The organism is Kineosporiaceae bacterium SCSIO 59966 (genome assembly GCA_020881835.1).
In the GTDB taxonomy this organism is placed as follows: domain Bacteria; phylum Actinomycetota; class Actinomycetes; order Actinomycetales; family SCSIO-59966; genus SCSIO-59966.
Genome location: CP052876.1, coordinates 1,953,795 through 2,011,123, shown reverse-complemented (window position 1 = coordinate 2,011,123; position 57,329 = coordinate 1,953,795). Strand labels below are relative to the sequence as shown.

General features: G+C 72.7%; 52 protein-coding genes, 3 tRNA genes and 1 other RNA gene (2 of these 56 cut by a window edge). 30 read left to right on the top strand and 26 right to left on the bottom strand.

The window, feature by feature from the left end; genetic code table 11:
* The 5 genes from HJG43_09320 to HJG43_09300 all read left to right on the top strand — a co-directional run.
* Window positions 1-180 carry the final stretch of an FAD-dependent oxidoreductase gene (locus tag HJG43_09320; protein UER54709.1) on the top strand. Its footprint begins 1,038 nt before the window's first position, so 180 of the gene's 1,218 nt are visible here — the last part of the coding sequence; the start codon falls outside the window, past its left edge; its stop codon occupies window positions 178-180.
* A 23-nt stretch (window positions 181-203) separates the two neighbouring features.
* A complete protein-coding gene (locus HJG43_09315; protein UER54708.1) occupies window positions 204-2,063 on the top strand; it encodes a DNA primase in 1,860 nt (619 codons plus the stop codon).
* A 1-nt stretch (window position 2,064) separates the two neighbouring features.
* Window positions 2,065-2,583 carry a hypothetical protein gene (locus HJG43_09310; protein UER54707.1) on the top strand — a complete coding sequence of 173 codons (519 nt, stop codon included), beginning with the start codon at window positions 2,065-2,067 and terminating at the stop codon, window positions 2,581-2,583.
* 75 nt (window positions 2,584-2,658) lie between these two features.
* Window positions 2,659-2,731 (top strand) — tRNA-Asn (locus HJG43_09305).
* A gap of 426 nt (window positions 2,732-3,157) precedes the next feature.
* Window positions 3,158-3,231 (top strand) — tRNA-Ile (locus tag HJG43_09300).
* A 462-nt stretch (window positions 3,232-3,693) separates the two neighbouring features.
* On the opposite strand, the gene HJG43_09295 is transcribed toward HJG43_09300, so the two are convergent.
* Both HJG43_09295 and HJG43_09290 read right to left on the bottom strand, forming a co-directional pair.
* Complete coding sequence (locus HJG43_09295) at window positions 3,694-4,365, bottom strand: hypothetical protein (protein UER54706.1); 672 nt, start codon at window positions 4,363-4,365, stop codon at window positions 3,694-3,696.
* A gap of 97 nt (window positions 4,366-4,462) precedes the next feature.
* Window positions 4,463-4,888, bottom strand: a complete 426-nt coding sequence (locus HJG43_09290) for a hypothetical protein (protein UER54705.1) — start codon at window positions 4,886-4,888, stop codon at window positions 4,463-4,465.
* 242 nt (window positions 4,889-5,130) lie between these two features.
* On the opposite strand from HJG43_09290, the gene HJG43_09285 reads away from it, so the two are divergent.
* On the top strand, window positions 5,131-5,631 hold the full coding sequence (locus tag HJG43_09285; protein ID UER54704.1) for a DUF3145 domain-containing protein: 501 nt from the start codon (window positions 5,131-5,133) through the stop codon (window positions 5,629-5,631).
* A 56-nt stretch (window positions 5,632-5,687) separates the two neighbouring features.
* Here the strand turns inward: HJG43_09285 and fabF are convergent, their stop codons facing one another.
* From fabF to HJG43_09260, 5 genes are all read right to left on the bottom strand, one after another.
* Window positions 5,688-6,923 carry a beta-ketoacyl-ACP synthase II gene (fabF, locus tag HJG43_09280; GenBank protein UER54703.1) on the bottom strand — a complete coding sequence of 412 codons (1,236 nt, stop codon included), beginning with the start codon at window positions 6,921-6,923 and terminating at the stop codon, window positions 5,688-5,690.
* Between the two features lie 85 nt (window positions 6,924-7,008).
* On the bottom strand, window positions 7,009-7,257 hold the full coding sequence (locus HJG43_09275) for an acyl carrier protein (GenBank protein UER54702.1): 249 nt from the start codon (window positions 7,255-7,257) through the stop codon (window positions 7,009-7,011).
* A 100-nt stretch (window positions 7,258-7,357) separates the two neighbouring features.
* Complete coding sequence (locus HJG43_09270; protein UER54701.1) at window positions 7,358-8,380, bottom strand: ketoacyl-ACP synthase III; 1,023 nt, start codon at window positions 8,378-8,380, stop codon at window positions 7,358-7,360.
* A complete protein-coding gene (locus tag HJG43_09265) occupies window positions 8,377-9,369 on the bottom strand; it encodes an ACP S-malonyltransferase (GenBank protein UER54700.1) in 993 nt (330 codons plus the stop codon). Before HJG43_09265 ends, HJG43_09270 begins: the two co-directional genes overlap by 4 nt.
* Window positions 9,370-9,510: 141 nt before the next feature.
* Complete coding sequence (locus HJG43_09260) at window positions 9,511-10,683, bottom strand: helix-turn-helix domain-containing protein (GenBank protein UER54699.1); 1,173 nt, start codon at window positions 10,681-10,683, stop codon at window positions 9,511-9,513.
* Between the two features lie 178 nt (window positions 10,684-10,861).
* On the opposite strand from HJG43_09260, the gene HJG43_09255 reads away from it, so the two are divergent.
* Window positions 10,862-11,548 carry a hypothetical protein gene (locus HJG43_09255; protein UER54698.1) on the top strand — a complete coding sequence of 229 codons (687 nt, stop codon included), beginning with the start codon at window positions 10,862-10,864 and terminating at the stop codon, window positions 11,546-11,548.
* A gap of 35 nt (window positions 11,549-11,583) precedes the next feature.
* Here HJG43_09255 and aceE read toward each other — a convergent pair whose 3' ends face one another.
* On the bottom strand, window positions 11,584-14,295 hold the full coding sequence (aceE, locus tag HJG43_09250; GenBank protein ID UER55856.1) for a pyruvate dehydrogenase (acetyl-transferring), homodimeric type: 2,712 nt from the start codon (window positions 14,293-14,295) through the stop codon (window positions 11,584-11,586).
* Window positions 14,296-14,464: 169 nt separating this feature from the next.
* Between aceE and HJG43_09245 the strand changes: the two genes are divergently transcribed.
* The 6 genes from HJG43_09245 (at window position 14,465) to HJG43_09220 (ending at window position 18,470) form a co-directional block, all read left to right on the top strand.
* Complete coding sequence (locus HJG43_09245) at window positions 14,465-14,887, top strand: YjbQ family protein (GenBank protein UER54697.1); 423 nt, start codon at window positions 14,465-14,467, stop codon at window positions 14,885-14,887.
* Window positions 14,888-15,006: 119 nt separating this feature from the next.
* Window positions 15,007-15,429 carry a DUF3052 domain-containing protein gene (locus tag HJG43_09240; GenBank protein UER54696.1) on the top strand — a complete coding sequence of 141 codons (423 nt, stop codon included), beginning with the start codon at window positions 15,007-15,009 and terminating at the stop codon, window positions 15,427-15,429.
* Window positions 15,430-15,958: 529 nt separating this feature from the next.
* Window positions 15,959-16,031 (top strand) — tRNA-Val (locus HJG43_09235).
* 26 nt (window positions 16,032-16,057) lie between these two features.
* Window positions 16,058-17,260 carry a Nif3-like dinuclear metal center hexameric protein gene (locus HJG43_09230; protein UER54695.1) on the top strand — a complete coding sequence of 401 codons (1,203 nt, stop codon included), beginning with the start codon at window positions 16,058-16,060 and terminating at the stop codon, window positions 17,258-17,260.
* Window positions 17,257-18,000 carry a hypothetical protein gene (locus tag HJG43_09225; GenBank protein ID UER54694.1) on the top strand — a complete coding sequence of 248 codons (744 nt, stop codon included), beginning with the start codon at window positions 17,257-17,259 and terminating at the stop codon, window positions 17,998-18,000. The genes HJG43_09230 and HJG43_09225 overlap by 4 nt, the downstream gene beginning before the upstream one ends.
* Window positions 17,997-18,470 (top strand): reverse transcriptase-like protein, encoded by a 474-nt coding sequence (locus tag HJG43_09220; GenBank protein ID UER54693.1) that lies wholly within the window; start codon window positions 17,997-17,999, stop codon window positions 18,468-18,470. The genes HJG43_09225 and HJG43_09220 overlap by 4 nt, the downstream gene beginning before the upstream one ends.
* Window positions 18,471-18,500: 30 nt before the next feature.
* On the opposite strand, the gene HJG43_09215 is transcribed toward HJG43_09220, so the two are convergent.
* A complete protein-coding gene (locus HJG43_09215) occupies window positions 18,501-19,526 on the bottom strand; it encodes a DUF2157 domain-containing protein (GenBank protein UER54692.1) in 1,026 nt (341 codons plus the stop codon).
* A gap of 83 nt (window positions 19,527-19,609) precedes the next feature.
* Window positions 19,610-20,359, bottom strand: a complete 750-nt coding sequence (locus tag HJG43_09210) for a peroxide stress protein YaaA (GenBank protein ID UER54691.1) — start codon at window positions 20,357-20,359, stop codon at window positions 19,610-19,612.
* Window positions 20,360-20,410: 51 nt separating this feature from the next.
* Between HJG43_09210 and HJG43_09205 the strand changes: the two genes are divergently transcribed.
* The 5 genes from HJG43_09205 to HJG43_09185 all read left to right on the top strand — a co-directional run bounded on the left by HJG43_09205 (window position 20,411) and on the right by HJG43_09185 (window position 28,762).
* A complete protein-coding gene (locus HJG43_09205; protein ID UER54690.1) occupies window positions 20,411-21,862 on the top strand; it encodes an RNB domain-containing ribonuclease in 1,452 nt (483 codons plus the stop codon).
* A 335-nt stretch (window positions 21,863-22,197) separates the two neighbouring features.
* Window positions 22,198-22,587: RNase P RNA component class A (gene rnpB, locus HJG43_09200), an RNA gene on the top strand.
* A gap of 1,418 nt (window positions 22,588-24,005) precedes the next feature.
* Entirely contained in the window at window positions 24,006-25,415 is a 1,410-nt protein-coding gene (locus HJG43_09195) for an IS1380 family transposase (GenBank protein ID UER54689.1), read from the top strand.
* 414 nt (window positions 25,416-25,829) lie between these two features.
* A complete protein-coding gene (locus HJG43_09190; GenBank protein ID UER55855.1) occupies window positions 25,830-27,203 on the top strand; it encodes an IS1380 family transposase in 1,374 nt (457 codons plus the stop codon).
* A gap of 149 nt (window positions 27,204-27,352) precedes the next feature.
* Window positions 27,353-28,762, top strand: a complete 1,410-nt coding sequence (locus tag HJG43_09185) for an IS1380 family transposase (GenBank protein ID UER54688.1) — start codon at window positions 27,353-27,355, stop codon at window positions 28,760-28,762.
* Window positions 28,763-29,858: 1,096 nt separating this feature from the next.
* Here the strand turns inward: HJG43_09185 and HJG43_09180 are convergent.
* The 3 genes from HJG43_09180 to map all read right to left on the bottom strand — a co-directional run bounded on the left by HJG43_09180 (window position 29,859) and on the right by map (window position 32,665).
* Complete coding sequence (locus tag HJG43_09180; GenBank protein UER54687.1) at window positions 29,859-30,236, bottom strand: hypothetical protein; 378 nt, start codon at window positions 30,234-30,236, stop codon at window positions 29,859-29,861.
* A gap of 681 nt (window positions 30,237-30,917) precedes the next feature.
* On the bottom strand, window positions 30,918-31,697 hold the full coding sequence (locus HJG43_09175) for an ROK family protein (protein ID UER55854.1): 780 nt from the start codon (window positions 31,695-31,697) through the stop codon (window positions 30,918-30,920).
* Between the two features lie 86 nt (window positions 31,698-31,783).
* Entirely contained in the window at window positions 31,784-32,665 is an 882-nt protein-coding gene (gene map, locus HJG43_09170) for a type I methionyl aminopeptidase (protein UER54686.1), read from the bottom strand.
* A gap of 101 nt (window positions 32,666-32,766) precedes the next feature.
* On the opposite strand from map, the gene HJG43_09165 reads away from it, so the two are divergent.
* Entirely contained in the window at window positions 32,767-32,970 is a 204-nt protein-coding gene (locus HJG43_09165; protein ID UER54685.1) for an SPOR domain-containing protein, read from the top strand.
* Between the two features lie 152 nt (window positions 32,971-33,122).
* Window positions 33,123-33,545: an SRPBCC domain-containing protein gene (locus HJG43_09160; GenBank protein ID UER54684.1), complete on the top strand. Its 423-nt coding sequence runs from the start codon at window positions 33,123-33,125 to the stop codon at window positions 33,543-33,545.
* Here HJG43_09160 and HJG43_09155 read toward each other — a convergent pair.
* From HJG43_09155 to HJG43_09145, 3 genes are read right to left on the bottom strand one after another with little or no spacing between them, the layout of a single operon-like run.
* A complete protein-coding gene (locus HJG43_09155) occupies window positions 33,542-35,122 on the bottom strand; it encodes an NAD(P)/FAD-dependent oxidoreductase (protein ID UER54683.1) in 1,581 nt (526 codons plus the stop codon). The two genes, HJG43_09160 and HJG43_09155, sit on opposite strands and share 4 nt — an antisense overlap.
* 9 nt (window positions 35,123-35,131) lie before the next feature.
* Window positions 35,132-35,755, bottom strand: a complete 624-nt coding sequence (locus HJG43_09150; GenBank protein UER54682.1) for a hypothetical protein — start codon at window positions 35,753-35,755, stop codon at window positions 35,132-35,134.
* Between the two features lie 21 nt (window positions 35,756-35,776).
* Entirely contained in the window at window positions 35,777-36,775 is a 999-nt protein-coding gene (locus tag HJG43_09145; GenBank protein UER54681.1) for a TIGR03557 family F420-dependent LLM class oxidoreductase, read from the bottom strand.
* Between the two features lie 32 nt (window positions 36,776-36,807).
* Between HJG43_09145 and HJG43_09140 the strand changes: the two genes are divergently transcribed.
* Window positions 36,808-37,521, top strand: a complete 714-nt coding sequence (locus HJG43_09140) for a cobalamin-binding protein (GenBank protein ID UER54680.1) — start codon at window positions 36,808-36,810, stop codon at window positions 37,519-37,521.
* A 15-nt stretch (window positions 37,522-37,536) separates the two neighbouring features.
* On the opposite strand, the gene HJG43_09135 is transcribed toward HJG43_09140, so the two are convergent.
* Window positions 37,537-39,270, bottom strand: coding sequence for an NAD+ synthase (locus HJG43_09135; GenBank protein UER54679.1), 1,734 nt, complete (start codon window positions 39,268-39,270; stop codon window positions 37,537-37,539).
* A gap of 156 nt (window positions 39,271-39,426) precedes the next feature.
* Here HJG43_09135 and glnA point away from each other — a divergent pair, with 156 nt between their 5' ends.
* The 7 genes from glnA to HJG43_09100 all read left to right on the top strand — a co-directional run bounded on the left by glnA (window position 39,427) and on the right by HJG43_09100 (window position 47,209).
* Window positions 39,427-40,773 carry a type I glutamate--ammonia ligase gene (glnA, locus tag HJG43_09130; protein UER54678.1) on the top strand — a complete coding sequence of 449 codons (1,347 nt, stop codon included), beginning with the start codon at window positions 39,427-39,429 and terminating at the stop codon, window positions 40,771-40,773.
* Window positions 40,770-41,486 (top strand): type 1 glutamine amidotransferase, encoded by a 717-nt coding sequence (locus HJG43_09125; protein UER54677.1) that lies wholly within the window; start codon window positions 40,770-40,772, stop codon window positions 41,484-41,486. The genes glnA and HJG43_09125 overlap by 4 nt, the downstream gene beginning before the upstream one ends.
* A gap of 20 nt (window positions 41,487-41,506) precedes the next feature.
* Window positions 41,507-44,515, top strand: a complete 3,009-nt coding sequence (locus HJG43_09120; GenBank protein UER54676.1) for a bifunctional [glutamine synthetase] adenylyltransferase/[glutamine synthetase]-adenylyl-L-tyrosine phosphorylase — start codon at window positions 41,507-41,509, stop codon at window positions 44,513-44,515.
* 112 nt (window positions 44,516-44,627) lie between these two features.
* Window positions 44,628-45,872 (top strand): NAD(P)/FAD-dependent oxidoreductase, encoded by a 1,245-nt coding sequence (locus HJG43_09115; protein UER54675.1) that lies wholly within the window; start codon window positions 44,628-44,630, stop codon window positions 45,870-45,872.
* A gap of 3 nt (window positions 45,873-45,875) precedes the next feature.
* Window positions 45,876-46,190 carry a TusE/DsrC/DsvC family sulfur relay protein gene (locus HJG43_09110; GenBank protein ID UER54674.1) on the top strand — a complete coding sequence of 105 codons (315 nt, stop codon included), beginning with the start codon at window positions 45,876-45,878 and terminating at the stop codon, window positions 46,188-46,190.
* A gap of 32 nt (window positions 46,191-46,222) precedes the next feature.
* Entirely contained in the window at window positions 46,223-46,732 is a 510-nt protein-coding gene (locus HJG43_09105) for a hypothetical protein (GenBank protein ID UER54673.1), read from the top strand.
* Between the two features lie 69 nt (window positions 46,733-46,801).
* Window positions 46,802-47,209, top strand: a complete 408-nt coding sequence (locus HJG43_09100) for an OsmC family protein (protein ID UER55853.1) — start codon at window positions 46,802-46,804, stop codon at window positions 47,207-47,209.
* 74 nt (window positions 47,210-47,283) lie between these two features.
* Here the strand turns inward: HJG43_09100 and HJG43_09095 are convergent, their stop codons facing one another.
* The gene (locus HJG43_09095) at window positions 47,284-48,666 is read right to left on the bottom strand and encodes an MBL fold metallo-hydrolase (GenBank protein UER54672.1); all 1,383 of its coding nucleotides are present in this window, start codon (window positions 48,664-48,666) and stop codon (window positions 47,284-47,286) included.
* Window positions 48,667-48,707: 41 nt separating this feature from the next.
* Window positions 48,708-49,031, bottom strand: coding sequence for a rhodanese-like domain-containing protein (locus HJG43_09090; GenBank protein ID UER54671.1), 324 nt, complete (start codon window positions 49,029-49,031; stop codon window positions 48,708-48,710).
* A gap of 216 nt (window positions 49,032-49,247) precedes the next feature.
* On the opposite strand from HJG43_09090, the gene HJG43_09085 reads away from it, so the two are divergent.
* Window positions 49,248-49,511 carry a metal-sensitive transcriptional regulator gene (locus HJG43_09085; GenBank protein UER54670.1) on the top strand — a complete coding sequence of 88 codons (264 nt, stop codon included), beginning with the start codon at window positions 49,248-49,250 and terminating at the stop codon, window positions 49,509-49,511.
* Window positions 49,512-49,523: 12 nt separating this feature from the next.
* On the opposite strand, the gene codB is transcribed toward HJG43_09085, so the two are convergent.
* Together codB and HJG43_09075 are read right to left on the bottom strand one after the other, a co-directional pair.
* Complete coding sequence (gene codB, locus HJG43_09080; GenBank protein ID UER54669.1) at window positions 49,524-50,843, bottom strand: cytosine permease; 1,320 nt, start codon at window positions 50,841-50,843, stop codon at window positions 49,524-49,526.
* Window positions 50,843-51,343, bottom strand: coding sequence for a nucleoside deaminase (locus HJG43_09075; protein ID UER54668.1), 501 nt, complete (start codon window positions 51,341-51,343; stop codon window positions 50,843-50,845). The genes codB and HJG43_09075 overlap by 1 nt, the downstream gene beginning before the upstream one ends.
* 113 nt (window positions 51,344-51,456) lie before the next feature.
* Here HJG43_09075 and HJG43_09070 point away from each other — a divergent pair, with 113 nt between their 5' ends.
* Entirely contained in the window at window positions 51,457-52,962 is a 1,506-nt protein-coding gene (locus tag HJG43_09070) for a hypothetical protein (protein UER54667.1), read from the top strand.
* Window positions 52,963-53,005: 43 nt separating this feature from the next.
* On the opposite strand, the gene HJG43_09065 is transcribed toward HJG43_09070, so the two are convergent.
* The 5 genes from HJG43_09065 to HJG43_09045 form a co-directional block, all read right to left on the bottom strand.
* Window positions 53,006-54,292: an acyl-CoA desaturase gene (locus HJG43_09065; protein UER54666.1), complete on the bottom strand. Its 1,287-nt coding sequence runs from the start codon at window positions 54,290-54,292 to the stop codon at window positions 53,006-53,008.
* A 12-nt stretch (window positions 54,293-54,304) separates the two neighbouring features.
* Window positions 54,305-55,393, bottom strand: a complete 1,089-nt coding sequence (locus tag HJG43_09060) for a ferredoxin reductase (protein ID UER54665.1) — start codon at window positions 55,391-55,393, stop codon at window positions 54,305-54,307.
* Between the two features lie 110 nt (window positions 55,394-55,503).
* The gene (locus HJG43_09055; GenBank protein ID UER54664.1) at window positions 55,504-56,247 is read right to left on the bottom strand and encodes a hypothetical protein; all 744 of its coding nucleotides are present in this window, start codon (window positions 56,245-56,247) and stop codon (window positions 55,504-55,506) included.
* Complete coding sequence (locus HJG43_09050) at window positions 56,244-57,224, bottom strand: hypothetical protein (protein ID UER54663.1); 981 nt, start codon at window positions 57,222-57,224, stop codon at window positions 56,244-56,246. Before HJG43_09050 ends, HJG43_09055 begins: the two co-directional genes overlap by 4 nt.
* A gap of 4 nt (window positions 57,225-57,228) precedes the next feature.
* Window positions 57,229-57,329, bottom strand: the 3' portion of a protein-coding gene (locus HJG43_09045; GenBank protein UER55852.1) for a hypothetical protein. The gene runs 310 nt beyond the window's last position; only the last 101 of its 411 coding nucleotides appear in the window; its start codon lies beyond the right edge, outside the window; it ends in the stop codon at window positions 57,229-57,231.

The following is a 57,329-nucleotide window of genomic DNA, read 5'->3' as shown; positions in this document are numbered from 1 at the left end:
CGGGGGCGACCGCAGGACGCCGACTTCGCCGCGTTCTGGCTGGTCGACGGCGCCGTGCACGCGGGGATGCACGTCAACCGCTGGGGCGAGGCGGACGCCGTGAAGCGTCTCGTCGAGGACCGCGCGGTCGTGGACGTCGCGGCGCTCGCCGACGAGGGGACCGACCTGGCGGCGCTGTGAGCCGGCCCGCCTAGACTCACGTCGTGGCAGGGCGGATCCGGCGCGAGGACATCGACCTGGTCCGTGAGCGCGTGCGGATCGAGGACGTGGTCGGTGAGCACGTCACGCTCAAGCCCGGCGGCGTCGGGTCCCTCAAGGGGCTGTGCCCGTTCCACGACGAGCGAACTCCGTCCTTCCACGTCCGCCCCCACGTCGGGCTGTGGCACTGCTTCGGCTGCGGTGAGGGCGGCGACGTGTTCTCCTTCCTGCAGAAGGTCGACCACCAGTCCTTCACCGAGGTGGTCGAACGGCTCGCGGCCCGGGCCGGGGTCACCCTCCGCTACGAGGACGGGGACGGTCCGCGTCCCCAGGACGTCGGCCGCCGCCAGCGCCTGCTCGACGCGCACGCCGTCGCCGCCGAGTTCTACGCCGAGCAGCTCACGGCACCCGGCGCGCGCCCCGGCCGGGAGTTCCTCAGCCGGCGGGGCTTTGACCGCGCGGCGGCCGAGCACTTCGGGGTCGGGTTCGCCCCTCAGGGCTGGGACTCCCTCGTCAGCCACCTGCGCGGCCGCGGCTTCCGGGACGACGAGCTCGTCACCGGGGGGCTGGCTCGCCGCGGCAGCCGCGGTGCCTACGACGCCTTCCGCGGGCGACTCGTCTGGCCGATCCGCGACGTCACGGGCGCCGTCATCGGCTTCGGCGCCCGGCGGCTGCTCGAGGAGGACACCGGACCCAAGTACCTCAACACCCCCGAGACGCCCGTGTACCACAAGTCGCAGGTGCTGTACGGGCTCGACCTGGCCAAGCGGGAGATCGCCAAGCGCCGCCAGGTCGTCGTCGTCGAGGGCTACACCGACGTCATGGCCTGCCACCTGGCCGGGGTGCCGACCGCCGTCGCCACCTGTGGGACGGCCTTCGGGGCCGACCACATCAAGGTGGTCCGCCGGCTGCTCGCGGACGACGACGCCCGGCACGGGGAGGTCGTGTTCACCTTCGACGGTGACGAGGCCGGGCAGAAGGCGGCGTTGCGGGCCTTCGCCGAGGACCAGAGGTTCGTCGCCCAGACCTACGTCGCCGTCAGCCCGGACGGGATGGACCCCTGCGACCTGCGGCTGGCCCGCGGCGACGAGGCGGTCGAGGCGCTGGTGCGGGCCCGGACGCCGCTGTTCGAGTTCGCCATCCGTGCAGCGCTGCGGCGCTTCGACCTCGACACCGCCGAGGGCCGGGTGCAGGCACTGCGAGCGGCGGCTCCGGTCGTCGCCGGCATCCGCGACCAGTCGCTGCGCCCGGAGTACGCCCGGATGCTCGCCGGCTGGCTCGGCATGGATGTCGAGTCGGTGCGCCGTGCCGTCGCCGCCGCCGGGCGCCGGGGCCCCGAGGCGTCCGGGGCCGTGGCCAGGGGTGGCCCCGGGACTGCGCCCACGGCGCCACAGGTGCCCCGCCCCGACCTCCGGGACCCGGTGGTCCGGGCGGAGCGACAGCTCCTGCAGGCCGTGCTCCAGTTCCCGCACCGCGTGCCGGCGGCATTCGACGACCTGGGCGCCGAGGCGATGCAGGCCCCCGCGCACCGCGTCCTGCACGACACGGTCCGGGCTCTCGGCGGCGTACGAGCGGCCGGGCCGGGCTGGGCCGAGCGGGTGCGCGAGCACGCCCCCGTGGAGGTGCAGTCCCTCGTCGGCGAGCTGGCCGTCGCCGAGCTGCCCGCGACGGGCGAGGACGGCGTGTCGGTTCTCGCCGCCGGGCTGGTCCGGGACACGGTCGACCGCGACCTGCTGCGTCGCGAGGCGGAGCTGAGGGGCCGGGCGCAGCGGCTCGAGGCCGCCGGCGACGACGAGGCAGCCAGCGCCGTCTACCGTGAGCTGTTCGAGCTTGAGGCCCGCCGCCGCGCCCTGCGAGAGGACTGACATGGGTCTGCGAGAACGGTTCCCCCGGCGGCCACGGCTGGACGCCCGGACGGCGGAGTCCCTCGGCGTCGCGGGGGAGCGGCTGCTCGCGGTCGCCGAGCTCGACGACGGCGGGACGGCCGTGGCCACCGCCGAGCGGCTGGTCGTCGGTGACGCGGACGCGCGGAGGCTGTCGGCGCTCTGGCACGAGATCGACACCGCGACCTGGGACCCGGAGGCCGGGGCGGTCGACGTCCACCTCGTCGAGGGCGGGTACGTGCGCCTGGGGCTTGCCGGTGACCCACGCACCCTGCTCCCGGAGACGTTGCGGGAACGGGTCCAGGCCTCCGTCGTGCTGGCCCGGCGGGTCCCGGTCCGTGGCCGCCGCGGCGTCCGGGTGGCCGTCCGCCGGACGCCGGACGGGTTCGTCAGCCAGGTCGTCCCGGACGCCGGCGTCTCCCTGGAGGACCCTGTCGTCCGCCGCGCGGTGGATGAAGCGCGACGCGAGGTGGAGGCGGCTGCTGGGCTCGTCCCCGGGTGAGCGGACCGGCCGGCCAGGTTTGCTAGAGTTCCGACTCGCGTGCCCGGGGGCGTTCGCGACTCCGGGTCGGCACGGTCCCGCGTAGCTCAATTGGCAGAGCAGCCGGCTGTTAACCGGCAGGTTACTGGTTCGAGTCCAGTCGCGGGAGCACCTCTGACCGCACCACTCGTCGTGATCATGCAATCCCGCCACCCCGCCACCCCGCCACCGGGCCCACCCGTGATCAGTCGACAGTCCCCTCGTCGTGATCATGCAATCCCGCCACCCCGCCACCGGGCCCCCGGGCCAGCCCGCAGAATGCTGAGTTGGTGGCGCGACTCGCCGGCAGAGCTGTGACGAACCCAGCATTCTGCGAGGGGTCGGACTGTAGCCGCGAGCCCTCAGGAGGGAGTGCACGTCGCTCGGCGGGTGGCGGGATTGCATGATCACCGAGGGGTGGCTCGGCGGGTGGCGGGATTGCATGATCACCGAGGGGTGGGCCGGCGGGTGGCGGGATTGCATGATCACCGAGGGGGGACTTGGGGGTGGCGGGATTGCATGATCACCGAAGAGGGGTGGGTACAGTCCGGGCGTCGGGGCAGTAGCTCAGCCGGTCAGAGCAGCGGACTCATAATCCGCCCGTCGTGGGTTCAAGTCCCACCTGCCCCACAGGGAGACCTCCACAACGGGGTGAACCCGGCTCGGCGGCGTCCCCTCGAGCTGCGCCGCCGGACCGGGTCCGGTCCCATCCTCCGGGGAGGACCACCGAGCGACGGGTGTGTCGCGCGTCCGCGGAAGCCGCCACGGACGGGTGGACGGCCCCTTGAGAGGGGCCGCACCGGAATCCTCTCCGGTCGGCAAGTGAGAGTCAAGCGAAAGTAAAAAATCGATCACCGGGGCTCCAGAGGTCCTTCATGGAGCCCCGGCTCACAGCCAGTGAGTACCCGTTCTCGCCTCAGGTATGCGCGCAACGGCGGTGGCCGTCTCAGCGGTCGCTGGACGCACGGCCTCCACACCGGGAGTAAGCGAGAGAGTGAGGTGCGCCGGGCCGGGAGCGCCTCTCGGCGCGTGGCCGCTCGAAGCGGCTTGAAGTGGAGCCCGGGGCTACCGCGGCCCGGCGCACGACCAACCCTAACCCGGTGAGTCCTCGGATGCTTCCCGGCGGCGGTCGTTCTCGCGCAGGCGCCGAGCGGCCACCTCGAGCTGTTCGGCGGTCCGCACGAGCCGAGCGGCGGACATCGTCAGCCGGCTGCCCTCGCTGCCCGCAGTCCCGACGGCGGTCGCGCCGGGGGAGTCCGCGGCCTGGTCCGCCCGCCCGACGGCGACGACGCGGGCGAAGGCAGCAGCCCGTTCCAGGGTGGTGGCGACGTCCCCGTGGGCTACTCCGGAGAGCACGGCGTCGACGAGCGAGCGCACCTCCTCGGGGCCGGGCGGGTCGGCCACTCCCGCGACGGCGTGGTGGACCGGGGCGCGGCGGCTTCCCTCGGCGAACTGTGCCGCCGCCGCCGCAGGGTCGGCGTGCACCCACTGGCGCAACGCGTAGAGGCGCCACAGGGCACCTGGCAGGGAGTCCGGTGGAGAGTCGGCCCACAGCTCGGCGAGGGGCTCGAGGCCGTACTCGTCGGCGAGGCGGACGACCCGCGCCGACAGCTCGGCGTCCTGCTCGTCGCGGACCCCTTCGACGAGGAGCCGGGCGGTGGCGTGGGCGGCCTCCGCCCGCAGGGCCGGGTCGCCGGCACCGCCCTGGAGCGACTCCAGCACGTCGCTGCTCAGCAGCGCGGGGCGGTGGTGGCGGCGTGGCACCCGTCCATCTTCCCAACCACAGCCGGACGCCGCAGCCGGGGCCACCGGCTCGACCCGGCCGGACGCCGGGTCGGAGCCGGTCCGGTCGGGACTCGGCTCAGAACCGGAACGGCTTGGGGGGTGCTGCCAGCGTGGCGCGTGGGCAGCTCGCCAGGGTGAGACCGCCGTAGCCGAGCGCCTCGTCGGTCAGCGCCTCGACCGTCCAGCCGGCCTCGGTCCCCAGCCGGGTCACCGTCACCCGGTAGATGGTGATCTCGTACTTGGTCGGAGTGCCGTACGCGACCTGGATGGTGCCGATGAGCTCGGCGCCGGCGGGGTTGTGGGCCCCGTGCCACGGCCGGTCGTACCGGCTCCACAGCGTCGGCTCCGACTGCCAGACGCCGCCGTTCTGCACGTCCCGCAGCGCCAGCTCGACGAGCACCGACCGGGCGGCGTCCTCGGGGACGATCGCCGCCGGGCGGATCACCTCGCTGACCACGCCCTGGTCGTAGGCCTCGGCCATCAGCCGCTCGACGTCGTCCACCCGCGTTCTCGCTCTCTCACGTGGTCCGGTTCGTTCCGTGCATCGGCACGTCACCGTCCCGACTTCACCCCTCGGTGACCGCCGGTTCGCGGCAAGTGGCCAGCGGGGGCTGGTAGACCGCCCCGCGGTAGGGCAGAATGCCCAGCGGCAGGCACCGCGCCGTGCCGCACCGGAGCAGCACCCGGGGTTCACCGAGGTCCGTTGGGGAAGACGCACCTCGAGCTCGAACCAGGGAGGGTGAGATGTCCGGAGCCATGACGCGCGGCGTCCTGTTCGTGCACTCCGCGCCGCGGGCGCTGTGCCCACACGTCGAGTGGGCCGCCGGCGGCGTCCTTGGCGTGCGCGTCGCCCTGGACTGGACGGCGCAACCGGCCGCCCCCGGGCTGTTCCGGGGAGAGCTGTCCTGGCAGGCCACCCCGGGCACCGGGGCGCGCCTCACCTCTGCCCTGCGCGGATGGGCGCACCTGCGTTACGAGGTGACCGAGGAGCCGAGTCCCGGCGTGGACGGCGCCCGCTGGAGCCACACGCCCGAGCTGGGCATCTTCCACGCGGTCACTGACGTGCACGGCAACGTGCTGGTCCCCGAGGACCGGGTCCGCGCGGCACTGGAGCTGGCCGAGGACCCAGAGCGGATGCGCGCCGAGCTCGACCTGGCTCTCGGAGCCGCGTGGGACCGCGAGCTCGAGCCGTTCCGGTACGCCGGGGACGGCGCCCCCGTGCGCTGGTTGCACCGCGTCGGCTGACCTGCCACGGCGTCGCAGGTGGCGGCGGGTTCACCGCGTCGTATGCGTCCCGGCAGTCAGACGCTGCGGAACGCCAGCGCCACGTTGTGGCCGCCGAACCCGAAGGAGTTGTTCAGCGCCACCCCTGCTCCCAGGGCCCGCGGCCCGCCCCGCACGACGTCGAGGTCGATCTCCGGGTCCAGCTCGTCGACGTTGATGGTCGGCGGGGCGGTGCGGTGGTGCAGTGCCAGCACCGTGTAGACGCTCTCCAGCGCACCGGCGGCGCCCAGCAGGTGCCCGGTCATGGACTTCGTCGCGCTGACCGCGACGCCGTCGAGCGCGGCGCCGAGGGAGGCCCGCAGGCTGCGCGCCTCGGCGACGTCCCCCGCCGGCGTGGAGGTGGCGTGCGCGTTGACGTGGACGACGTCGGCCGGGTCGATCTCGCCGGTCTCCAGGGCGCTGCGCACGGCGCGCGCCGCCCCGCGCCCGTCCGGCTCGGGGGCGGCGATGTGGTGAGCGTCGGAGGTCGTCCCGGCCGAGACGAGCTCCGCGTAGACGCGCGCCCCACGCGCCCGGGCGTGCTCCGCGGACTCCAGGACGACGACCGCGGCCCCCTCACCGAGGACAAAGCCGTCCCGGCCGGCGTCGTACGGCCGCGACGCCGCGGCCGGGTCGTCGTTGCGGGTGGACAGCGCCTGCATCGCGGCGAACCCGGCGATCGGCAGCGGGTGGATCGCGGCCTCCGTGCCGCCGGCGACCACGACGTCGGCCCGACCGTCCCGGATCATCGCCACCGCGTAGGCCAGTGCCTCGGCACCGGAGGCGCACGCCGATACCGGGGTGTGGACGCCGGCCCGGGCCCCGAGGTCGAGGCCGACGGCCGCGGCGGCACCGTTCGGCATGAGCATCGGCACCGTCAGCGGCAGCACCCGCCGCGGCCCGCGCTCCTTGAGCACGTCGTAGGCCGACAGCAGCGTCCACACCCCGCCGATGCCGGAGGCGATCACGGCGCCGAGCCGTTCGCCCTCGACGTCCGGTGCTCCGGCGTCCGCCCACGCCTCGCGGGAGGCGACGAGCGCGTACTGTCCGGACGGGTCGAGCCGCTTGGCCTCGTGCCGGGGCAGCACCTCGCTGGTCGGCACGGCGAGCGGGGCCGCGAAGGTCACCGGCAGCTCCAGCTCGGTGACCCAGTCCTCGGTCAGCGTGCGTGCGCCGGACCGGCCCTCGAGGGTCGCCTGCCAGGTGCTGGCGACGTCACCGCCGAGCGGGGTGGTGGCGCCCAGGCCGGTGACGACGACGGTGCGGGGGCTCATGGACGGTGCCTCCAGGGGTGGGAGAGGGTCGGAGGAGCCGCCCGCCCCGGGGTCGCCGGGGCCGGGCGGCGGGCGGCCTGGCGGGTCAGCCCTGGGCCTGCTGGACGTAGTTGACGACGTCGCGCACCGTCTTGAGGTTCTTCGTGTCCTCGTCCGGGATCTTCACGCCGAACTTGTCCTCGGCCTGCACGACGATCGAGGTCATCGACAGCGAGTCGATGTCGAGGTCGTCGGTGAACGACTTGTCCATCTCGACGGACTCCTTGGGCAGCCCGGTCTCCTCGTTGACGAGCTCCGCGATGCCCTCGAGGATCTCCTGCTCGCTCTGCGCCATGTCTGGTGGTTCTCCTTCTCCGTGGTGGTCGGTGTGCGTGGTGCACCCGCCGGCGGCGGCGGGGGGTCGGGACGGGTGGGGGCCGCTGGCGGCGTCCGGGTCAGGGCAGGACGACGACCTGCGCGGCGTAGGAGAGGCCGGCGCCGAAGCCGATGAGCAGGGCCAGGTCGCCGGAGTGCGCCCGGCCCTCTCGCAGCATGCGCTCCATCGCCAGCGGGATGGAGGCCGCGGAGGTGTTGCCGGTCTCGGCGATGTCGCGGGCCACCGGCACGTGCTCGGGCAGCCGCAGCTGCTTGATCATCGCGTCGATGATGCGCATGTTCGCCTGGTGGGGGATGAACGCGCCGAGGTCCTCGGCGCTGACCCCCGCCGCCTCGAGCGCCTTGCGGGCCACTGGGGCCATCTGCCAGACGGCCCACCGGAACACCTGCTGGCCGGCCATCCGCAGGGCCGGCCACTCGGCGTGGGAGTCCCGGACGTCGATCCAGGAGTGCTTCTGGGAGATGACGTCCCACTGCTCGCCGTCCGAGCCCCACACGGTGGGGCCGATTCCCGGCTGCTCGGACGGCCCGATGACGACGGCGCCCGCGCCGTCCCCGAACAGGAAGGCCGTGGAGCGGTCGCGCGGGTCGGTGAAGTCAGACAGCTTCTCCACCCCGACGACGAGAACCGTGCGGGCTGACCCGCCGCGGACCATGTCGGAGGCCAACGACACCCCGTGCCCGAAACCGGCGCAGGCCGCGGAGACGTCGAACGCCGGGGCCGGAGTGGCGCCGAGCCGGTGGGCGAGCAGGGTGGCCGAGGACGGCGTCTGGTACGGGTGCGTCACCGTGGCGACGATGACGGCGTCGACGTCCGGACCGGCCAGGCCGGCGTGCTCCAGCGCCGCCCGGGACGCCGACTCCGCCATGTCGGTGACGCTCTCGTGGGGCGCGGCCCGGTGCCGGGTGATGATCCCGGAGCGCTCCCGGATCCACTCGTCGCTGGAGTCGATGAGCTCGCAGACCTCCGCGTTCGTCACGACCCGCTCGGGCCGGTAGCCGCCGACGCCGAGGATGCGGGCGTGGCGGGCGCCCTGGGCGGCGGTGAGCCGAGCGGCGCCTGCTGCGCCGGCGCCGGTCATGCCCGGGCCCCGGAGGTCTGGACCCCGGAGGTCTGCTCGGCGTGGCGGACGACGAGGTCGCGGGCGGCGTCCAGGTCCTCCGGGGTGCGCAGGGCGAGCGTCTCCACGCCGGGCAGGGCCCGGCGGGCCAGGCCGGTCAGCGTCCCGGCCGGTGGCAGCTCGAGGACGGCGGTGACACCCATGTCGGCGAGAGTCGCCTGGCACAGGTCCCAGCGCACCGGACGGCTGACCTGACCGACCAGCCGGTCGAGGACCTCGCGGCCGTCGCCGACCACTGCGCCGTCCGCGTTGGACAGCAGCCGCCTCCGCGGGTCTGCTGCGGTGACGTCCGCGGCGCAGCGGGCGAGGGCCTCCACGGCCGGCGCCATGTAGACGGTGTGGAAGGCCCCGGCGACCTGCAGGGGGACGACGCGACTGCGGGTCGGAGGGTCCTGGGCCAGGGCGGCGAGCCGGTCGAGCGGGCCGGCGGCGACCACCTGGCCTGCGCCGTTGACGTTCGCGGCCGTCAGGCCGTGGCGCTCCAGCGCCGCGGCGACATCGTCGGGGTCTCCGCCCAGCACCGCGCTCATCCCGGTCGGGACGACGGCGGCGGCCTCGGCCATCGCCCGGCCACGCTCACGGACCAGGCTGATCGCGTCGTCCTCGGTCAGCACGCCGGCAACCACGGCCGCGGTGATCTCGCCCACGGAGTGGCCGGCGACGACGTCCGGACCGGTGGCGGCGTCGTCTGCGCCCTGTGCGTCGTGTGCACGGTCGATGCCGTCAAGCAGCTCCGGCAGCACGGCCAGCCCCGCGGCGACGATGAGCGGCTGGGCGACGGCCGTGTCCCGGATGGTCTCGGCGTCCGAGGTGGTGCCGTGGGCGAGCAGGTCGACGCCGGCGACGGCGGACAGCCGCTCGAGCCGGTCGCGGACGGCGGACCGCTCGGTCCAGGGGGACAGGAAGCCCGGGGTCTGGGAGCCCTGACCAGGGCACAGAAGAGCCAGCACCGCTCCAGCCTGCCCCCACCGAAGCCAACCCGGAGGGTGTGACGCCCACGAACCCGGGACGGCGTTGTTGGAGGGTTCCTCCAACAGTGGTCAAACGGTGGTCAGGGAGCTCGGCCGTCAGGGAACTCGGCCCTGCGTCGGTCAACGGGGGCCGCGCCGAGACGGCCGGTCGGCGAGCAGACCGAGCGCCACCGCGGTCTGCAGCACGAACGCCTCCCGTGGCGACAGCGGGTCCCACCCGGTCACCTCGGCGACCCGCCGCAGCCGGTAGCGGACGGTGTTCGGGTGGACGAACAGCGCCCGCGCCGTCCCCTCCACGGACCGACCGGTGGCCAGGTACGCCGAGAGGGTCTCGGCGAGGGCGCTGCCGGCGTCCTGCAGCGGCGTCCAGGCGCGGTCGACCAGGGCCCGTCGCGCGGTGACGTCTCCGGCGAGCACCCGTTCGGGCAGCAGGTCGTCGGCGGCCACCGGGCGCGGCGCCTGCGGCCAGGCCCTGGCCGCGACGAGGCCTGCCAGCGCGGCCCGCGCCGACCGCCCGGCGTCCGCGAGCCCGGGGACGACGGGCCCGACGACGACCGGGCCGGCCCCGAGCCGGGCGGCCAGTCCGGCAACGGCGTCCCGGGGGTCTCCAGAGGACCCGAGGACGACCAGCAGGTGCTCGCCCTGCAGGCCGACGAGGGCGTCGTCGGCCGCCTTGCGGGCCAGCCGGCGCAGCTCGTCGGCGACGTCCTCGCTGGTGCCTGGAGGCGGTGTCCCGGCGACGACGACGACGTGCTCGTGGCCCTGCCAACCGAGGGCGGCGGCCCGGGAGGCGAGCACCTCGTCCGCCTCTCCGCGCAGCAGGGCGTCGACGACGAGCGCCTCCAGCCGTGCGTCCCAGGCGCCCCGTGCCTCCGCCGCCGAGGCGTAGACCTGGGCGGCGGCGAACGCCACCTCCCGGGAGTACCGCAGCACTGCCTCCCGCAGCTCCTGCCGCCCATCCGCGGGAGCGATCGAGGCGACGTTCTCCTCGACGACGTCGACCACGGCGCGGACCAGCTCGAGGGTCTGGCTCAGGCTGACCGAGCGGGTCAGCTCACGCGGTGCGGTGCCGAAGACGTCGGCGGTGATCTCCAGCGGACCCTCCGGGTCCCGGTACCAGGCGAGGAAGGCCGAGATGCCGGCCTGGGCGACCAACCCGACCCAGGAGCGATCCTGGGGCGGCATCGCCCGGTACCACGGCAGCGTCTCGTCGAGGCGGCGCAGGGCCGCGGTCGCCAGCCGTCCGACGGCCCGGTGCAGCCGCTCCGCGGTCTCCTCTGACGAGTCCGTCATGGGCGGAGGATAGGCGGCCGTTGTGGGAGGACCACAACTCTCGGGTGAGCGGGTGCGTGCGGACCAGCCGGTGCAGGGGGCCGCGCGCTCGGCCGGGTTGGGTTAGGGTCAGGTCAAGCCACGCCCTCGCTGCCGGTGCCTCGGGTGCGGACCGGGCCCGCCGAGGGGGAAGGACGCCATGGGACTGCTCGACCGACTCCGCCGCCGTGTACGCCTGGCCCGCACCGCAGGGCTCGGGCCCGCGCTGCGCCCCCCTGCGGCACTGCGGCCGCGGCGGCGCCGCCGGCTCCCGATCGACGCCGCAGAGGAGGTCCACCTGCGCGATCGGCTGCGCGAGGACCCCAACGACTCGTCGGCCTTCGTCCGGCTCGCGGACATCGTCCGCCGCCGGGCTGCCGAGGGGCACGTCGACGGCGACCCGCAGCGGGCCGCCGACGACGCGGTGTGGGCCCTGGCCGAGGAGTTGGCCGGCAACCACCGCGCCTGGTACCCGCTGATCGAGCTGGCCCGGCTGTCCGTGCACGAGGACCGCGACGGCGCGCTGCGCCGTCTGGGCACCGCCGCCGAGCGCGACCCCTCCGGTCAGGCGCTGGCCGAGGGCCTGGCGATGCTCCGGGACGCCGGGATGCCGTCGGAGGCACTTGGGCTCGGGGTCGGTCACTGGCGCCCCCGGGAGCACACCGTGCAGGCAGGGCGCCACCTCGTGCACGCCGCGGTCGAGGCCGGACGCATCAGCGAGGCCCGACGGCACCTCGAGGTGCTCGCCGAGCACCCGGACACCACGCAGGTCGAGCCGCTGCGCGCCGAGCTGGAACGGGCGATCACCGAGGCGGACCGCGACCGGGGGCGGTTCACCACTCGCTGACCCCGGTCACGGCCCCCCGTGTGGCGGCCGCGGACTCAGGCGTCGCCGCCCGCGGTACCCGTCGTCCCCGCGGTCACGTCGTCCAGGCGGTACCGCTCGTACGCCTTGGCCGCCACCCCGGTGTCCACCTCGCCGCGGGACTCCAGTACGCGCAGCGCCTGGTAGGCGATGGACGGCCCGTCGACGTGGAAGTACCGACGAGCAGCGGGACGGGTGTCGGAGAACCCGAAGCCGTCGGTGCCCAGCGAGACGTACTCCTGCGGCACGTACTGGCGGATCTGGTCCGGGACGGCGCGCATCCAGTCACTGACCGCGACGACCGGGCCAGGAGCGTCACCCAGCCGCTGAGCGACGAACGGCACCGGTGCCTGCTCACCGGGGTGGTCGAACGCCCACTCGTCGCAAGCCAGCCCGTCGCGGCGCAGCTCGTTCCACGACGTCACGCTCCAGACGTCGGCGTCGACGCCGAAGTCCTTGCCGAGCAGCTCCTGGGCCTCCAGCGCCCACGGCACCGCGACCCCGGAGGCGAGCAGCTGGACGCGTGGCCGGTCGCCGCTGCCCATGGCCGGACTCACCTTGTGCAGGCCTCGGACGATGCCTTCGACGTCCACGTCCTGCGGTTCCGGCGGCTGCACCATCGGCTCGTTGTAGACGGTGAGGTAGTAGTAGACGTTCCGGTCGACGTCCTCGCCCTCCTGGCCGTACATCCGCTCCAGACCGGCCCGCACGATGTGGCCGATCTCGTAGGCGTACGCCGGGTCGTAGGCGACGACGGCCGGGTTGGTCGAGGCGAGCAGCAGCGAGTGGCCGTCGGCGTGCTGGAGCCCCTCGCCGGTCAGCGTCGTGCGGCCTGCGGTGGCTCCGAGGAGGAACCCGCGGGTCATCTGGTCCCCGGCGGCCCACAGGTTGTCCCCGGTCCGCTGGAAGCCGAACATCGAGTAGAAGATGTAGACGGGCACCATCGGTTCGCCGTGCGTGGCGTAGGAAGTGCCGGCGGCGATGAACGCGGCGCTCGCCCCGCCCTCGTTGATCCCGACGTGCAGGATCTGACCGGACTCGGACTCCTTGTAGGAGAGCATGAGCTCCCGGTCCACCGACACGTAGCGCTGGCCGTGCGGGTTGTAGATCTTCGCCGTCGGGAAGAAGGAGTCCATCCCGAAGGTCCTGGCCTCGTCCGGGATGATGGGCACCACCCGCTCGCCGAACTCCTTGTCCTTCATGAGGTCCTTGAGCAGCCGGACGAACGCCATCGTCGTGGCGACCTGCTGCTTGCCCGAGCCGCGCTTGACGACCTGGTAGGCGTCCTCGGCGGGCAGGTGCAGCGTCGTCGCACGTGCCCGTCGCTCGGGCACGAAGCCGCCGAGCTTGTGGCGCCGCTCGAGCAGGTACTGGACCTCGGGCGCATCGGGTCCGGGGTGGTAGTACGGCGGCAGGTACGGGTTCTCCTCGAGCTGGGCGTCGCTGACCGGGATGCGCAGGCTGTCCCGGAGCAGCTTGAGGTCCTCGAGGGTGAGCTTCTTCATCTGGTGGGTGGCGTTGCGGCCGGCGAAGTGCGGCCCCAGGCCGTATCCCTTGATGGTCTTGGCGATGATGACCGTCGGCTGGCCGGTGTGCGCCATCGCGGCCTTGTACGCGGCGTAGACCTTGCGGTAGTCGTGACCACCGCGCTTGAGGTTCCAGATCTCCTCGTCGCTCATCTTCTCGACCATGCGCCGGGTCCGCGGGTCGCGGCCGAAGAAGTGCTCGCGGACGAACGCCCCGCTCTCCGCCTTGTACGTCTGGAAGTCTCCGTCCGGGGTGACGTTCATGAGGTTGACGAGCGCGCCGTCGCGGTCGGCGGCCAGCAGCGGGTCCCACTCGCGGCCCCAGATCACCTTGATGACGTTCCAGCCGGCGCCGCGGAAGAACTGCTCTAGCTCCTGGATGATCTTGCCGTTGCCGCGGACGGGGCCGTCGAGGCGCTGAAGGTTGGCGTTGACCACGAACGTCAGGTTGTCCAGCTCGTGGTCCGCGGCGACGTGCAGCAGGCCGCGGCTCTCCGGCTCGTCCATCTCGCCGTCGCCGAGGAAGGCCCAGACGTGCTGCTGGGAGGTGTCCTTGATCCCGCGGGCGTGCAGGTACTTGTTGAACTCGGCCTGGTAGACGGCGTTCATCGGGCCCAGGCCCATGGAGACCGTCGGGAACTCCCAGAAGTCCGGCATCAGCCTGGGGTGCGGGTAGGACGGCAGCCCGTGCGGCATCGAGTGCTCCTGGCGGAACCCGTCGAGGTGCTCCTCGCCGAGCCGGCCCTCGAGGAAGGCACGGGCGTAGATGCCCGGGGAGGCGTGCCCCTGGACGAACACGTGGTCCCCGCCGCCGGGGTGGTCCTTGCCGCGGAAGAAGTGGTTGAACCCGACCTCGTACAGGGTCGCGGACGACGCGTACGTCGAGATGTGGCCGCCGACGGAGATCTCCGGCCGCTGCGCTCGGTGCACCATGACCGCGGCGTTCCACCGGATCCAGGCGCGGTAGCGCCGCTCCACCTCCTCGTCACCGGGGAACCACGGCTCGGACTCCGGCGGGATGGTGTTGACGTAGTCGGTGGCCACCAGGCTCGGGACACCGACGTGCCGCTCGCGTGCGCGCTGGAGCAGGCTGAGCATGAGGTACCTGGCTCGTTGCCGCCCACGCTCGTCGATGGCCCCGTCGAGCGACTCCAGCCACTCCTGGGTCTCCTCGGGGTCGATGTCCGGCAGCTGTCCCGGCATGCCGGTGCTGATCGGGCCCTCGTCCTGGTGTGCTGCCACGTCTGGCCTCTCTTACTCTCACGGCTCTGCGACGGCCGGCCGTCGCCGCGACGCCGGCCCTCGCGCTGCACCCTCCATCCTGTCCCTCCCGCGCCGGGACGTCACATCGGGTCCCCCGTAAGGTCGCGGCATGCTCACGACCCTGATCGAGGTGCGTACCGGCGACGCCGAGCAGGTCGTCGACATCACCGCTCGGTGCGCGGAGCTCGCCGCCGAGGCCGGTGCCGTCGACGGGCTGCTCAACGTCTTCGTCCCGCACGCCACCGCCGGAGTCGCCGTGCTGGAGACCGGGTCGGGCTCGGACACCGACCTGCTGGCGGTCCTGCGGGTGCTGCTGCCGCCGGAGGGGCCGCGCGGAGAAGGCTGGCGGCACCACCACGGGTCAGTAGGCCACGGCCGTGACCACGTGCTGCCGGCACTCGTCTCCCCGTCGGTGACGGTCCCCGTGCTCGACGGCCGCCTCGCCCTGGGCACCTGGCAGTCGGTCTGCCTCGTCGACACCAACGTCGACAACCGAGTCCGTCAGGTCCGGATCTCGCTGCTCACGGGCTGAGTGGTCCGGTGGGGCGTTCGGCCGCACGGTGGCCCCCACGAGCGGGTGCCGGCGCGGTAGCGTCGTGCCCCGACACAGACACCGACTGCCCCTCGGGGGCCGTGCAGGAGGGACGACGCGTGGGTGCGACCGCGGACGCCGCGGCCGGTCAGGCCGTGGCGACCAAGCTGGGCTTCCGGCCCGGCCAGGTGGTGCAGGAGATCGGGTACGACGACGACGTCGACCACGACCTGCGGGACGCCGTCGAGGACGTCACCGGGGGCGAGCTCCTCGACGAGGAGACCGACGAGGTCGTCGACACGGTGCTGCTGTGGTGGCGGGACGGGGACGGGGACCTCGTCGACGCGCTGGTCGACGCGCTCACCTCCCTGGCCGACGGTGGCACCGTGTGGCTGCTCACGCCCAAGCCGGGCCGGCCCGGCCACGTCGAGGCCTCCGACATCGAGGAGGCGGCCCCCACCGCGGGCCTGCACGCGACCTCGACGGTGAGCGCGTGCCCGGACTGGTCCGGTACCCGGCTCTCCACCCGCAACCGCCGCTGACGAACCCTGGCTGTCACCGGTCCTCACCGGTTATCACCGGTTGTCACCGGTGCAGCACAGCACCACCGCCCTGCCCCTCCTTCGTGATCATGCAATCCCGCCACCTCCCGCCCCGCCACCCCGCAACCCCGCAACCCCGCAACCTCCCGCCCCGCGCCCGTGCTCGCAGAATGCTGGGTTGGGGGCGCGACACGCCGGCAAGGACGTGCGGAATCCAGCATTCTGTGGCTAGACCCGTCGCCAGGGGCGGTCTGCGAGGGTGGTGGGCGGCGTCGTGTCATTCATCGGTGCAACTGCGTCAGGGACATGCCGGTTTGATGCAGTCCGCCCCTCAGCCCGGAGCTCAGGGTGGCGGGATTGCATGATCACCGAGGGGTGGGGGTGCCCGCACAGTGAGACACCGGACCGGCCTGACTTCCGTTCGAACCGGCGGGTGCGGTTTGCTGTCACCAGCCACGGCCGCCGTTGGCCCGAGACTTCGGCGGCCGTGGCCCACAGCAGTCGGTCCCGGGTACCCTGCCACGGCTCGGGGCCTGTAGCTCAGCTGGTAGAGCACCGCGTTTACACCGCGGGTGTCGTCGGTTCGAACCCGGCCGGGCCCACTCGCTGCGGGGTAGCCTCGGCGACCGTGACCCCGGCCGCCTCCTCGCCCAGTGCCCGTTCCACCGACCATCCCACGCTCGGCGACGTCGTCGCCGTCCTCGACCGTCTCTACCCGCCCGGTCAGGCCGAGCCCTGGGACGCCGTCGGGCTGGTCTGCGGTGACCCGGCCGCCACCGTCCGCAAGGTGCTGCTCGCCGTCGACCCGGTCGCCGAGGTCGTCCAGGAGGCGCTGGAGTGGGGCGCTGAGCTGGTGGTCACCCACCACCCGCTGCTGCTGCGACCGGTGCACTCCGTGGCTGCCACGACGGCCAAGGGGCGAGTCGTGCACGACCTCGTCCGCGGCGGGTCCGCGTTGTTCGTCGCCCACACGAACGCCGACAGCGCACGCCCCGGCGTCTCGGACGCCCTCGCCCGGGTACTCGGCCTGGAGGACCTCCACCCGTTGTCCGCGCGGCCGGTGGACCCGCTGGACAAGGTGGTCGTGTTCGTCCCCACCCCGGACGCCGAGACTCTCGTCGACGCGCTCGCCGCGGCTGGGGCCGGCGAGATCGGGGACTACCGCCGCTGCGCCTGGACGACGACCGGCACCGGCACCTTCCTGCCCGGGGAGGGTGCGTCGCCGGCGGTCGGCGAGGTGGGCCGGGTGGAGAGGGTCGAGGAGACCCGCGTGGAGATGGTGCTGCCGCGGCACCGTCGCGACGCCGTCGTCGCCGCGCTTCGCGGCGCGCACCCCTACGAGGAGCCGGCGTTCGACCTGCTCGAGCTCGCGGCCTGGTCCTCCCCGCAGGGCATCGGGCGGGTGGGGCAGCTGCGCCGGCCGTTGCGACTGGCCGAGCTGGCCGACGTCGTGGCCGCAGCGCTGCCGCACACGGCTCAGGGGGTGCGGGTCGCTGGTCACCCCGATGACGTCGTGCGCCGGGTCGCGGTCTGCGGCGGGTCCGGGGACAGCCTGTTCGACGCCGTGCGGGCCAGCGGCGCCGACGCCTACGTCACCGCGGACCTGCGGCACCACCCGGCGTCCGAGGCGCGGGAGACGGCAGCGGGTGGCGCGCCGGCGCTCATCGACGTGTCGCACTGGGCCAGTGAGTGGCCCTGGCTGCACGGGGCGGCCGAGCGGCTGGCCGCGGAGCTCGCGGCCACCGGCACTACGGTGGAGACGCGGGTCAGCGAACGGCGCACCGACCCGTGGACGTTCCGCGTGCCGAGCTCGGGAGGACTTGTCCGATGACCACTGCCCCGGCGCAGGACCAGCGCCGGCTGCTCGACGTCCAGGCCCTCGACACCCGGCTCGCCCAGCTGGCGCACCGCCGCCGCACACTGCCGGTGCACGCCGAGCTGGAGGCGCTGGAGGCGCGGCGGGCACAGGTCGACGACCAGCTCGTCGCGGCACGGACGATCGCCTCAGACGTCGCCCGGGAGCTGGCCAAGGCGGAGAGCGACGTCGAGCAGGTCCGGCAGCGGGCGGTCCGTGACCGGCAGCACCTGGAGTCCGGGCACGGCAGCGCCAAGGACCTCCAGGGCCTGCAGCACGAGCTGGAGTCCCTGCGACGGCGTCAGGCCGAGCTCGAGGACGTGCAGCTGGCGATCATGGAACGTGCCGAGCAGGCTGCCGCCGCCCAGCAGGCTCTCGAGGCCGAGCAGGCCGACCTGGCGGTGCAGGCCGAGCGGCTCGTCGCCCGTCGGGACGCTGAGCTCGCTGAGATCGACAGCGAGGTGGCCGCGGTCACCGCCCAGCGGGAGCAGGCGGTCGCCGGACTCGACGCAGGACTCGTCGCCCTCTACGAGCGCATCCGTGAGCAGCAGAGCGGGCTCGGTGCGGCCGCGTTGCGGGGCCGGCGCTGTGAGGGCTGCCGGCTGGAGCTCAACCCCACCGACCTGGAGCGGATCCGTACCGCCCCGGCCGACGAGGTCGTCCGCTGCGAGGAGTGCCGGCGGATCCTCGTCCGGGTCCCTGAGTCGGCGTCGTGACCGGGCGCCGACTTGTCGTCGAGGCCGACGGCGGCTCCCGCGGCAACCCTGGACCTGCCGGGTTCGGTGCCGTCGTCCGGGACGCCGAGACCGGCGAGGTCCTCGACGAGGTCGCCGCCGCCATCGGCACGGCGACGAACAACGTGGCCGAGTACTCCGGTCTCGTCGCCGGGCTGCGCGCCGTCGCCGCCATCGACCCCGCCGCCACGGTGGAGGTCAGGATGGACTCCAAGCTGGTGGTGGAGCAGATGTCCGGCCGGTGGAAGGTCAAGCACGAGGACATGCGGCGCCTCGCGCGCGAGGCGGCGCAGGTGCTGCCGGCCGGTCAGGTGACGTACACGTGGGTGCCGCGGGAGCGGAACACCGCCGCGGACCGGTTGGCCAACGCGGCGATGGACGCCGCGGCGCGCGGCGAGCGGTGGACCCGCGAGACCCGCCGCGGTGACGACGTCCCGCGCCTCCGCTCGTGAGCAGCCGCAACCCCCACCACTTCTTCGTGATCATGCAATCCCGCCACCCCGGCCGGCGCGGCGGCGGGCAGTTCCCACCGCTGCCGCGACGAGCAGCGCGCCCAGGACGAGCAGAACGGCCGGCACGCTGAGCCGGCCGGGGAACCACACCTCGACGGCGCGCGGCACGACGGTAAGCATGCCGACGGAGCCGGCGACAAGCAGGACGAGTGCGCCTGCCCGGACCGCGTAAGCCACCAGCGCGGCGACCGTCGCGAGGCCGAGCAGGAGCCCCCACGTGGCGTCCAGCACGGGCTGGACGGCGAGCAGCATCGTCACCGCCCCGAGCACCCGGGCGGTGCGTCCCGGGGTCACCCGCTCCAGGTGGCCGGCGGTGGCCCAGGCCAGACCGAGGACGTACACGGCGACAAACAGCACCGTCGGCTCGCGCGGCTCCGCGAGGACGACGAGAGCGACGACCGTGCCGACCAGCGCGCCCAGCAGCACCGTCTGCAGGAGGGAGGTGCGTTCCCCCCACCACAGCAGCGCGGCGAGCGCCGCCGTGCCACCGAACACGAGCAGTGCTACGAGGTCGCCGTCCAGGTCGAGCACCTCGGAGCCGAGGACGCCGAGAGTCCCGCCGGCCGCCACGACGGCGAGGGTCCACAGCACCGAGCGCAGCCGCCGTCCGGCGTCGCCCAGGCGGACCGGCACGGTACCTCCGCCGACGAGCAGCAGCACTGCCACCCCGGCCAGCAGCACCGCGCGGCCGGCGTCCGGGATCTCCTCCCACAGCTGGGCTCCCAGGAGCAGCCCGGCCACCAGTACGAGCACTCCACCGAGGTAGCCGAGGGCCTCGACGACGAGACTCGGCGGCCGCGACCCCGGCGGGTCCGGCGGTGCCGGAGCGTCCGCTGCGCCGGTAGCGGTCGCGTCGCGTGCGGCGACCTCTGTGGCGCCGCCGCGAGTTGCCTCGTACGCCTCGATCTGCCCGGCCTGCTCAGCGGTCAGCAGGCCGTTGTCCACCCAGCGTCCCAGCCGTCGCGGCAGCGGCTCGTCCGCCTCCTCGGTGATCACGGGATCATCGTGCCGTGCGCAGGGCTGCGGCTCCAGCCCCCGGACGACGGTCGCCCACCTGGCTCGTGCGCGGCCCGGCCCCGTCAGCCGGGGACGACGACGTCCAGGCGGGTGCCGTCCTCGGCGGGCTCGCAGGTGAGCACCTCGCTGACGGCGTCGACAAGCTCACCGACGGTGCACGGCTCGCGGCCCTCGCGGGACAGCAGGTGCCGCGCCACCAGTCCCCGGGTGCGTTTGGCCATGTGCGAGACGACGCTGCGCCGGCCGTCACGCTCGCGGAGCACCCGGACCGCCACCGCTTCACCTGCCGGCCGCCACGCCGCCGCGTAGTCGCTCGACCGGCAGTCGACGACGAGCCGTCCGGCCGAGTACGCGTCCAACGGGGCCGCCAGCCTCGGGCGCCAGTAGCCGGCCAGCCCGCCGATCCCCGGCAGGTCGGTGCCCATGGCCAGCCGGTACGCCGGCACCCGGTCCCCGGGCCGCAGCGCCCCCCACAGCGCGCTGACGACGACCAGCCGGGACCGGGCTCGGCGCCGAGCCCGCTCCGGCAGGTCCCGCAGGGCCAGCGCGTCGAACAGCACCCCGGTGTAGAGCTCCGCCACCGGCAGGGCCGGCGCGGAGCGCAGGGCCGTGTTCCGGGCCACCTCCGCCGCCAGCGACGGGCCTGCACCGAGAACCGCCAGGGCGTCGTCCCGCCGACTGACCTGCTCCAGTGCCGTCAGCACCTCGAGCCGGGCCTCGGTCAGCTCAGGGAAGGACAGGTCCTCGACCCGGACGGCGGCCCCGCGCCGTCCGGCAGCCTTGCTCTCGGACGGCGGGAGCAGCACGAGCACGCGGCAGAGCGTAGAAGGCGGTGCAACGGCGCCGTCCCTAGGGTGGCGCGCATGTACTGGAGCAAGGTGACGGTGCGTCGTGGGGTAACGGCTGCTCCGGACGGCCACCTCCTGCCGCCGGACGTCGGACTCGCCGCCAGCCTGGAGCAGCTGCGGCGCGAGCTGGGAATCGTCGAGGCCTTCCCACCAGAGGTGCTGGCCGAGGCAGAGCGCACGGCGGGATCGCCGGACCTGCCGGACACGGACTGGCGAGACCTCGAGCTGGTGACGATCGACCCGCCCGGCGCCACCGACCTGGACCAGGCCCTGCACCTGGAGCGTCGCGGCACCGGGTACCGCCTCCGGTACGCCATCGCCGACGTGCCGGCCTTCGTGCCGCCGGGCTCCGCGTTCGACCTTGAGGCGCGCCGCCGCGGGCAGACGATGTACGCGCCGGACCGGCGCGTGCCCTTGCACCCCGAGGTCGTCAGCGAGGACGCCGCGAGCCTCCTGCCCGGCAAGGACCGGCCCGCACTCGTCTGGGTCATCGACCTCGACGCGGACGGGCGGACCATGGACGTCGACCTGGTCCGGGCGGTGGTCCGCAGCCGCGCCCAGCTCACCTACGAGCAGGTGCAGGCTGACCTGGACGCCGGCCGCGCGCCGTCCGGAGTGGACCTGCTCGCCGAGGTCGGTCGGTTGCGCGCAGGGCTGGAGCGCGAGCGAGGTGGCGCCACCCTGGCGATCCCCGACCAGGAGGTGGTCTGCGGACCGGACGGCTGCCGGCTGCGGTTCCGGCCGCCGCTGCCGGTGGAGGACTGGAACGCCCAGGTCTCCCTGATGACCGGGATGGCGGCGGCCGAGGTCATGCTGGACGGTGGGATCGGTCTGCTGCGCACCATGCCGGCGCCGGACGAGCGCACGCTCGCGCGGTTCCGCCGACAGGGCCGGGCGCTCGGCGTCATCTGGCCGGAGGGGACACCGTTCGGCGAGATGCTGAACTCGCTCGACCCGCAGGATCCCCGGCAGCTGGCGCTGCTGCACGAGTCCGTCGTGCTGTTCCGCGGCGCCGGTTACACGCCGTTCGACGGGGCGCCGCCGGAGCAGCGCGAGCAGGCGGCCGTTGCCGCTTCGTACGCCCACGTCACCGCTCCGCTGCGCCGGCTCGTCGACCGGTTCACCCTCACCGTCTGCCACGCCCTGCTCACCGGGGCGCCGGTGCCGGACTGGGCGCGCGCCGCGCTGCCCGAGCTGCCGGCGCGGATGGCGGAGTCCGACCGGGTCGCCAACGCGCTGGACCGCGGAGCCGTCGACGCCGCCGAGGCGGCCGTGCTCGCTGGTCGCGTGGGGGAGACCTTCGAGGCGGTCGTCGTCGACGTCGACAGCCGTGGTGGTGGGGAGATCCAGCTCGCGGACCCGCCGGTGCTCGCGCGCTGCGACGGGGACCTCGAGCTGGGGGCCGAGGTGACCGTGCGCCTCGACAGCGCGGACGTCGCCGCCCGGACCGTCCGCTTCTCCCTGTGACCCACCCGCGACAACCCCATCGGTGATCATGCAATCCCGCCACCTTGCGGGGGTAGGGGGCTGCATGTACGTCTCATGGCCGCTCGCGCCTCCTCGAGGGACGAAGCGGGGTCCTGGTCGCCGTGCCGTGTCAGCCCACGGCGGGTCGGGTGCCGCCACCACAGAATGCTGCGCTCAGCGCGGCTTGACCGGCGTGTTGCGCCGCCAACCCAGCATTCTGCGAGCCCGGCCGGTGGGCCGGGTGGGTGGCGGGATTGCGTGATCACGACGAGGGACTCCGACTGATCGACGAGGGACTCTGACTGATCACCGAGGCGTTAGGATCTGAGGGCGGACGAGTCGGCTGGGCGGCCGCGTCGGTACCCGTCGGGTGCCGCCGAGGAACGTCCGGGCTCCACAGGGCAAGGTGGTGGGTAACGCCCACCCGGGGTGACCCGCGGGACAGTGCCACAGAAAGCAGACCGCCACGTCACCGGCCACCGGTCGGTGACGTGGTAAGGGTGAAACGGTGGTGTAAGAGACCACCAGCACCCCCGGTGACGGGGGTGGCTCGGTAAACCCCACCTGGAGCAAGGTCAGACAGGGGACGCTCGAGGGCTGCCCGCCCGAGTCCCCGGGTAGACCGCTGGAGGCGTGCGGCAACGTACGCCCGAGATGGATGGTCGCCGCCCGTCCCGGGATGACCGGGACGGGGACAGAACCCGGCGTACAGGCCGGCTCGTCCGCACCCGCCGCGCACCAGGAGGCCCCGGTCCGGCGGGTCCCCCTGCGGTGCCGGACCGGGGCCTGGCCCCCTGGCCGTCCGAGCGACGCAGCTCGGGCCAGCGCCCATCCTGACCGCGCCGGCACCGGCCCGGAAGGACCAAATGGTGTAGACGGGATGACGCGATCGCGTGCACCGCACGTCGGTCAGTGTGCCCGGCGCGAAGCCCGGCACGAGTCCCGGCTGGAGGACCTGGCGACGAAGGGCCCCAGCGGAAAGGAGCCCGTCTGACCTCGCGCTGACCCGCCTCCGCCCGCGGGACGCAGTACCGTCGTCCCAGGTCGGACGCTCGCTGACGGGCGAGGGGGGGTGGTCGAGGTGTCCTTCGCGCGGCTGGCGGAGGCTGTGGCCGTCCTTACGGCAGTCGTCCTCGCCGGGTCCGCGATGAGTACCGTCGCGGAGCGCGTCTCCACGACGGGAGGCCGCTCGGTCGTCGTCCCGTCCGACCCGCTGCCCGGCTCCTCTCCCGAGCCGGCGGACGCTCGGACGACGAGGTCGGAGGCGCCGGCTACGCCTCCTCTCGGCGACCCCTCCCCGGCAGCCCCCGAGCCCCGGCCCTCCACGGCCAGCGGGTCCTCCGCCGGTCCGGCCCCGGGAACCGAGATCCGCACGTCGCTACCACTGGGAGGACCGCCGACGCCGGCCCCGTCGACGTCCGCCGCCACACCCGCGGCGACCGACGCCACACCCGCGGCGACCGACGCCTCAGGTCCGCTGCCGCCGAGCACATCAACCCGGACGCCGACGGCAACCGAGTCGACGACGGGCGGCTTCGCGACCCCGGTTCCCACGACCCCGGTCCCCACGACCCCGGTTCCCACGACGCCGGTTCCCACGACGCCGGTTCCGACGACGTCCGACCCGACGACGTCCGACCCGGCCACGTGGACCCCCTCGACGCCCACGCCCACGGACTCTCCGGATCCTGCCGACTCCGCCACAACGGGTCAGCCCACGCCGTCGACCACGACGAGGTTCCCGACGGCGGAGTCCGCGACGTGGCAGCCCCCGACGACCCATCTTCCGGTCAGAAGCGTCTCACCTTCGGCAGATCACGCCAGAGCGAACTATTCGCGTGCGCCCCAGGACTCGGGTTGATCACCTGTCGGTGTGACATCCAGGGACGCCGCCGCTGACACAGGTTCTCAGGCACGTGCTACGGCTCCAACCGTTCCCACTGCTCCTCAGTCAGGTCATGACGATGGTGCACACCTAACGCCTACCGCGTGCGAGGCCGCAGATTCGCCAGACCTGACCTAACCCGGCGCTTTCGTCGCGGTCCGGCCTGACGGCGCGTTCATCACATGAAAAGTGCTCCTGACCTGGGATGATGTGGCTTGTCGAAGGTCCACGCGTTCCAGATCGAGGAGCACCTTTCAGGTGAAGCAGCGTAGCCGGTTCTATCCGCGTCTCCACGTCGACACGACCGGTACCGGTGGGGTCGGCCACGGCGGCGGAACGGTGATCACCGAGACGGTCGCCACGACCGGGCTGGATGCGGCGCTGTCGCAGGCGCTGGCGCCGTGGCGCAAGCCGCTGGCGATCCACGATCCGGCCAAGGTGGTACTGGACCTGGCGGTCAGCCTGGTGCTCGGCGGGGACTGCCTGGCCGACGTCGCGGTGCTGCGCGCCGCACCTGAGGTGTACGGCCCGGTCGCGTCGGACCCGACGGTGTCACGGACGATCAGCGCGCTGGCCCAGGACGCCCCCGCAGCACTGAAGGCGATCAATGCGGCGCGGCAGGTCGCGCGCACGACGGCGTGGCGGCTGGCCGGCAGGCATGCTCCGGACGCCGGCACCAGCAGGGACCGGCCGCTGGTCATCGACTTGGACGCCACGCTGGTGACCTCGCACAGCGAGAAGGAGTCCGCCGCGCCGACCTTCAAACGGGGATACGGCTTCCACCCGTTGTGCTCGTTCGTCGACCATGGGGCCGACGGGACCGGGGAGCCGCTGTCGGTGCTGCTGCGGCCCGGGAACGCCGGTTCGAACACCGCCGCCGACCACATCACCGTCACCCGCGAGGCGTTGCGGCAGCTGCCGTCCCACCACAAGGGCACCCGGGCCGGGCGCAAGGTGCTGATCCGCACCGACGCCGCCGGGGCCACCCACGAGTTCCTGAACTGGGTCGTGTCCCAACGCTTGTCGTACTCGGTCGGGTTCACCCTGCCGGCCGACTTCGAGCCGACTTTGAAGCTGATTCCGAAGCAGGCGTGGACCCCCGCCTACGACGGCGACGGTGACGTCCGCGAGGGAGCCTGGGTCACCGAGGTCACCCACCTCCTGGATCTGTCGACGTGGCCGAAAGGCATGCGGGTCATCATCCGCAAAGAACGCCCGCACCCCGGCGCGCAGCTGCGCATCACCGACGTCGACGGGCACCGGGTCACCGCGTTCGCCACCAACACCGGCCCCGGCGGCCTGGGCACCCAGCTGGCCGACCTGGAACTGCGGCACCGCCGCCGGGCTCGCGCCGAGGACCGCATCCGCTGCGCCAAGGACACCGGTCTGGCGAACCTGCCGCTGCACGACTTCGCGCAGAACCAGATCTGGTGCGCCATCGTCGCTCTCGCCGCGGAGCTCACCGCGTGGATGCAGATGCTGGCTCTCACCGGGCACGACGCCCGGCGCTGGGAGCCCAAACGGCTACGACTGCGGTTGTTCACCGTCCCGGCCACCCTGGCACGCACCGGCCGCCGGGTCGTCCTGCACGTCAAGACGACCGCGCCCTGGGGACACCTCGTCGACGACGGCGTCCGCCAACTCCGTGCCCTCGCCGCCCCCGGGTGAGCGCCGGCCCACCCGTCCCGACAAACCCAAGGACCCCACCGGCCAGTGGAACCGGCGACCACCCGAGACGACACTCGGGGCGCTGTCACACCCTCCTGCCAGAATCACCCCACGCCGCGGTCACGACCCGCAGCGCCATGATCAACACCGGTGGGATGAAAGATCCGGGCTAACCCGGCGCTTTCGTCGCGGTCCGGCCTGACGGCGCGTTCATCACATGAAAAGTGCTCCTGACCTGGGATGATGTGGCTTGTCGAAGGTCCACGCGTTCCAGATCGAGGAGCACCTTTCAGCCCTGATCCACCGACCGGGTTCGGCGGTGTGAGCGTGGCGTAGGGCGAGAATGCCCTCTTGAGCTGGGAGGATGTGGATTGCGACGTCTACGTCCAACCGCTCAAGAGGAGCACCTCGCAAGTGAAACCTTCTCACACGATCCGGCCGGTCTTCGATGACCCGAACCTGGTGTCGTCGGCGGGCCTGGTCCCTGCGTTGCGGCTGGCCGAGACCGCCGGCCTGTACGACCTCCTGGAGGAGGTGACGGTGCCTTCGCCGAACGCTGCGGTGAAGGCGGCGTGCGTGGTGGCCGGGATGCTGGCCGGCGCGGACTGCATCGATGACATGGACCTGCTGCGGCACGGCGGGATGACGAAGGTGTTCGGTGGGGTCCGCGCGCCCTCCACGCTGGGCACGTTCCTGCGGTCGTTCACCCACGGGCACGTCCAGCAGCTCGACAAGGTCAACGCCAGGCTGGTGGCGGGCCTGGCGGTGCGGGTCCCGGGCCTGCTGGCCGGCGCGGACACCGGCGGGATCGCCACGGTCGATGTCGATGACACCGTGCGGGAGGTCCACGGCTACGCCAAGCAGGGCGCCGCGTTCGGGTACACCAAGCAGCGTGGCCTGAACATCCAGCTCGCCACGGTCTCGACCCCGCTGGCCGCGCCGGTGATCGCCGGCGCGAGGCTCCGGTCGGGGAACACCGCCTCGGCCACGGGCGCGGGCCGGCTGCTGGCCCAGGGGATCACCACCGCCCGCGCCGCTGGCGTGAGGGGCCGGATCCTGGCCCGGGCGGACTCGGCCTACTACGGGTGGGCGTTCGTCGGCACCGCGATCAGGCACCAGGCGTGGTTCTCGGTCACCGCCCGGATGACCAAGACCGTCACCGCAGCGATCGCCAGCATCCCCGCCGACGCGTGGCAGCCGATCGAGTACCCGGACGCGATCTACGACGAGGCCGAGCAGCGGTGGGTCTCCCACGCCGAGGTCGCCGAGATCCCGTTCACCGCGTTCACCTCCCGCCGCAGGGGCGAGCACGTCACCTGCCGGCTCATCGTCCGCCGCGTGAAACGCCTCCAGCCGTTCGCCTGCGATGGGACCGAGCAGGGCGAGCTGTTCGCCACCTACCGCCACCACGCCTTCATCACCAACAGCACGTTCTCGACCATCGAGGCCGACGAACGTCACCGCGACCACGCGATCGTCGAGCAGGTCATCGCCGAGCTCAAAGACAACGCCCTGGCCCACCTGCCCAGCGGACGATACGCGGCGAACGCCGCCTGGGTCGCCCTGGCAGTGATCGCGTTCAACCTGGCCCGCGCCACCGCCGTCGCAGCAGACATGGCCAAGGCCAGATGGGCCAGCCTGCGCACCAAGATCATCGCCGTCCCCGCCAGGATCGCCACCACCGCCCGCAGGCTCGACCTCCACCTGCCCCGCGACTGGCCCTGGGCACCCGGATGGGAGTCGCTGTGGACGGCCGCGACCGGCCCACCCACCCTGGCAACGACCTGACCATCCAGCCCCAGCAGGGCGCGACTCGAGGAACCCGACGTGGAAGAGCCGGCACAGGCCGGCGGACCAGCCACGCCCACGACACCGACCGACCTCATCAGGCCACCGAAACCACCCAAGCCGAATCAGCGCGGTGGATCAGGGTTCAGGTGAAGCAGCGTAGCCGGTTCTATCCGCGTCTCCACGTCGACACGACCGGTACCGGTGGGGTCGGCCACGGCGGCGGAACGGTGATCACCGAGACGGTCGCCACGACCGGGCTGGATGCGGCGCTGTCGCAGGCGCTGGCGCCGTGGCGCAAGCCGCTGGCGATCCACGATCCGGCCAAGGTGGTACTGGACCTGGCGGTCAGCCTGGTGCTCGGCGGGGACTGCCTGGCCGACGTCGCGGTGCTGCGCGCCGCACCTGAGGTGTACGGCCCGGTCGCGTCGGACCCGACGGTGTCACGGACGATCAGCGCGCTGGCCCAGGACGCCCCCGCAGCACTGAAGGCGATCAATGCGGCGCGGCAGGTCGCGCGCACGACGGCGTGGCGGCTGGCCGGCAGGCATGCTCCGGACGCCGGCACCAGCAGGGACCGGCCGCTGGTCATCGACTTGGACGCCACGCTGGTGACCTCGCACAGCGAAAAGGAGTCCGCCGCGCCGACCTTCAAACGGGGATACGGCTTCCACCCGTTGTGCTCGTTCGTCGACCATGGGGCCGACGGGACCGGGGAGCCGCTGTCGGTGCTGCTGCGGCCCGGGAACGCCGGTTCGAACACCGCCGCCGACCACATCACCGTCACCCGCGAGGCGTTGCGGCAGCTGCCGTCCCACCACAAGGGCACCCGGGCCGGGCGCAAGGTGCTGATCCGCACCGACGCCGCCGGGGCCACCCACGAGTTCCTGAACTGGGTCGTGTCCCAACGCTTGTCGTACTCGGTCGGGTTCACCCTGCCGGCCGACTTCGAGCCGACTCTGAAGCTGATTCCGAAGCAGGCGTGGACCCCCGCCTACGACGGCGACGGTGACGTCCGCGAGGGAGCCTGGGTCACCGAGGTCACCCACCTCCTGGATCTGTCGACGTGGCCGAAAGGCATGCGGGTCATCATCCGCAAAGAACGCCCGCACCCCGGCGCGCAGCTGCGCATCACCGACGTCGACGGGCACCGCATCACCGCGTTCGCCACCAACACCGGCCCCGGCGGCCCGGGCACCCAGCTGGCCGACCTGGAACTGCGGCACCGCCGCCGGGCTCGCGCCGAGGACCGCATCCGCTGCGCCAAGGACACCGGTCTGGCGAACCTGCCGCTGCACGACTTCGCGCAGAACCAGATCTGGTGCGCCATCGTCGCTCTCGCCGCGGAGCTCACCGCGTGGATGCAGATGCTGGCTCTCACCGGGCACGACGCCCGGCGCTGGGAGCCCAAACGGCTACGACTGCGGTTGTTCACCGTCCCGGCCACCCTGGCACGCACCGGCCGCCGGGTCGTCCTGCACGTCAAGACGACCGCGCCCTGGGGACACCTCGTCGACGACGGCGTCCGCCAACTCCGTGCCCTCGCCGCCCCCGGGTGAGCGCCGGCCCACCCGTCCCGACAAACCCAAGGACCCCACCGGCCAGTGGAACCGGCGACCACCCGAGACGACACTCGGGGCGCTGTCACACCCTCCTGCCAGAATCACCCCACGCCGCGGTCACGACCCGCAGCGCCATGATCAACACCGGTGGGATGAAAGATCCGGGCTAACGCGCGAACTGTGATCCGAGCACGTCCTCCAGCGCTGAGGACCGTGCGTCTGCGTCCATTCCCACTGTACGAACAAGATCTATGCTGCCGTCTCGCCAGAAGGCGACAAGGGTCGCAGTTGGCGCCGGTATAGTGTCGCGTGGAGTCACAAAAGCTGGAAATCGAAGAACAATCCCCCGGCCACTGTTTATCGTTAGCGTTTCGCTGTCCCCGTACCACCACGTCAGGACGCCCAAATCGGACGCGGGACCGGGATACGTACCAACAACGATAGATCGTTGATATTCGGTGGCCGCCTCATCTGCAGGAGTTGAAGTGTAAGAGATAACGTGACCGGAGATCTGCTGCGGTGACATTGGCATGGACCCCATTCCGGGGACGCGGGCGACGTCCTGCGCGGCGATAAGGTCCCACTTTTCCGGTTGTGGTAGCGTGCCGTCCGGGGATGTTTCAACAAGTAGCGCCTTTGCTTCTGACGGGCTCACGTCTCGGCTCACGAGAAGCAACCCTTTGTCGCGCTTTGTCATTAGGACGCCATGGAGGCCCGCGGGACCAAGCGCTTTCCGCACTTCCGGACTGCGCGGAAAGGACTTCTCCCTCCCCTCGCGCACGAATACTCCCACTAAGGAGCTGCGGGCAAGCTTAAGCCCATCGCCGATCTCTACTAGATCGCTGGTTCGGTAGAGTGACATGGCAAAGGAGCGTTCGTAGTTTTCTGAGATTGGGAACGTAGCCTCGCCAGCCTGGCGCAGGCCTTCCGGGACGTCGTTCAGCTGCTTGCTTGTCGGATGTCCTCAGTTCGGGCATCTTCGATGCGGGAAGAACGTTTGGCCCCGTCAACGGTGAATCGGACGCATTAGTTGTGCAGGCGACAGTAAGCAGGGCAGCAAGTATGACGATGATCAGTTCACGCACCCGCAGTGTCACTTTGCAGTTCCTACCGGACGCTTCCGATTGCGATCATGCAAAAAGAATTCAAGAATGAATACGATGGCTACGCTCGCCACTAGCATGTTTAGTGGGTAGAAGAAGCTTGTAGGACTGACGACGACGAGCAGCATCGCGCATGCCATGCGCAAACTATGGCGTCCTCGCACTGACGAGCCAGCGATTGCGAGCCCAACCGTCGCGATTACTGCGGCTCCCACCATTAGCAGACGGCCGGTCGTGCTTGTTGTCTCAGCAGTAGCAGCTACCCACCATCCAGTGATCACGGTCAGGGCGGCGACCGCCACAGCCGATATGTAGCCGATCCTTGGTTTATCCATTTTAACCTCTTGGGATTCGGTGCCCTTGCGCATAAAGTGACCACCACGTGTGGGCGCCGCACGCGCTGCTCCGACGTTGCTTACCCGTAACGGTTCGTATTGGCCCAGGTGTCAGTTGCCATGTGCGTGCCTTGGCGGAGTTCGCTCTGTCAGTAGGTCCCCGCGTAGCGGCCGTCGTTGTAGGACGTATTCCTGTTCGTCAGAACCAAGTCTTGGCCAGGCTGAAGGTTGCACCAGAGAAAATCGCTGTGGAAGACGCCGTAAGAGTCCAAGTACGTTGACGAACCGGCGCCCCCGATGTGGCTTGTGGTCCTCGACACTTGCTGCGTCATCATCAAGCAGGAACGGCGTGGCCTGCTCGCCCTGCACGGCACGGGTGCCGACCGGTCCATGATCTCCCACCGGCTCTGCCGGTTCTACCGCTGGTGCGCCGACTCCAACCTCCCCCAGGCTCACACCCTGGCGACCACCGTGGAGACCTGGTGGCCCGCCCTGGAGGCGCTTTCGCCAAGGACGTCGTCCGGTAACGCTTGCGGCTGCCGCAACCCAACCAACCACCAGCGCCGCGTACGGTTGTACTGCACCCGAGCCCGACGCCGGAAGCCAGCACGTGTGTCAGCAGCCAGCCCCGTCAAACTTGAAGAGTTCCCCAGAGGCCGATCGCCTCCTCCTCACTCAGCCAAGCACGCGCAAACGGTGATGGCAAGGCCATCGCTAACGAATATTGCTCAGGTTCAGCTCGACTGAACCCGCGGCGCGAAGCTCCGCCGCGACGACAGCCGCCCCGATGATCCCCGCACGGTTGCGCAGCTCAGCCGGCACGATCGGCGTCCGCAGGTCGAGCAGCGGCAGGAACTTCTCGTGCTTCTTGCTGACTCCGCCGCCGACGACGATGAGGTCCGGCCACAGCAGGTCCTCGAGCACCGAGTAGAACCGCTGCAGCCGCTTCGCCCACTGCTCCCACGAGAGGTCCTCGCGCTCACGGGCGGAGTCCGCCGCCCGTGTCTCCGCGTCGTGTCCGTCGATCTCGAGGTGCCCGAGCTCGGTGTTGGGCACGAGGTGGCCGTCGACGAGCAGGGCACTGCCGATGCCGGTGCCGAGAGTCGTCACCAGGACCACGCCGTCGGTGTCGGCCGCCGCGCCGAACCGGGCCTCGGCGACGCCCGCGGCGTCGGCGTCGTTGAGAACGTGCACCGGGTGACCGGTCGCGCGGCCGAGCACCTCGGCGACGTCGGTGCCGATCCAGGTGTCGTCGACGTTCGCCGCGGTGCGGGCCACCCCGTGCTGGACCACGGCGGGGAACGTGACGCCCACCGCCAGGCCGTGGTCGTCGTCCCCGCCGACCGCCGACACGACGTCCGCGACGACCACGGCGACGGCGTCCGGGGTGCTGGGTCGGGGGGTCTCGATCCGCACCCGCTCACCGGCGAAGTCACCGGCCGTCAGGTCGACCAGTGCTCCCTTGATGCCCGAGCCCCCGATGTCCACCCCGATCGCGCGCGCCGCGTCGGTGTGCGCGCCTCTGCTCACGTCCGGACCTCCTCCGCGCTGGAAGTGAGCACGCTAGCGGTGTGCGGCACTCATGGCAGGGTGAGGATCTCGGCACCGCTGTCGGTGACGAGCAGGGTGTGCTCGAACTGTGCCGAGGGCCGGCGGTCCCTGGTCACCACGGTCCAGCCGTCGTCCCACATCTCCCACTCGTGGGTGCCGAGGCAGAGCATCGGCTCGATCGTGAACGTCATCCCGGGCTCGATGACGTCGGCGTAGTGCGGGGCGGCGTCGTAGTGGGGGACGATCAGGCCGGAGTGGAAGGACGTGCCGATCCCGTGACCGGTGAAGTCCCGGACGACGCCGTACCCGAACCGTCGGGCGTAGGCCTCGATGACGCGGCCGATCACGTTGAGCTCACGGCCGGGCCGCACGGCGCGGATGCCGCGCTCGGTGGCCTCCCTGGTCCGTTCGACGAGCAGGTGCACCTCCTCGTCCACCTCGCCGACCTCGAAGGTGGCGTTGGTGTCCCCGTGGACGCCGATCCCGTCCAGGACGACGTAGGCGGTGATGTCGATGTTGCAGATGTCGCCCTCGGACAGCACGGTCGAGTCGGGGATGCCGTGGCAGATCACCTCGTTGACGCTGGTGCACAACGACTTCGGGAAGCCGCGGTACCCCAGGGTGGAGGGGTAGGCGCCGTGGTCGAGGAGGAACTCGTGGCCGATCCGGTCGAGCTCGTCGGTGGTGACCCCGGGGGCGACGGCGCGGCCGACCTCGGCGAGCGCCTGCGCGGCGAGCCGGCCGGCGACCCGCATCCGCTCGATCACCTCGGGGCTCTTCACCTCCGGACCGGTGTAGGGCGCCGGCGCAGGCCGGTCCACGTACTCCGGGCGCGGCAGACTCTCCGGGACGGCGCGGCGGGGGCCGACGGTGCCGGGTGTCAGCGTGCGCGCCGGGGCGGGTGTGGGCATGCAGCCAGTGTAGGTCGGCGTCATGATCGGCCCGGACGACGGACGACGGACGACGGACGACGGACGACGGACGACGGACGACGGACGACGAGGAGGAGCAGGTGCCCGAGTACTGGTTCAACGTCGAGACCAAGCAGGTCGAGGAGGGTCGCCAGAGCGACTGGTCCGTGCTGATGGGCCCGTACCCGACGCGGGAGGAGGCCGAGCGGGCGCTGGAGACCGCCCGGGCGCGTACCGAGCAGTGGGACGAGGAGGAGCGCCAGTGGGAGGAGTGGGGCGAGCAGGGCCCGCGCAACCCCGAGTGAGGTGCGCGTGAGGTGCGAGTGAGCCACCAGGGCCCGAGGTCCTCTTGTCCCGGTGCCGGTTCGCTGGTCTGCTAGGTGGGGACAGGGAGTCAGGCGGCGTCCGACCGCCCGACCTGCGGAGCGGGCCGGACGCCTCGTACCCGGAGGTGCCCGTGAGCAGTCCCACCCAGTCCGCCTCAGAGGAGCTCGGCAGCGACGCATCGCCTCGGACCGTGCGCGTCTCGCGCGCGGTGCCGACGCCGGTCGAGCGCGTCTGGGAGGTCCTCATCACCGAGCCGGGCACCCAGGCCCTGCTCGGTCGTGGCGCGAGCCTGGGCAGCAAGGGTGATCCCTGGCGTGCCGAGGACGGTACGCACGGCGTGGTCCGCAGCTACCACCCGCTCGAGCAGCTGCGCTTCTCGTGGCACTTCACCGAGGACGACCCGCCGAGCCTGGTGGACGTGCACCTGTCCGCCGAGGGTGAGGGCACCCGGCTGGACGTCGTCCACGAGCGGCTGCACGACGGGGACGACCCGGAGATGCTGCGCCGGCACTGGGAGGTCGCACTGGAGCGGCTCGAGGGCGTCGTCGGCTAGGCCGTCGGCTCACCGGTGCGGCCCAGGACCGCCATCGCGGCGGCCCGCCCCGGGATCCCGCTGACCCCGCCGCCGCGCCGGGCGCCGGCGCCGCAGAGCAGCACCCGCTCGTGCTCGGTCTCCACCCCCCAGCGACCGACCTCCTCGGGGCTCTCCGCCCACGGCCACGCCAGGTCGCCGTGGAAGATGTGGCCGCCGGGCAGGCCGACGTCCCGCTCGAGGTCGACCGGGCTGCGCACCTCCAGGCAGGGACGGCCCTCGGCGTCGGTGAGCAGCAGCTCCTCGACCGGCTCGGCCAGCACGCTGTCGAGGGAGGCCAGGGTGGCCCGCAGGGCCGCCTCGCGGGCGCCGTCCGGGTCCTCCCGGAACAGCCGGGCGGGCATGTGCAGCCCGAACAGGGTCAGGGTGTGCGCCCCGGCGGCTCGCAGACCCGGCCCCAGGATGCTGTCGTCCGACAGTGAGTGGCAGTAGATCTCCGCCGGGGGAGTGGTCGGGACCTGACCGCTCCCGGCCTGCTCGTAGGCCCTCTCGAGCTGGGAGGCGGACTCGTTGACGTGGAAGGTGCCGCCGAACGCCGCGGCCGGCTCGACGTCCTCGAGCGGCCTCGGCAGGCGACGCAGCAGCATGTTGACCTTGAGCTGGGCGCCCTCCGGGGCGAGTGGCGGCGGCGCGCCGTGCGGACCGAGAAGACGCTGCAGGGTCGCCGGGGCACAACCCGCGAGCACGTAGTCGGCGTCCACCGCGTGCTCCCCGTCGGCGTCCCGCCACGTCACCTCGCCCGCGGGGTCGACGCCGATGACCTCCGCACCGGTGCGCAGCACCGCCCCGGCCGACCGGGCGGCGTCCGCCAGCGCATCGCTCACCGCGCCCATGCCGCCGACCGGCACGTCCCAGTCGCCGGTCCCGTTGCCCATGACGTGGTAGAGGAAGCAGCAGTTCTGCACGAGCGAGGAGCTGTGCGCGCTGGCGAACGTGCCGATGAGCGCGTCGGTGAGGACGACGCCGCGCACGACGTCGTGGGTGATCCGCTCCGTGACGACTTCGCCGACCGGCCGCTCGGTGAGGGCTGCCCACATCTCGTCGTCGTCCACGCGCCGGCGCATCTCCTCGGCGCTGACGAGCGGCTCGGTCACGGTCGGCCAGATGCGTCGGGCGGCCCGGCCGATCCGGCCGTAGAGCTCCTGCCAGGCGTCATGGTCAGCGGTGCTGCCGGTGACGGCCTCGAAGGACGCGCGGGTGCGCTGGACGTCGTGGGTGTCGACGAGCAGGCCCGTGCCGGTACCGCGGACGGGGGTGTAGGAGGACCAGCGGCGCCGCACCAGGCGCAGTCCCAGTCCGAGCTCGTCGACCAGCCGGCGGGGCAGCAGCGACACCAAGTAGGAGTACCGCGACAGTCGTGCGTCCAACCCGGGGAAGACAGCGGCGGAGACGGCCGCCCCGCCGACGTGGTCGAGCCGCTCGAGGACCAGCACGCTGCGTCCTGCCCGAGCCAGGTAGGCGGCCGCCGTGAGTCCGTTGTGGCCGGCGCCCACGACGACGGCGTCGTAACGGGAGCGGGCCCTTGTGCTGCGGTCCATCGCCGCAGGCTAGTGCCGGGGCGGTGCCGGGCCCGACACCTTCTCCAGCAGCGCCTCGAGGCGGGTGCGCCAGCCGCGACGCACGGTCGGGGCGTCACCGGCCGCCGCGGACAGCAGGTGCTGGGCGACGTCGAACACCGGTGGCACGTCGGCGGTCAGCCCCGCCGCCAGCAGCGGGCTCGACGCCGCCGGGACGACCATCCGCTCGGCCGCCAGGGCACCGAGCTCGTCGTCCCCGCGGTCCAGACAGACGAGCAGGGCCCCGCGCCGGCGCGCGTCGTCCGCGCGTTCCAGCAGGGGTACCGGTGCCTCGTCCGGGGCGACGACGAGGAGCCTCTCCCCGCGCCGGACCGCCTCGAGCCGGCTCAGGTCCACCGCCAGGTGGGCCGGGGCCCCGGCGGGTACCCGCCAGCGGACCAGGGTCGGGCTGAGGTCGGGCAGAGCGGCGTAGCGGGCTTCCTCGTCGAGGTGCGCGGTCAGGTGCCACGGCTCGTGCTCGGGGGTGCCGACGAGCAGCAGCCCCCCTGCCGCGGGCGATGGCCGGCGCAGCGCCGCGCCGAGCCGGCGGGCGTCCTCGACCAGGGGAGTGCCGGCCAGCAGCTCGGCGAGCAGGTCGGTGCGGGAGCGGTCCACGGCGGGGTGCGTCCTCGACCGTCAGCGGCTCAGCCGCGGCAGCACCTCGCGGCCGAAGACCTCGAGCCACTCCCGCTGGTTGCGTCCGACGTTGTGCAGGTAGATCCGGTCGAAGCCGAGGTCGACGTACCGCTGGATGTGGGCCCGGTGCACGTCGGGGTCGGAGGAGATCACCATCCGGCCCTCGAAGTCCTCCGGCCGGACCAGTCGGGCCATCTGGGCGAAGTCGTGCGGGGAGCGGATGTCGGCCTTGGGGAACTTCATGCCCCCGTTGGGCCACTCGGTCAACGCGTTCTGCAGGGCCTCCTCGTCGGTGGCGGCCCACGACAGGTGCAGCTGCAGGACGCGCGGCATCGTGTCGGGGTCCTTGCCGGCCTCGCGGGCGCCCTCGGCGAACCGGTCGAACAGCCCGCCGATCTTCTCCAGCGGCGCGCCGACGGTGATCAGGCCGTCGGCGTGCCGGCCGGCACGCTTGGCCGTCACCGGCCCCGCCGTCGCGACGAGGATCGGCGGCGCGGTCTCGGGCATCGTCCACAGTCGCGTCGACTCGAGGGTGAAGAACTCCCCGCGGTGCTTGACGTCCTTGCCCTTGAGGGAGCCGTCGAACAGCTTGCGGATGACCTCGATCGCCTCGAACATCCGGTTGATGCGCTCCGGCGCCTCCGGCCAGTACCCGCCTGTGACGTGCTCGTTGAGCGCCTCACCGGAGCCGAGCCCCAACCAGTGCCGCCCCGGGTACATCGCCTCGAGGGTGGCGGAGGCCTGGGCGACCACCGCCGGGTGAAACCGGAACGACGGGCAGGTGACTCCCGGTCCGAGGTCGCCGGTGGTGCGCTCGCCGACGGCTGTCAGCACGTTCCAGACGAACGCCGCCTGCCCCTGCTGCGGGACCCACGGCTGGAAGTGGTCCGCGGCCATGCAGCCGGAGAACCCGTGCTGCTCGGCCAGCGCCGTGTAGTCGACCGCCTCGCGGGGGCCGAACTGCTCGAGCATGGCGGCGTACCCGACGGTCAGGCTCATGGCTCGACGCTAGTACGTGACAGCATCTCAGCGTGCGCGTGGTCTCCCTGGTGCCGTCGCTCACCGAGTCCGTCGCCGTCAGCGCCCCCGGGCTGCTGGTGGGGGCCACGGACTGGTGCACCCATCCGCCGGACCTGGACGTCGTCCGGGTCCGGGGAACCAAGAACCCTGACGTGTCGGCGATCGTCGCGCTCGAGCCCGACCTGGTGCTCGCCAACGCCGAGGAGAACCGGCCGGCGGACCTGGACGCGCTGCGGGACGAGGGCCTGACCGTGCACGTCACCGACATCCGGACGGTGGACGGCGCGCTGGAGTCGCTGGCCGAGGTGCTCGTGCGGTGCGGCGCCGGGCGACCGGCGTGGCTGGACGCCGCGGCCCGGGCCTGGCAGGACGTCGAGCCCGTCGCGCCCCGCCGACTGCGTGCCGTCGTCCCGGTCTGGCGCCGGCCGTGGATGGCCCTGGGGCGGGACACGTTCGCCGGTGACGTGCTGGCCCGGCTGGGCGTGGACAACGTGCTCGCCTCGTCGCCGGAGCGCTACCCGAGGTTCTCCCCGGACGCCGTGGGGCCGGTCGACCTCGTCGTCCTGCCCGACGAGCCGTACCCCTTCGGTCCGGACGACGGTCCGGAGGTGTTCTCCGGCCTGCCGGTCGCGTTCGTCGACGGCCGAATGCTCACCTGGTACGGACCGTCGATGGTCCAGGCGCCGGGGGTGCTGACCGCTCAGCTGCGTGCCGCCCTTGCCTGACGCGGGTGGTCGACGTCAGGGCTGGTTCTCCCGCCATCGGCTGGTCACCGGCAGGCGGCGGTCCCGTCCGAACGCGATCCGGCTGATCTTGGGACCGGGGGCGAACTGGCGCCGCTTCCACTCGGCGCGGTCCACGAGCGTGACCACCGCGTCCACCGTGTCGGCGTCGAAGCCGGCCTCGATCAGCTCACCGCGGCTGCGCGCCTCGGTGACGTACAGCTCCAGCATCGCGTCCAGGACGTCGTACGGCGGCAGGGAGTCCGAGTCCTGCTGACCGGGGCGCAGCTCGGCCGACGGGGCCTTCGTGATGGACGACTCCGGGATCGGCGGGGTCTCACCGCGCTGTTCGGCGCGGGCGTTGCGCCAGCGCGCCAGCTGCCAGACCAGCGTCTTCGGTACGTCCTTGAGCGGGGCGAACCCGCCGACGGTGTCGCCGTACATGGTCGAGTAGCCGACGGACAGCTCGCTCTTGTTACCGGTGGCCAGCACGAGGTGGCCTTCGACGTTCGACAGGCCCATGAGGACGACGCCCCGCACCCGGGCCTGCAGGTTCTCCTCCGCGACCCCCGGCAGCTCCATGCTCGCCAGGAAGCCCTCGACCATCGGGGCGATCGGCACGACGCGGTAGTCCAGCCCGGTGCGGCTGGCCAGGTCGTCCGCGTCGTCCCGGGAGTGCTGGGAGGAGTACGAGCTGGGCAGCGAGACGCCGACGACGTTCTCGGCTCCGAGCGCGTCGACGGCGACCGCGGCCACCAGCGCCGAGTCGATGCCGCCGGACAGGCCGAGAGCCACGGAGCGGAAGCCGTTCTTGCGCACGTAGTCCCGCAGCCCCGTCACGAGGGCCTCGTACACCTCGCCGACGTCGTCGAGGCGCTCGGCGCACGGGTTCTGCTGCGGCTGGTACGGCTCGGCCGGCTCGGTGCTGATCTCGACCAGCCTCACCTCGGGCGGCGGCGTCTGCGGGTCGACGGTCGAGTAGCGCAGGTCGAGGTCGGCGACGAGCAGGTCCTCGGCGAACTGCGGTCCGCGGGCGATGAGCTCCCCGGCGGGGTCGACGACGAGGGAGTCGCCGTCGAAGACCAGGTCGTCCTGGCCGCCGACCATGTTGACGTAGGCGAGCGTGCACCCGGCCTGGGCCGCGTGCCGCCGGACGAGCTCCAGCCGGACGTCGTCCTTGTCCCGCTCGTAGGGGGAGCCGTTGATCACCAGGAGCAGCTCGGCGCCGGCGTCCCTGGTCATGGCGACGGGCCCGCCCTGCTGCCAGATGTCCTCGCAGATGGCGATGGCGACGTCCACCCCGCGTACCCGCACGACGGTGAGCTCGTGGCCGGGCGTGAAGATGCGGAACTCGTCGAAGACGCCGTAGTTCGGCAGGTGGTGCTTGGCGTAGCGGGCCACGACCTGGCCTCCGTGCAGCACCGCGGCGCAGTTCTGCGGCTTGCCGGCCTGGGCGTCCGGCGCGTCGACCGCGCGGTCGAGGTAGCCGACGACGACGGGCAGGTCGCCGTGGCCGTCGGCGACCAGGTCGGCGGCCAACCGGTTCAGCGTGTGCCGGGACGCCTCGACGAACGACGTGCGCAGCGCCAGGTCCTCGACCGGGTAGCCGGTGAGCACCATCTCCGGGAACGCGACCAGGTGCGCTCCGGCGGCAGCGGCCTGGCTGACCCAGTCCCGGACCAGGGCGGCGTTGCCGGCCAGGTCGCCGACGCACGGGTTCACCTGGCCGAGGGCGATGCGTAGCTGCGGCATGACGCGAGAGTAGTGAGGCCCCCGCGGCCTCGCCCGATCTCTGGAGGCCTTCCGGGGTCTCGACCGGCCACGAGACCACGGAAGGCCTCCAGAGATCGCCGACGAGAAGGGGGTGGTGGTAACCGGGGGGAAACACGGGCGTAGCAGGATGCGGTCATGGACAGGCAGCAGGAGTTCGTGCTCCGGTCGATCGAGGAACGGGACATCCGGTTCGTCCGGCTGTGGTTCACCGACGTCCTGGGCTTCCTCAAGTCGGTGGCGGTGGCGCCGGCCGAGCTCGAGGGCGCGTTCGCCGAGGGCATCGGCTTCGACGGCAGCGCCATCGAGGGCCTCGCCCGGGTGCACGAGGCGGACATGCTCGTCCGCCCCGACCCGTCGACGTACCAGGTGCTGCCGTGGCGGGTGTCGGACGACGGTCAGCACGGCACGGCCCGGATGTTCTGCGACGTGCTCACCCCGGACGGCGAGCCGGCCCACGCCGACCCGCGGTTCGTGCTGCGGCGCACCCTGGAGAAGGCCGCCGGGATGGGGTTCACCTTCTACACCCACCCCGAGGTCGAGTTCTACCTGTTCAAGGGGGACCCGGTGCCCGGGACGGAGCCGGTGCCGGTGGACTCCGGCGGCTACTTCGACCACGTGCCGCGGGGCACCGCCCACGACTTCCGCCGGGCGGCGATCACGATGCTGGAGGCGATGGGCATCTCCGTGGAGTTCAGCCACCACGAGGGCGGACCGGGGCAGAACGAGATCGACCTGCGCTACGCCGACGCCCTGTCCACCGCCGACAACATCATGACCTTCCGCACGGTGATCAAGGAGGTGGCGCTGCAGGAGGGCGTGCTCGCGTCCTTCATGCCGAAGCCCCTCGTCGAGCACCCCGGCAGCGGCATGCACACCCACCTGTCCCTGTTCGAGGGGGACACGAACGCCTTCTACGAGGCCGGAGCCCGCTACCAGCTGAGCCGTACCGGTCGGCAGTTCATCGCCGGCCTGCTCCGGCACGCACCCGAGATCACCGCGGTGACGAACCAGTTCGTCAACTCCTACAAGCGATTGTGGGGCGGCGGGGAGGCGCCGTCCTACGTCTGCTGGGGGCACAACAACCGCTCCGCGCTCATCCGGGTGCCGATGTACAAGCCCGGCAAGGCGAACTCCGTGCGGGTGGAGTACCGGGCGCTCGACGCGGCGGCGAACCCCTACCTCGCCTACGCCGTCCTGCTCGCCGCCGGGCTGCGCGGCATCGAGCAGGGGTACGACCTGCCCGAGGGCGCCGAGGACGACGTGTGGGCGCTGACCGACGCCGAGCGCCGTGCCCTGGGCATCGCGCCGCTGCCGGCCAGCCTCGACCACGCCATCGCGATCATGGAGGAGTCCGAGCTCGTCGCCGAGACGCTCGGTGAAGGCGTCTTCGACTTCTTCCTGCGCAACAAGCGCCAGGAGTGGGCCGACTACCGCCACCAGGTGACGCCGTACGAGCTGCGGCGCTACCTGCCGGTGCTGTGAGCAGCCGGCGCGTCCTCGTCGTCCAGCACGAGGACCGGGTGCCGCTCGGCCGGCTTGACCTCCACGGGGTGGACGTCGACGTCGTCCGGCCCGACCGCGGCGACCCGCTGCCGGACCGGCTCACCGACCACGACGGCCTGGTCGTGCTCGGGGGTCGGGTGGCCGCGTGGGAGGACGACGTGGCGCCGTGGCTGCCCGCCACCCGGGACCTGCTGGCCCGCGCGGTGGCGGACGACGTCCCGGTCCTCGGCGTGTGCCTCGGCGCCCAGCTGCTCGCCCTGGCCACCGGCGGGTCCGTCCGCCGCGGGGCGGCCGGGTCGGAGACCGGGGTCGTGGAGGTCACCGCTACCCCGGACGCCGCGGACGACGCGCTGGTCGGCGGTCTCGGCCCCAGCTGGCTGGCGGCGCAGTCCCACCGGGACGCCGTCACCGCGCTGCCGGGCGGCGCGGTGCTGCTCGCCGGCTCGGCGGCCTACCCGCACCAGGCGTTCCGGCTCGGTAGGGCGGCCTGGGGCGTGCAGTACCACCCTGAGGTCACGCTGGAGGTCCTCGCCGACTGGCTGAGGGACCAGCAGGACGTCCTCGCCCTGCGCGGCAGGACGGTCCACGAGGTCCTCGCCGAGGCGGAGGCGGCCGACGAGCGGCTGGCGGCCCTCGCCGCCGCCCACGGCCAGGCCTTCGCCCGGGTCGTGGCCGAACGAGCCGCAGCCTGACCCCTGGTTACGGTGGCCGGGTGAGCGCAGCCACCGGACGCCCGCGCAGCCGGACCGGACGGCTGGCCCGGCTCGGCTTCACCGACGCCGAGCGGGCTGGGCGGCTGCTCGCTGACCCGGTCCTGCGACCGCTCCTGGACCCCAGCAGCGGCGAGCCCGACGAGGAGCTGCTCACCGCGCTGGGCGCGACCGCGGACCCCGAGCTGGCCCTGCTCGGCCTCCTGCGCCTGCTCGAGGCCTGCGGGCAGGACCGCGACCTGGCCCGGGTGCTGCGCGACGGCGGGGCCGCCCGCGACCGGCTGCTCGCGGTGCTGGGGGCTTCCGCCGCTCTGGCCGACCACCTGAGCCGGCACCCGGAGCACTGGCGCGTGCTCGAGGACGACACCGCCACACCCGCAGACCCGCGGACTGACCTGCTCCTCGCCGTCGGCGCCGACCCGCAGGCCGCCGAGCCGGTGGCGGCGGCGGCCGGACAGCCCGGCTACGACCTGATGCGGACGGCCTACCGGCGCCGGCTGCTCGCCCTGGCCGGACGCGACCTCACCGCCGCCGACCCGGTGGCCGTCGTGGACGACGTCGCCGCCGCCCTGGCCGACCTCGCCGCCGCGGCCCTGGAGGCGGGTCTGGCCCTCGCCCGCGCCGAGCTGGGTGAGGACGCCCGCGACGCCCGGCTCGCCGTCGTGGCGATGGGCAAGACCGGCGGACGGGAGCTCAACTACGTCAGCGACGTCGACGTGGTCTACGTCGCCGAGCCGGCCGACGGTGTCGAGGAGGAGCGTGCCCTGGAGGTCGCCGCCCGGCTGGCCACCGGGATGGCGCGCGCCTGCTCCGGCCCCACCGGAGAGGGGGCACTGTGGCCGGTGGACGCCGCACTGCGCCCGGAGGGCCGCAACGGCCCGCTGGTCCGGACGCTGGCCAGTCACGTCGCCTACTACGAGCGCTGGGCCCGGACGTGGGAGTTCCAGGCGCTGCTCAAGGCCCGGCCGGTGGCCGGGGACGCCGACCTCGGTCGCGCCTACGTCGAGGCGATCACGCCGATGGTGTGGCGGGCCGCCGAACGGGACGGGTTCGTCGCCGACGTCCAGGCCATGCGCCGGCGGGTGGAGGAGCACGTCCCGTCCCGGCAGGCCGACCGCCAGCTCAAGCTGGGTGCGGGCGGGCTGCGCGACGTCGAGTTCACCGTCCAGCTGCTCCAGCTGGTGCACGGGCGCACCGACGACCGGCTGCGCAGCGGGAACACGCTCGAGGCGCTGGAGGCGCTGTCCCGCACCGGCTACGTCGGTCGGGACGACGCCGCGGACCTGGACCTGGCCTACCGCTGGCTGCGGGTGCTCGAGCACCGGCTGCAGCTGCACCGGCTGCGCCGGACGCACCTGCTGCCGACCGGGCGGGAGGAGCTGCGCCGCCTCGCCCGGGCCTGTGGTCTGCGGGACGCCGACACCCTGGAGCGGCAGTGGCAGCAGACGCGCCGAGAGGTACGCCGGCTGCACGAGCGGCTGTTCTACCGTCCGCTGCTGGCGGCCGCGGCCCGGCTGTCGACCGACGAGGTACGGCTCACCCCGGAGGCGGCCCGCTCCCGGCTGCAGGCTCTGGGCTACGTCGACCCGGCCGGCGCGCTGCACCACCTCACGGCGTTGACCGAGGGTGTCAGCCGCCGGGCCGCCATCCAGCGTCAGCTGCTGCCCGTGCTGCTCGGCTGGTTCGCCGACGGAGCCGACCCGGACGCCGGACTGCTCGCCTTCCGCCGGGTCAGCGACGAGCTGGGCGCGACGCACTGGTACCTCAAGATGCTCCGCGACTCCGGTGCCGCGGCCGAGCGGCTGGCGCACGTCCTGTCGGGCAGCCGGCTCGTCGCCGAGCTGCTCGAGAAGGAGGCCGAGGCGACCCGATGGCTCGGCTCGGACGAGTCGCTGCGTCCGCCAGGGCGGGAGGCCCTGCTCACCGAGGCCCGCACCGCCGCCGACCGCCAGCAGGACCCGCGCGCAGCGGTCGCCGTCGCCCGCGGCATCCGGACCCGGGAGGTGCTCCGGACGGCGATCGCCGACGTCGTCGGCCTGCTGGACGACGACGCCGTGGCCGAAGCGCTCACCGACGCCACCGTCGTCGCGCTCGACGTCGGGCTGCGGGCCGCCGTCCGCGTCGTGGAGGAACGCACCGCTGGGCCGTTGCCGACCTCGGTGAGCGTCGTCGGGATGGGCCGGCTCGGCGGCGGTGAGCTCGGGTACGGCAGCGACGCCGACGTCGTCGTCGTGCACCGGCCGCTGCCCGGTGCGCCGGAGGCGCTGGCTCAGGAGGCGGCGGTCGCGACGGTGACCGAGCTGCAGCGGCTGCTGACCGCCGCGGGGCCGGACCTGCCGGTCGGGATCGACACCGGCCTGCGGCCGGAGGGCCGTAACGGACCCGTCGCCCGGACACTGGACTCCTACGCCGAGTACTACCGGCGGTGGGCCCAGCCCTGGGAGCGGCAGGCCCTGCTGCGCGCCGTGCCGGTGGCCGGGGACGAGGCGCTGGCCGGGGCGTTCACGGAGCTCGTCGACCCGCTGCGCTACCCCGTCGGCGGCCTGGACGCCGCAGCGGTCCGGGAGATCCGCCGGGTCAAGGCCAGGGTGGAGCGGGAGCGGATCCCCCGTGGGCGGGACCCGCGCCGGCACCTGAAGCTCGGCCCCGGTGGTCTGGCGGACGTCGAGTGGGTGGCCCAGCTGCTCCAGCTCCGGCACGCCGCCGCCGTGCCTGCCCTGCGGACGCCGTCGACGACCGCTGCCCTCGCCGCCGCCTCGGCCGCGGCCCTGCTCGACCCGGACGACGCCGCGGTGCTCACGGAGGCCTGGCGGTCGGCGTCCCGGATCCGCAACGCCGCCGCCCTGTGGCGAGGGCGGCCGACGGACGTGCTCCCGGAGTCGCGGCGCGACCTCGAGGGCGTCGCCCGACTGCTCGGCTACCCCCCCGGCGCGGCGGCCGACCTCGAGGAGGACCACCTGCGCTGCGCCCGGCGCGCCCGAGCGGTGATGGAGCGCGTCTTCTACGGCTGACCGGGCGCGGCGGACCTGCCGGGGACAGGTCCTCGGTCCGTCCAGGTCGGGACTTCCGGCAGGTACCCCCCGTGGTATCCGGGCCTAGGTTCGTCACCGAAGGAGGTCCGCGATGAGGCGTCTGGTCGTCCTAGGTGCTGGTACCGCCGGCACGATGGTCGTGAACAAGCTCCGCAAGCGGCTCGGTGAGCAGTGGAGCATCACCGTCGTCGAGCAGAGCGAGGTGCACTACTACCAACCGGGGTACCTGTTCCTGCCGTTCGGCACCTACGAGCCCGAGCAGGTTCTCAAGCCCACCCGGAAGTTCATCCCCGAGGGCGTCGACTTCGTCCGCGGCGAGATCGACCGCGTGCTGCCCGAGGAGGACGTCGTGGTCCTCGCCGACGGCCGCCGGGTGCCGTACGACTACCTCGTCGTCGCCACCGGCACGAGCCCGCGACCCGACCAGACCCCGGGGATGCTCGACGGCGGGCAGTGGCACCGCAGCGTGCACGAGTTCTACAGCTTCGACGGCGCGATGGCCCTGCGCGAGGCGCTGCGGGGCTTCACCGGTGGCCGGCTCGTCGTCCACGTCACCGAGATGCCGATCAAGTGCCCGGTGGCGCCGCTGGAGTTCGTCTTCCTGGCGGACTCCTACCTGCGCCGGCGAGGGATCCGCGACCAGGTCGAGCTCGTCTACGCGACCCCGCTGCCCGGCGCGTTCACCAAGCCGATCGCCAGCGAGGCGCTGGGCCACCTCCTGGAGGACAAGAAGATCCTCCTCGAGAGCGACTTCATGATCGAGCGCGTCGACGCGGACAGCAGGGCGATCGTCTCGTTCGACGAGCGGGAGGTGCCCTTCGACCTCCTCGTCACCGTGCCGCTCAACATGGGCGCCGACTACGTGGCCCGCTCCGGCATGGGGGACGAGCTCAACTACGTGCCGGTCGACAAGCACACCCTGTTGTCGACCACCTACGACAACGTGTTCGCCCTCGGCGACGCGTCGAACATCCCCGCCTCCAAGGCCGGTGCAGTCGCGCACTTCGCCGTCGAGGTGTTCGTGGAGAACTTCGTCCAGCACATCGCCGGGCACCCGATGACGCACGAGTTCGACGGCCACGCGAACTGCTTCATCGAGTCCGGCGACGGCAAGGCGCTGCTCATCGACTTCAACTACGACACCGAGCCGCTGCGTGGGACGTTCCCGCTGCCGAAGGTGGGCCCGATGCGGCTGCTCGAGGAGAGCCGCATCAACCACATGGGCAAGCTCGCGTTCCGGCACATGTACTGGAACCTGCTGCTGCCCGGTCACCGCCTGCCGGTGCCCACCCTCATGTCCATGTCGGGCAAGATCGTCGAGAACCAGGAGTCCTGAACCATGCCTGTCACCACAATCGCCGGCCACGACGTGCACGTCGACGACGAGGGCTTCCTCACCTCTCCGCAGGAGTGGAGCCCCGAGCTGGCCCGCACCCTCGCCCAGAACATCGGCATCGAGCTCACCGACGAGCACATGAAGGTCATCGAGTTCCTGCGCAAGGACTACGCGCAGACGGGGGAGACGGCGACCATCCGCCGCGTCCAGACGGTCGGCGGGTTCCCCACCAAGCAGCTGTTCCAGCTCTTCCCGAAGAAGCCGGCGAAGAAGATGGCCTACATCGCCGGACTCCCCAAGCCGCACGGCTGCGTCTGAGCCGGCACCACCGCCTCGAGAGGACCCGCGTCATGACCGCCACGCAGACCCAGCCCGTCGTCCCGTCGTTCGACGACGAGGAGACCGGCCGCAAGCTCGCCATCATCATCTCCAAGGGCACGCTCGACATGGCCTACCCGGGACTCGTCCTGGGCAACGCCGCCCTCGGGGAAGGCGTCGAGGTCGACCTGTTCTTCACCTTCTGGGGGTTCGACCTCATCACCAGGAAGACCATGCACGACCTGAAGTTCACGATGCTCGGGAACACCGCGACGCACATGCCCCAGGGACTGGGCGGGCTGCCGGGGATGACCACCCTGGCCACCTCCCGGCTCAAGCGCTCCATCGCCGAGGTGGGGGTCCCCGAGGTGCCGGACTTCCTCGAGCTGGTCAAGGACTCCGGCGCCCGGCTGTGGGCCTGCCGGATGAGCGCGGACATGAACCACATCACCGAGGCCGACCTCTACGAGGGCGTGGACGGGATCATCTCCGCCGCCGACTTCATCGAGAAGACCGAGGGCGCCCAGCTGCTCTTCATCTGAACCCTCGCAGAGCGACCGGGCCGCGACCCGGCTCCGGTCACGACGAAGGAGAGACCGACCGTGGACTCCATGGCCGTCCGCCCGCTGGGCGGGGACAGGTACGCGATCGACATCCGGGGCCACGAGGTGGTCGTCGACCAGCCAGCGGCGCTCGGGGGCGGGGACACCGCGCCCACGCCGACCGAGCTGTTCCTCGCCGGCCTCGCCTCCTGCGTCGCCTTCTACACGGGCCGCTTCTGCGACCGGCACGGCATCGACCGGGACGGTCTCGCCGTCCACCTCGACTGGGAGCTGGCCACCGACCGGCCGGCCCGGGTCGGGACCGTCCGGGTCCGTGTCACGCCACCGGTCGCGCTCCCGGCGGACCGGCGGGACCGCTTCGCCGCGGTGGCCGGCGGCTGCACCGTGCACCACACCCTGGAGCACCCTCCGGAGATCGAGCTGTCGGTGGTCGAGGTGGCGCCGACAGACCCCTGATCCCGGAGGGGAGAGGACGGCGGTGGCCGCGTCCCTCGGACGCGGCCACCGCCGTCGCACGTGGTCCTGCGGGCTCAGGCGGCCCGGGTGGCGTCTGCCCGGACGACGGGCAGGCCGGTGCGCTGCGCCTGGTCGAACGAGTCGTCCACCGAGGTGACCGTGCGACCGGCCGCGGTGAGGAAGGACGCGGCCACCGATGCCCGGTAGCCACCGGCGCAGTGGACCCAGATCTCCCCGGCCGGCACCTCGCCGACCCGGTCGAGGAGCTCGTGGACCGGGATGTTCAGCGCGCCGTCGATGTGCGCCTCGGTGAACTCGGGCTCGCGCCGGACGTCGAGCACGGTAACCGGTCGGTGGTGGCGCACCCGGGCGAGGTCGGCGAAGGTGGCGAGCGGGTAGCTGGCCAGCTCGCGGCCACCGGCCCACTCCTGCGGGGTGCCCGTGGCCGCCCCCTGCAGCTCGTCGATCCCGATCCGGACGAGCTCGCGCCGGGCCTCGGCGACCTGCTCCTCGGACTCGCCGAGCAGGGTCAGCGGCGTCCCCCACGGGATGAGCCAGCCGAGGTAGGTCGCGAACTGGCCGTCGAGGCCGAAGTTCAGGGTCCCGGCCACGTGCCCGGCCGCGAAGGCGGTGCGGGTGCGCAGGTCGACGACCCACTCGCCGCGCTCGAGGCGGCCCCGCAGCTCGTCGGCGTCGACCGGCCTCGGGGCCGACAGGTCGGGGGCCCCGGGCCCGGCAGCGTTCGCCGGCCCCATGTGCGCGTAGTAGGCCGGCCAGGCGTCCAGGCCGGCGAGCAGCTCCTCGACGTACGCCTGCTCGTCCTGGGTGAGCGCCGGGTTGGTGCGCTTCTCCTGTCCGATGGTCGAGGCGACCGCCTCGGACTGGCCGGCCGAGCAGAACGAGCCGAAGCCGTGCGTGGGGAAGACGCCGGCCTCGTCGGGCAGCTCGCCGGCGAGCCGGTGGGCCGAGGCGTGCTGGTGCCGCACCAGGACGTCGGTGTGCTCGGGCCCGAGCAGGTCGGGGCGGCCCGTGGCGCCGAACAGCAGGGAGCCGCCGGTGAACGCCCCGACCGCCCGGCCGTCGACCTCGAGGGCGTAGGACAGGTGGGTGAAGGTGTGGCCGGGGGTGGCGATGACCCGGACGCGCATGTCCTCGCCAACCTCGATGACGTCGCCGTCACGGACCGGGTGCCGCTCGTAGGCGACGTCGTCCTCGGCGTTGACGTGGTACGTGGCACCCGTCGCCCGGGCCAGTGCCAGCCCTCCGGTGACGTAGTCGTTGTGGAGGTGGGTCTCGAACACGTCGGTCACGGTGACGCCGGCCTCGCGGGCCAGGTCGAGCACGCGGTCGATGTCGCGCTGCGGGTCGACGACGAGCGCGACGCGGCCGTCGTGCACGAGGTAGCTGCGGTCGCCGAGGCTCGGCGTCTCGATGGGGATGATCGTGGCGGAGGTCATGGTGCTCCTTCGGGGCCGTCGCGGGGGAGGACCGGCTGGGCTCAGGCGGCGTTGGCGTGCCGTCCGGCGACCACCGGCCGGCCGCTGCCCTGCCACCGGCTGGTCCCCCCGGCGACGGACCAGGCGTCGATACCGGCCCGGATGAGGTACGAGGTCATGGCCAGGCTGCGGTTGCCGGTCGCGCAGATGACGTAGACCGGGCGGTCGGTCGGCAGCTCGTCGATCTGTGAGGGCAGGTGGCCCATCGGGATGAGACGGGCCCCGGGCACGTGGCCCTGGACGTACTCCATCGGTTCGCGGACGTCGATCACCAGGCCCCCGTCGGCGTGGGCCTGGGCGAACGTCTCGAGGTCGACCTCGCGCATCGCGGTGGTGCTCCTTCGCTCTCGGTCCGGGGTCGCTGGGAATATACCCCGGAGGGTATCGACTCGAACCGAGGTGTCCGGACATCTATTCCGGCTCCTCCGCTCTCCGGGGGCCCGGCTGCCGGCCCCGGGGCAGGAACACCGTCCCGCGGTCCCTGGTTGATACCCTCCGGAGTATCGCGGGCCCCACCCGCCGGAAGGACTCAGGAGATCGCCATGGAGCTCGACGTCAACCAGCTGCCGGAGGTCGTCAACCGGCTGCGCCGCGCTCAGGGCCAGCTGGCCGGAGTGCTGCGCATGATCGAGGAGGGTCGGGACTGCGAGGAGGTCGTGACCCAGCTGGCTGCCGTGAGCCGGGCCCTGGACCGCGCCGGCTTCGCCATCATCGCCAACGGTCTCAAGCAGTGCGTCGTCGAGACCGGTGAGGTCGACTCGGTGGACAGCAAGCAGCTCGAGAAGCTCTTCCTCTCCCTCGCCTGAGACCCCTGCGCCTCAGCGGGTCCCGGCACCCGCGCCGGCCGCGTCGCCGGCCGGGCGCCGACCCCGCTGCAGGGCCAGGACGGCCACCACCGCGACGACGATCCCGACGACGGGTGGGATGAACCAGCCCGCCTCGCTCGACGCCCACGCGGCCAGCGCGGCCACGACGTACGCGCCGACGTTGCGCCACTCGACGGCCGGCAGGTCCGGGCTGGCCACGGTCATCCCGCTGCGCCAGCGGGCCCGGTAGTCACCGATGACGACGCCACCGAGCGGCGGGATGAGGATGCCGAGCCAGACCAGGTAGTCGATGAGGTTGTCGTAGATCCCGGTGACCGCCAGCAGGGTCCCGATGACGACACCACCGACGACGAACGGCTTCTTCGTCGGTGAGTTGGCGATCTCGGCTCCGGCGACGCCAACGTTGTAGGCCGTATTGTCGTTCGTCGTCCACAGGTTCGCGACGAGGAACACCAGCCCCCACCCGACGAGACCGAGCTGGTAGAGGACGAGGACGAAGTCCCCCTCGCCGAACGAGATGGCGCCGATCGCGCCGAACCCGAGCATGAGCAGCTCGCCGACCATGAAGGCGATGAGGCACGCCCAGAACCCGGCCGAGGGGGTCCGGGCGAACCTGGTCCAGTTGGGTGCCTGGGTGCCGCCGGAGGCGAACGTGCCGACGACGACCGTCACGGCGACGGCGACGCTCATCGTGTCCGTGGGCACGACGGACTGCAGACCGGCCCAGCCCCCGACCTCCTCGAGCGAGCGGACCGTCACCCAGCCGGCCAGGACGAGCAGCAGCGGCACGGAGACGAGCGACAGGGCGTACATCCCGCGGTAGCCGAAGTAGGCCGTGACCCCCATGACGATGCCGCCGGCCACCATGAGCGCGGTGAGGACGCCGTCGCCCTGCCAGCCCAGCGCGCTGGCGGTGAGGCCGGCGAGGGTGGCGACGGTGACCCCGTACCAGCCGACCTGCGTGCCGCCGAGGAGCAGGGACGCGAGCTTGGAGCCGCCGGTACCGAGGGCGTAGCGGGACATCATCACGGTCGTCAGACCGGTGCGGGCGCCGATCCCGCCGACGACGCCCACGTAGAGGCCGAGGACGGTGCTGCCGAGCAGGAGCACCCAGATCAGCGACGTCACATCGAATGCTGCGCCGATCTGCGCGCCGGCGAGCATCGTGGGGGTGAAGAACGTGAAGCCGAGCAGCACGACGGACAGCGAGAACAACGACCGACGGGCGTGCGCGGGCACCGGGGTGATCGGGTAGTCCGGGTCGACGTACTGCTTGACGGTGTCGTGCTCGGCGCGCTCCAGCATGGACATCAGCGGACCTCCTGCGCCCGGGCCTGGTCGTCGGGGGTGACGCCGATGTCCTCGAACCACAGTCCGGGTCGTTCGGCGACGAAGCTCTCCATCAGCCGTACGCACTCGACGTCGTCGACGACGTGCACCTCGACGCCGTGCTCGGCGAGCCAGTCGTGCCCACCGGAGAAGGTGCGGGCCTCGCCGACCACGAGCCGGCTGATGCCGAACTGGCGCACCAGCCCGCTGCAGTACCAGCAGGGGGACAACGTCGTCACCATCGTCGTGCCGCGGTAGCTGCGCTGGCGACCGGCGTTCCGGAAGGCGGCGATCTCGCCGTGCGCGGACGGGTCGCCGTCCTGGACCCGGCGGTTGTGACCCCGGCCGAGGACCTCGCCGTCCGGGCCGATCAGCGCCGCGCCGACGGGCACGCCGCCGGAGTCCCGTCCGGTCCGTGCCTCCTGGACGGCGACGGCGAGCCACCGCCGTGCCGTCTCGTCGTCCAGCTCCACCGGGTCCATCAGCGCCTCCACGGGTCGGTCGTGACGCCGAGGGTCCTCGGCCCGCGCGGGGTGGACAATCGACGTTCCGTCAGTACCGTCCCGGGTTCGACCTGACGAAGTGTCGGAGGGGCATGATGGCGCTCACGCTCGCGGAGTTCCTGGACCTGAGCTCCGTCCAGGAGGCGCGCCCCCTGCTCGTCGTGCCGCCGGCGGACCGGCGTCGTCGGGTGCGGTGGGTGCACTCCAGCGAGATCTACGAGATCGGTCCGTTGCTGTCCGAGGGAGACCTCCTGCTCACCACCGGCCTCGGCCTGACGGGAGCGGACGCCGGGGCGCGCCGGCACTGGGTGCGCGAGCTCGCCGAGCGCGGTGTGGCAGCGGTGGTCCTCGAGCTGGGCCGGTCCTTGCCGACCCTGCCGCTGGAGGTGTCGGTCGAGGCTCACGCGCGGAACCTGCCACTGATCGTCCTGCAGGACGTCGTCCCGTTCATCAGGATCTGCGAACAGGCCAACAGCGCCATCCTCGACGCCGAGGGGCGGCGGCTGCGGGTGGTCGACCGGCTGGTCGAGGACGTCCACGCCGCGCTCGCCGGCGGAGGGGGTGCCGCCGACCTCGTCGCCTGCGCGGCCCGCAGCCTCGGCGCCCCCGTCGCCCTGGTCACCCGCGCCGAGCAGGTCGTCGCCGCCGCCGGCGTCGGCGGGCAGCGTCAGACCGACCGGCTCGTGCGCCGTCCGGTGGCCCGGGCGCCGGTGCGGATCTGGGACGCCGAGTGGGGTGCCGTCGTCGTCGGGGAGTCCCCCGTGGACCCGCGGACCGTCGAGCTCGCCGCCGCCCGGCTGGCCGGGTCGGCCGCGGTGCTGCTGGGCCGGGAGGGCTCGGGTGGGCCGTCGGACGTCGTCGCGCCGTTCCTGGCCGACCTGCTCGCCGGCGCCGTCCCCGGGCACCGCGAGCTGCTGGTGCGCGCCGGGCTCGCCGGGTTCCACCCGTCCGCACGCTCCCGGGTCGTCGGCGTGGCGGCGTCCTCACCGGACCCGCCGGCGCTCGTCGCCGGCTGGCGGGCGACGGCGACGGCGGCCGGTCTGGACGTGCTCACCCACGCCGTCCGGGGTGAGGTGCTGGCCCTGGTGTCGCTGCCCGGTCAGGGAACGGCCTCCGAGTCCGCCCGCGGCGTCGGCGACCTGCTGGCGGCCGAGCTCGCCGTCGTGACGATCGGGCCGGCCGTCCCGTTCACCGACGCGGCGCGCTCCCTGCAGGAGGCGCACGCCTCGCTGGGCACGGCCACCCTGCTCGGCGAGTCGGTCGCGCTCAGCCGGGACCTCACGCTGCCCCGGCTGCTCGGCCGCCTCGACGACGCGGGCCTGGAGCGGTTCGCCGCGGACACCCTCGGCCCGCTCTCCGCCTGGGACCGGGCGCACGGCACCGCCCTGGTCGCGACCCTGGACGCCTACCTGCGCCGCGGGTGCTCGCCGACGCGGACCGCCGCCGAGCTCCACCTGCAGCGCCAGTCCCTGTACCAGCGGCTGGCCCGGATCGAGGAGCTGCTCGGCCACCGGCCGGACGACGCGCGGGCCCACGAGGCGCTCGTTGTGGCCACCTGCGCGGCCCGGGTGCTGGCCGCCCGCCGCCGGTCGCGCTGACCGCCGGGCTACCCGGCGGGGGTCGTGGTGCGGCGAGGGGCGGTCACCCGCGCCGCAGCCGCCGGCGCACGGTCCGGGCGACCGCCCGCAGCCCGGCGACCGGGGCCTGGCTCGGGCGGACGTCGTTGGGCAGCGACAGCCGGATGACCTGCCCCCACGCGGAGGCGACCTGCTGCGGCAGGTTGCCGGTGGTGTAGCTCAGCCCGTAGCGGGCGCAGATCTCCCGGATCCGCGGCGCGATCTCGGCGTACCGGTTGCTCGGCATGTCCGGGAACAGGTGGTGCTCGATCTGGTGCGACAGGTTCCCGGTCATGATGTGCATCGCCCTGCTGCCGTGGATGTTCGCCGAGCCGAGCATCTGCCGCAGGTACCAGTCGCCGCGGGTCTCGCCCTCGATGGACTGCGTGGCGAAGGTCTCGACCCCCGCGGGGAAGTGCCCGCACATGATCACCGAGTGCGTCCAGAGGTTGCGCACCACGTTGGCGGTGAGGTTGGCGGCGACGGTGTGCAGGAACGACGGCCCGGACAGCAGCGGGTGGACGACGTAGTCCCTGGTCACCTGGCCGCGGATCTTGCGCAGCACCTTGCGGGCGTTCGCCCGGAAGCCGGGGTCGTCGGTCGTGCCGTCGCGCAGGTGCTTGCCGAGCTCGAGGTCGTAGGCGGCGATGCCGTACTCGAAGACGCACGCGTTGACGAAGTTCCACAGCGGCTGTCCGAGGTACATCGGCACCCAGCGCTGGTCCTCGTCGACGCGCATGATCCCGTAGCCGAGGTCGTTGTCCCGGCCCAGGACGTTGGTGAACGTGTGGTGCAGCTCGTTGTGGCTGTGCTTCCACAGCTCCGACGGCGAGGCGTTGTCCCACTCCCACGCCTGGGAGTGGATCCGGGGGTCGCGCATCCAGTCCCACTGCCCGTGCATGACGTTGTGGCCGATCTCCATGTTCTCGAGGATCTTGGCCACCGACAGACCCACGGTGCCGAGCACCCAGGCCGGCGGCAGGGCGGAGAACAGCAGGACGGCGCGGCTGCCGAGCTCGAGCGAGCGCTGGACCTTGATCACCTTGCGGATGTACGCGGCGTCGCTGGCGCCGCGGGAGTCCATCACCTCGCGGCGCAGCTCGTCGAGCTCGCGGCCCAGCGCCTCGACGTCCACCGCGGTCAGGTGCGCGGTCGGGTCCGGCTTGCCCGAGGGCTTCGGGACGTGCCGGCGCTCGGTGGTGACCACCGACAGGCGGCTGTCCGGGGTGCGGGCCTGGCGGGTCGCCGTGCGGCCGTCCCGGCGGGTCGGGTCGGCCGGCTCGTCGGTGGGCAGGGTGGCGGTGGTGGTCATGGTCGGGTCTCCTCAGAGCTCGATCTCGCAGGGGCCGGCGGCGGCCGACACGCAGGTCTGGATCCGGACGTCGTCGTCCGGGGTGGCGGTGGTGACGTCGCCGGTGCGCAGGTCCCGGACGGTGCCGGAGCGCAAGGGGACGACGCAGCCGAAGCAGATGCCCATCCGGCACCCGGACGGCATGAGGACGCCGGCGTCCTCACCGGCGTCCAGCAGGGTGGTGGCGCCGTCGGCGTCGACGACGGCGCCGGTGCGGGTGAAGGTCACCTCGCCGCCCTCGCCGGTGGCCAGGACGAGCGGGCGGAAGCGTTCGGTGTGCAGCGCGCCGGCGGGTTCCTCGGCGGCCCAGTGCTCCTCGAGGGCGTCGAGCAGGCCGACGGGGCCGCACGCCCACGTCTGGCGGGTCCGCCAGTCCGGGACGACGGCGTCCAGGTCGGCGGGGGACAGCTGGCCGTCGCGCTCGGTGTGTCGCTCGACGAGCCGCAGGCGGCCGGCGGCGTGCCACCGGCGGAGCTCGGTGCCGAAGACCACGGCGTCGGGGGTGGGGGCGGAGTGGACGAGGACGACGTCGTCGAGCTCGTCGAGATGGTTGCGCAGCATGCCCATGACGGGGGTGATGCCGGAGCCGGCCGTGACGAACAGCGTCGGGCCGCGGTGGGCGCCGAGCACGAAGTCGCCGGTGGCCTGGTCCAGGTGAACGAGCGTGCCGGGGGTCAGGTCCCGCTGGACGTAGCCGCTCACCCGGCCGTCCGGGATCGCCTTGACCGTGATGCTGATGAGGCCGTCCGGTGCCGCGCACCGGGAGGTCAGCGAGTACGGCCGCCAGCACCGCACGCCGTCCACGTCGACGCCGATGCGGGTGTACTGGCCCGCGACATGCCCGGCCCAGGAGCGGCCGGGCCGGATCCGGACGGTGACGGCGTCCGCGGTCTCCGGGACGACGTCGACGACGCGGCCGCGCAGGTCGGCGCCGGAGCGCAGCGGGGCGACGAGGTCGAGGTAGTCCTCCGGGACGAGCGGGTGAGCTGCCGCGGCGGCTATCCGCCGGGCGAGCGCGGCGAGCTGTGAGCCCCGGCGGCGCGGGGGAGCGGTCAAGCGCACTACGCCACCGTAGGGTACGTAGCCGTAACTTACGAATCCGTAGCCTCGTGTCGGTGCCACGCCGCCGGCTTCCCCTGCTCAGGTGCGGGCCCGTGCCTCGGTTTCCTCGTTCAGTAGATGATCTCACCGGCCGTGCAACCGGCCGTCTCCTCAGTGCCCGGGACGACGTCGATGAGGAGATTCTTGATCATGATCGGTCCTTCGATCACCGCGTCGTAGATCTCGCCGGTGACGTTGTAGAGCTCCCCGACGTCGGAGTCGATGGCGAAGAGCCGGCCGTTGATGCCGGTGAGGTCCGCGGGGGCGTCCAGCGGATTCACCACGGGGTTGCCAGCACTGTCCCGCCAGGTGGTGACGTCCTGGGTCGCAGCGCCGAAGGCGACGTTGCCGCGCAGGCTGATCCCGTTGCCGCTGGTGTTGGGAGCGTCGGTGGACGTCACCGAGGTGACGTCGAACTGGACCTTGCTGCCGGAGACGTCCGCGACGTTGAGCTGCCCGTCGCGGGAGGTGACCCGGATCGTCCAGTCGGTGCCGAGGAACTGCTCGGTCTGGGAGAGGCAGAAGCCGTCCAGGGAGCCGGCCGCGAAGCCCATGCGCAGGACGTAGCGGGTCTGTGTGCCGGTGCCGGTCTCCACCTGGATCGGCACGAGGCCGAACCCCACGTCGGTGGTGCTCAGCTTGGCGGTGCTGAAGTGTGACTTCTTCCCCTGCAGGACCAGGTCCGGCCCGCCCAGACCGCGTGTCGTGCCGGACGACAGCAGGGTGGCGATCCAGCTGAGCAGGAGCAGCCCCACCAGGTTCATCACGGTGGCACGACGCCACCGCACCCCGTACCGCCGGTCGCCACCGGTCACGGACTGACCTCGATGTTGGTGTCCGGGAGGTTCAGGGTGGTCGGGGAGCCGGTGCAGTCGTCCCCCTTGTTGATGCTCATGAAGTAGACCCAGGCGTCCAGCTCCAGGCCTGGGATGTGCGGCCATGACGCAACTTCGGCCAGGAACTTGGTCCAGAGGTTCTTGTCGCTGGCCAGCTGCCCCACGGTCGTCTCGATGCCCAGGATGTTCACCTTGATGTGGGTGTCGGCGCGCAGCCACAGGTCGGTGTAGACGCACGAGTCGCCGACGTTCCAGTCTGCGTCGTCCTGGTCAGCCGGTGTGAAGGTCAGCGTGTACTCACCGGTGCCGGTTGCCGTCGGTGCGGCGGGGTCGCCCTGAGGCGCGACTGTCATGAAGGCGTCCTGGTCGATCTGCAGGTTCTTCAACCGCATGTGCACGAGCATCGCCTCGTCGCTCTGGTCGACCTCCGTCGACCAGCCCTGGTCGGCGTACAGGCTGCTCGGGGTGCCGCAGGACAGTGCCCCGGCGTTCGGGTACGTCTCCCGGTCCGTCGGGCCGGCGGACTGAGTGCCGTCGGCGAAGGCCAGGATGGTGGGCATGGCGATGGTCGAGTCCTCGGTTCTGCGCAACGGCCCGCAGCTCGTCCCCTCGATCGTGTAGGTCCCGTCGGGGAAGGTGATGCTGTCGGTCGTGAACGCCGTGCCCCTCCCGGTGGCGCCGCCGGAGTCGCCGTCGCTGTAGCCGATGCGCAGGTGCAGCGGGGCGTTCGGGATGCACGGCGTGATCGTGGTCCCGTTGCCGAGCTCTAGGGCGTTGCCGTTGACGAGTCCAGGGAGCGCCTCGGTGGGCTCGGTCGGGCAGCCCGGGACCGCCGCCTGCGCGGGAGCCCCGGAGCGGGCGGTGCCCGGCCACAGGAAGAGAGCCCCGCACAGACCGACCAGCGCGGTGAGAACGACGACCCGCTGGCGGCCGGCGCTCGAGGTCAGCCGGTCCACGGGGTCACTCCTCGGGGGTTGCGGGCCGGCGCTCGGCCTGCTTGCCGGGTTTCGGCGTCGTGTCGCCCCACGCCCAGATCATCGAGCCGCCGACGATGCCGAGCA

Excerpts from the sequence above, each read along its gene's own strand:
- HJG43_09310 (UER54707.1), top strand. The coding sequence starts at position 2,065 with ATGGGTCTGCGAGAACGGTTCCCCCGGCGGCCACGGCTGGACGCCCGG.
- HJG43_09285 (UER54704.1), top strand. The coding sequence starts at position 5,131 with ATGTCCGGAGCCATGACGCGCGGCGTCCTGTTCGTGCACTCCGCGCCG.
- fabF (UER54703.1), bottom strand. The coding sequence starts at position 6,923 with ATGAGCCCCCGCACCGTCGTCGTCACCGGCCTGGGCGCCACCACCCCG.
- HJG43_09275 (UER54702.1), bottom strand. The coding sequence starts at position 7,257 with ATGGCGCAGAGCGAGCAGGAGATCCTCGAGGGCATCGCGGAGCTCGTC.
- HJG43_09270 (UER54701.1), bottom strand. The coding sequence starts at position 8,380 with ATGACCGGCGCCGGCGCAGCAGGCGCCGCTCGGCTCACCGCCGCCCAG.
- HJG43_09260 (UER54699.1), bottom strand. The coding sequence starts at position 10,683 with ATGACGGACTCGTCAGAGGAGACCGCGGAGCGGCTGCACCGGGCCGTC.
- HJG43_09255 (UER54698.1), top strand. The coding sequence starts at position 10,862 with ATGGGACTGCTCGACCGACTCCGCCGCCGTGTACGCCTGGCCCGCACC.
- aceE (UER55856.1), bottom strand. The coding sequence starts at position 14,295 with ATGCCGGGACAGCTGCCGGACATCGACCCCGAGGAGACCCAGGAGTGG.
- HJG43_09245 (UER54697.1), top strand. The coding sequence starts at position 14,465 with ATGCTCACGACCCTGATCGAGGTGCGTACCGGCGACGCCGAGCAGGTC.
- HJG43_09225 (UER54694.1), top strand. The coding sequence starts at position 17,257 with ATGACCACTGCCCCGGCGCAGGACCAGCGCCGGCTGCTCGACGTCCAG.
- HJG43_09205 (UER54690.1), top strand. The coding sequence starts at position 20,411 with ATGTACTGGAGCAAGGTGACGGTGCGTCGTGGGGTAACGGCTGCTCCG.
- HJG43_09180 (UER54687.1), bottom strand. The coding sequence starts at position 30,236 with ATGCGCAAGGGCACCGAATCCCAAGAGGTTAAAATGGATAAACCAAGG.
- map (UER54686.1), bottom strand. The coding sequence starts at position 32,665 with ATGCCCACACCCGCCCCGGCGCGCACGCTGACACCCGGCACCGTCGGC.
- HJG43_09155 (UER54683.1), bottom strand. The coding sequence starts at position 35,122 with ATGGACCGCAGCACAAGGGCCCGCTCCCGTTACGACGCCGTCGTCGTG.
- HJG43_09145 (UER54681.1), bottom strand. The coding sequence starts at position 36,775 with ATGAGCCTGACCGTCGGGTACGCCGCCATGCTCGAGCAGTTCGGCCCC.
- HJG43_09135 (UER54679.1), bottom strand. The coding sequence starts at position 39,270 with ATGCCGCAGCTACGCATCGCCCTCGGCCAGGTGAACCCGTGCGTCGGC.
- glnA (UER54678.1), top strand. The coding sequence starts at position 39,427 with ATGGACAGGCAGCAGGAGTTCGTGCTCCGGTCGATCGAGGAACGGGAC.
- HJG43_09115 (UER54675.1), top strand. The coding sequence starts at position 44,628 with ATGAGGCGTCTGGTCGTCCTAGGTGCTGGTACCGCCGGCACGATGGTC.
- HJG43_09110 (UER54674.1), top strand. The coding sequence starts at position 45,876 with ATGCCTGTCACCACAATCGCCGGCCACGACGTGCACGTCGACGACGAG.
- HJG43_09105 (UER54673.1), top strand. The coding sequence starts at position 46,223 with ATGACCGCCACGCAGACCCAGCCCGTCGTCCCGTCGTTCGACGACGAG.
- HJG43_09100 (UER55853.1), top strand. The coding sequence starts at position 46,802 with ATGGCCGTCCGCCCGCTGGGCGGGGACAGGTACGCGATCGACATCCGG.
- HJG43_09095 (UER54672.1), bottom strand. The coding sequence starts at position 48,666 with ATGACCTCCGCCACGATCATCCCCATCGAGACGCCGAGCCTCGGCGAC.
- HJG43_09090 (UER54671.1), bottom strand. The coding sequence starts at position 49,031 with ATGCGCGAGGTCGACCTCGAGACGTTCGCCCAGGCCCACGCCGACGGG.
- HJG43_09085 (UER54670.1), top strand. The coding sequence starts at position 49,248 with ATGGAGCTCGACGTCAACCAGCTGCCGGAGGTCGTCAACCGGCTGCGC.
- codB (UER54669.1), bottom strand. The coding sequence starts at position 50,843 with ATGTCCATGCTGGAGCGCGCCGAGCACGACACCGTCAAGCAGTACGTC.
- HJG43_09075 (UER54668.1), bottom strand. The coding sequence starts at position 51,343 with ATGGACCCGGTGGAGCTGGACGACGAGACGGCACGGCGGTGGCTCGCC.
- HJG43_09070 (UER54667.1), top strand. The coding sequence starts at position 51,457 with ATGATGGCGCTCACGCTCGCGGAGTTCCTGGACCTGAGCTCCGTCCAG.
- HJG43_09065 (UER54666.1), bottom strand. The coding sequence starts at position 54,292 with ATGACCACCACCGCCACCCTGCCCACCGACGAGCCGGCCGACCCGACC.